At 58.8% G+C, this 57,519-nt stretch carries 52 protein-coding genes (1 of these 52 only partly in view); 23 read left to right on the top strand and 29 right to left on the bottom strand.

Translation table 11 applies throughout. The features are described 5' to 3' along the window. Positions 1-520, top strand: the 3' end of a protein-coding gene (gene nifJ, locus OKC28_RS16030) for a pyruvate:ferredoxin (flavodoxin) oxidoreductase (RefSeq protein ID WP_270690297.1). The gene continues 3,014 nt to the left of window position 1, outside the view; the window shows 520 of its 3,534 coding nt (coding positions 3,015-3,534); the start codon falls outside the window, past its left edge; its stop codon occupies positions 518-520. 81 nt (positions 521-601) lie between these two features. On the opposite strand, the gene OKC28_RS16025 is transcribed toward nifJ, so the two are convergent. Next, positions 602-1,966 (bottom strand): MDR family MFS transporter, encoded by a 1,365-nt coding sequence (locus OKC28_RS16025; RefSeq protein WP_021140393.1) that lies wholly within the window; start codon positions 1,964-1,966, stop codon positions 602-604. Positions 1,967-2,152: 186 nt separating this feature from the next. On the opposite strand from OKC28_RS16025, the gene OKC28_RS16020 reads away from it, so the two are divergent. Beyond that, positions 2,153-2,749 (top strand): HAD family hydrolase, encoded by a 597-nt coding sequence (locus OKC28_RS16020; protein WP_270690295.1) that lies wholly within the window; start codon positions 2,153-2,155, stop codon positions 2,747-2,749. 177 nt (positions 2,750-2,926) lie between these two features. On the opposite strand, the gene OKC28_RS16015 is transcribed toward OKC28_RS16020, so the two are convergent. From OKC28_RS16015 to tapM, 18 genes are all read right to left on the bottom strand, one after another. Beyond that, positions 2,927-3,724, bottom strand: coding sequence for a DUF1338 domain-containing protein (locus tag OKC28_RS16015; protein ID WP_005317093.1), 798 nt, complete (start codon positions 3,722-3,724; stop codon positions 2,927-2,929). A gap of 151 nt (positions 3,725-3,875) precedes the next feature. Next, positions 3,876-5,345, bottom strand: a complete 1,470-nt coding sequence (gene astD, locus OKC28_RS16010; protein ID WP_113719839.1) for a succinylglutamate-semialdehyde dehydrogenase — start codon at positions 5,343-5,345, stop codon at positions 3,876-3,878. Positions 5,346-5,429: 84 nt separating this feature from the next. After that, the gene (astA, locus tag OKC28_RS16005; protein ID WP_005317100.1) at positions 5,430-6,449 is read right to left on the bottom strand and encodes an arginine N-succinyltransferase; all 1,020 of its coding nucleotides are present in this window, start codon (positions 6,447-6,449) and stop codon (positions 5,430-5,432) included. Positions 6,450-6,524: 75 nt separating this feature from the next. After that, on the bottom strand, positions 6,525-7,742 hold the full coding sequence (locus tag OKC28_RS16000; protein ID WP_270690291.1) for an aspartate aminotransferase family protein: 1,218 nt from the start codon (positions 7,740-7,742) through the stop codon (positions 6,525-6,527). Between the two features lie 277 nt (positions 7,743-8,019). Continuing rightward, positions 8,020-8,601, bottom strand: a complete 582-nt coding sequence (locus OKC28_RS15995; protein ID WP_096118611.1) for an aminodeoxychorismate synthase component II — start codon at positions 8,599-8,601, stop codon at positions 8,020-8,022. Between the two features lie 21 nt (positions 8,602-8,622). Then, complete coding sequence (locus tag OKC28_RS15990; protein WP_005317103.1) at positions 8,623-8,838, bottom strand: hypothetical protein; 216 nt, start codon at positions 8,836-8,838, stop codon at positions 8,623-8,625. A gap of 123 nt (positions 8,839-8,961) precedes the next feature. Further along, a complete protein-coding gene (gene trpS, locus OKC28_RS15985; RefSeq protein WP_021140399.1) occupies positions 8,962-9,966 on the bottom strand; it encodes a tryptophan--tRNA ligase in 1,005 nt (334 codons plus the stop codon). Between the two features lie 38 nt (positions 9,967-10,004). Next, the gene (locus tag OKC28_RS15980; protein ID WP_270690287.1) at positions 10,005-10,673 is read right to left on the bottom strand and encodes a phosphoglycolate phosphatase; all 669 of its coding nucleotides are present in this window, start codon (positions 10,671-10,673) and stop codon (positions 10,005-10,007) included. Then, on the bottom strand, positions 10,660-11,334 hold the full coding sequence (gene rpe, locus OKC28_RS15975; RefSeq protein ID WP_270690284.1) for a ribulose-phosphate 3-epimerase: 675 nt from the start codon (positions 11,332-11,334) through the stop codon (positions 10,660-10,662). Before rpe ends, OKC28_RS15980 begins: the two co-directional genes overlap by 14 nt. 192 nt (positions 11,335-11,526) lie before the next feature. After that, on the bottom strand, positions 11,527-12,399 hold the full coding sequence (locus tag OKC28_RS15970) for a Dam family site-specific DNA-(adenine-N6)-methyltransferase (protein WP_017412038.1): 873 nt from the start codon (positions 12,397-12,399) through the stop codon (positions 11,527-11,529). 70 nt (positions 12,400-12,469) lie between these two features. Beyond that, positions 12,470-14,065, bottom strand: a complete 1,596-nt coding sequence (locus tag OKC28_RS15965) for an SPOR domain-containing protein (protein ID WP_270690281.1) — start codon at positions 14,063-14,065, stop codon at positions 12,470-12,472. Further along, positions 14,058-15,137, bottom strand: coding sequence for a 3-dehydroquinate synthase (aroB, locus tag OKC28_RS15960; RefSeq protein ID WP_270690279.1), 1,080 nt, complete (start codon positions 15,135-15,137; stop codon positions 14,058-14,060). The genes OKC28_RS15965 and aroB overlap by 8 nt, the downstream gene beginning before the upstream one ends. 14 nt (positions 15,138-15,151) lie before the next feature. Continuing rightward, complete coding sequence (gene aroK, locus OKC28_RS15955) at positions 15,152-15,670, bottom strand: shikimate kinase AroK (RefSeq protein ID WP_005317117.1); 519 nt, start codon at positions 15,668-15,670, stop codon at positions 15,152-15,154. Positions 15,671-15,861: 191 nt separating this feature from the next. Next, entirely contained in the window at positions 15,862-18,054 is a 2,193-nt protein-coding gene (locus tag OKC28_RS15950) for a type IV pilus secretin PilQ (RefSeq protein ID WP_111587368.1), read from the bottom strand. A gap of 16 nt (positions 18,055-18,070) precedes the next feature. Continuing rightward, on the bottom strand, positions 18,071-18,601 hold the full coding sequence (locus OKC28_RS15945) for a pilus assembly protein PilP (RefSeq protein ID WP_011898454.1): 531 nt from the start codon (positions 18,599-18,601) through the stop codon (positions 18,071-18,073). Then, entirely contained in the window at positions 18,598-19,197 is a 600-nt protein-coding gene (gene tapO, locus OKC28_RS15940; RefSeq protein WP_270690274.1) for a PilO family type IV pilus biogenesis protein TapO, read from the bottom strand. The genes OKC28_RS15945 and tapO overlap by 4 nt, the downstream gene beginning before the upstream one ends. Then, positions 19,194-19,772: a PilN family type IV pilus biogenesis protein TapN gene (gene tapN, locus OKC28_RS15935; RefSeq protein WP_005317129.1), complete on the bottom strand. Its 579-nt coding sequence runs from the start codon at positions 19,770-19,772 to the stop codon at positions 19,194-19,196. The genes tapO and tapN overlap by 4 nt, the downstream gene beginning before the upstream one ends. Then, entirely contained in the window at positions 19,760-20,833 is a 1,074-nt protein-coding gene (gene tapM, locus OKC28_RS15930; protein ID WP_270690271.1) for a PilM family type IVa pilus assembly protein TapM, read from the bottom strand. The genes tapN and tapM overlap by 13 nt, the downstream gene beginning before the upstream one ends. A gap of 285 nt (positions 20,834-21,118) precedes the next feature. Here tapM and OKC28_RS15925 point away from each other — a divergent pair, with 285 nt between their 5' ends. After that, positions 21,119-23,605 carry a penicillin-binding protein 1A gene (locus OKC28_RS15925; protein WP_270690269.1) on the top strand — a complete coding sequence of 829 codons (2,487 nt, stop codon included), beginning with the start codon at positions 21,119-21,121 and terminating at the stop codon, positions 23,603-23,605. 61 nt (positions 23,606-23,666) lie between these two features. Here OKC28_RS15925 and oxyR read toward each other — a convergent pair whose 3' ends face one another. The 4 genes from oxyR to OKC28_RS15905 all read right to left on the bottom strand — a co-directional run bounded on the left by oxyR (position 23,667) and on the right by OKC28_RS15905 (position 28,168). Continuing rightward, positions 23,667-24,563 carry a DNA-binding transcriptional regulator OxyR gene (gene oxyR / locus OKC28_RS15920; RefSeq protein ID WP_270690267.1) on the bottom strand — a complete coding sequence of 299 codons (897 nt, stop codon included), beginning with the start codon at positions 24,561-24,563 and terminating at the stop codon, positions 23,667-23,669. A 161-nt stretch (positions 24,564-24,724) separates the two neighbouring features. Beyond that, complete coding sequence (locus tag OKC28_RS15915) at positions 24,725-26,365, bottom strand: methyl-accepting chemotaxis protein (RefSeq protein WP_099994073.1); 1,641 nt, start codon at positions 26,363-26,365, stop codon at positions 24,725-24,727. A gap of 224 nt (positions 26,366-26,589) precedes the next feature. Then, positions 26,590-27,225 carry a DsbA family protein gene (locus OKC28_RS15910; RefSeq protein ID WP_270690265.1) on the bottom strand — a complete coding sequence of 212 codons (636 nt, stop codon included), beginning with the start codon at positions 27,223-27,225 and terminating at the stop codon, positions 26,590-26,592. 82 nt (positions 27,226-27,307) lie between these two features. Beyond that, positions 27,308-28,168 carry a Vmh family MBL fold metallo-hydrolase gene (locus tag OKC28_RS15905; protein ID WP_059111481.1) on the bottom strand — a complete coding sequence of 287 codons (861 nt, stop codon included), beginning with the start codon at positions 28,166-28,168 and terminating at the stop codon, positions 27,308-27,310. Between the two features lie 128 nt (positions 28,169-28,296). Between OKC28_RS15905 and OKC28_RS15900 the strand changes: the two genes are divergently transcribed. After that, complete coding sequence (locus tag OKC28_RS15900) at positions 28,297-29,196, top strand: LysR family transcriptional regulator (RefSeq protein WP_059111480.1); 900 nt, start codon at positions 28,297-28,299, stop codon at positions 29,194-29,196. A 67-nt stretch (positions 29,197-29,263) separates the two neighbouring features. On the opposite strand, the gene OKC28_RS15895 is transcribed toward OKC28_RS15900, so the two are convergent. Then, a complete protein-coding gene (locus tag OKC28_RS15895; RefSeq protein ID WP_059111479.1) occupies positions 29,264-30,040 on the bottom strand; it encodes a BPSS1780 family membrane protein in 777 nt (258 codons plus the stop codon). Between the two features lie 175 nt (positions 30,041-30,215). Between OKC28_RS15895 and OKC28_RS15890 the strand changes: the two genes are divergently transcribed. Together OKC28_RS15890 and OKC28_RS15885 are read left to right on the top strand one after the other, a co-directional pair. Further along, on the top strand, positions 30,216-31,070 hold the full coding sequence (locus tag OKC28_RS15890; protein ID WP_270690260.1) for a hypothetical protein: 855 nt from the start codon (positions 30,216-30,218) through the stop codon (positions 31,068-31,070). A gap of 47 nt (positions 31,071-31,117) precedes the next feature. Further along, a complete protein-coding gene (locus tag OKC28_RS15885; protein ID WP_219597645.1) occupies positions 31,118-31,942 on the top strand; it encodes a peptidoglycan DD-metalloendopeptidase family protein in 825 nt (274 codons plus the stop codon). Positions 31,943-32,038: 96 nt separating this feature from the next. On the opposite strand, the gene OKC28_RS15880 is transcribed toward OKC28_RS15885, so the two are convergent. Continuing rightward, positions 32,039-33,376, bottom strand: a complete 1,338-nt coding sequence (locus OKC28_RS15880; protein ID WP_021138214.1) for an MATE family efflux transporter — start codon at positions 33,374-33,376, stop codon at positions 32,039-32,041. A 155-nt stretch (positions 33,377-33,531) separates the two neighbouring features. On the opposite strand from OKC28_RS15880, the gene mscM reads away from it, so the two are divergent. The 7 genes from mscM (at position 33,532) to frdD (ending at position 43,369) form a co-directional block, all read left to right on the top strand. After that, complete coding sequence (mscM, locus tag OKC28_RS15875; RefSeq protein ID WP_270690256.1) at positions 33,532-36,813, top strand: miniconductance mechanosensitive channel MscM; 3,282 nt, start codon at positions 33,532-33,534, stop codon at positions 36,811-36,813. A gap of 24 nt (positions 36,814-36,837) precedes the next feature. Beyond that, positions 36,838-37,563, top strand: a complete 726-nt coding sequence (locus tag OKC28_RS15870; protein WP_270690300.1) for a glycerophosphodiester phosphodiesterase — start codon at positions 36,838-36,840, stop codon at positions 37,561-37,563. Between the two features lie 117 nt (positions 37,564-37,680). Beyond that, the gene (locus OKC28_RS15865) at positions 37,681-39,558 is read left to right on the top strand and encodes a methyl-accepting chemotaxis protein (protein WP_256684961.1); all 1,878 of its coding nucleotides are present in this window, start codon (positions 37,681-37,683) and stop codon (positions 39,556-39,558) included. Between the two features lie 516 nt (positions 39,559-40,074). Next, a complete protein-coding gene (frdA, locus tag OKC28_RS15860; protein WP_059111472.1) occupies positions 40,075-41,859 on the top strand; it encodes a fumarate reductase (quinol) flavoprotein subunit in 1,785 nt (594 codons plus the stop codon). Then, positions 41,852-42,586: a succinate dehydrogenase/fumarate reductase iron-sulfur subunit gene (locus OKC28_RS15855; RefSeq protein ID WP_270690253.1), complete on the top strand. Its 735-nt coding sequence runs from the start codon at positions 41,852-41,854 to the stop codon at positions 42,584-42,586. The genes frdA and OKC28_RS15855 overlap by 8 nt, the downstream gene beginning before the upstream one ends. A gap of 16 nt (positions 42,587-42,602) precedes the next feature. Continuing rightward, complete coding sequence (locus tag OKC28_RS15850; protein ID WP_021138209.1) at positions 42,603-43,001, top strand: fumarate reductase subunit C; 399 nt, start codon at positions 42,603-42,605, stop codon at positions 42,999-43,001. Between the two features lie 11 nt (positions 43,002-43,012). Next, on the top strand, positions 43,013-43,369 hold the full coding sequence (frdD, locus tag OKC28_RS15845; RefSeq protein WP_021138208.1) for a fumarate reductase subunit FrdD: 357 nt from the start codon (positions 43,013-43,015) through the stop codon (positions 43,367-43,369). 72 nt (positions 43,370-43,441) lie between these two features. Here the strand turns inward: frdD and OKC28_RS15840 are convergent, their stop codons facing one another. From OKC28_RS15840 to OKC28_RS15830, 3 genes are all read right to left on the bottom strand, one after another. Continuing rightward, positions 43,442-44,404 (bottom strand): hypothetical protein, encoded by a 963-nt coding sequence (locus OKC28_RS15840; protein ID WP_256684964.1) that lies wholly within the window; start codon positions 44,402-44,404, stop codon positions 43,442-43,444. A gap of 85 nt (positions 44,405-44,489) precedes the next feature. Beyond that, the gene (locus OKC28_RS15835; protein WP_256684966.1) at positions 44,490-45,716 is read right to left on the bottom strand and encodes a winged helix-turn-helix domain-containing protein; all 1,227 of its coding nucleotides are present in this window, start codon (positions 45,714-45,716) and stop codon (positions 44,490-44,492) included. Between the two features lie 74 nt (positions 45,717-45,790). Continuing rightward, complete coding sequence (locus tag OKC28_RS15830; RefSeq protein ID WP_256684968.1) at positions 45,791-46,429, bottom strand: class I SAM-dependent methyltransferase; 639 nt, start codon at positions 46,427-46,429, stop codon at positions 45,791-45,793. A gap of 238 nt (positions 46,430-46,667) precedes the next feature. Between OKC28_RS15830 and OKC28_RS15825 the strand changes: the two genes are divergently transcribed. The 7 genes from OKC28_RS15825 to OKC28_RS15795 all read left to right on the top strand — a co-directional run bounded on the left by OKC28_RS15825 (position 46,668) and on the right by OKC28_RS15795 (position 53,356). After that, positions 46,668-47,312: a thermostable hemolysin gene (locus OKC28_RS15825; RefSeq protein ID WP_005317227.1), complete on the top strand. Its 645-nt coding sequence runs from the start codon at positions 46,668-46,670 to the stop codon at positions 47,310-47,312. Continuing rightward, entirely contained in the window at positions 47,309-48,805 is a 1,497-nt protein-coding gene (locus OKC28_RS15820) for an AMP-dependent synthetase/ligase (RefSeq protein ID WP_256684972.1), read from the top strand. The genes OKC28_RS15825 and OKC28_RS15820 overlap by 4 nt, the downstream gene beginning before the upstream one ends. Next, a complete protein-coding gene (locus OKC28_RS15815; protein WP_058393809.1) occupies positions 48,802-49,458 on the top strand; it encodes a TenA family transcriptional regulator in 657 nt (218 codons plus the stop codon). The genes OKC28_RS15820 and OKC28_RS15815 overlap by 4 nt, the downstream gene beginning before the upstream one ends. A gap of 70 nt (positions 49,459-49,528) precedes the next feature. Continuing rightward, entirely contained in the window at positions 49,529-50,398 is an 870-nt protein-coding gene (locus OKC28_RS15810) for an SDR family oxidoreductase (RefSeq protein ID WP_270690245.1), read from the top strand. A 1-nt stretch (position 50,399) separates the two neighbouring features. Next, positions 50,400-51,032 carry a tetratricopeptide repeat protein gene (locus OKC28_RS15805; protein ID WP_270690243.1) on the top strand — a complete coding sequence of 211 codons (633 nt, stop codon included), beginning with the start codon at positions 50,400-50,402 and terminating at the stop codon, positions 51,030-51,032. A gap of 112 nt (positions 51,033-51,144) precedes the next feature. Further along, complete coding sequence (locus tag OKC28_RS15800) at positions 51,145-51,834, top strand: response regulator (protein WP_005317257.1); 690 nt, start codon at positions 51,145-51,147, stop codon at positions 51,832-51,834. 76 nt (positions 51,835-51,910) lie between these two features. Then, complete coding sequence (locus OKC28_RS15795) at positions 51,911-53,356, top strand: ATP-binding protein (RefSeq protein ID WP_270690240.1); 1,446 nt, start codon at positions 51,911-51,913, stop codon at positions 53,354-53,356. Between the two features lie 74 nt (positions 53,357-53,430). Here OKC28_RS15795 and rloA3 read toward each other — a convergent pair whose 3' ends face one another. Beyond that, positions 53,431-53,934: a retropepsin-like aspartic peptidase RloA3 gene (gene rloA3 / locus OKC28_RS15790; protein WP_087755086.1), complete on the bottom strand. Its 504-nt coding sequence runs from the start codon at positions 53,932-53,934 to the stop codon at positions 53,431-53,433. A gap of 403 nt (positions 53,935-54,337) precedes the next feature. Between rloA3 and OKC28_RS15785 the strand changes: the two genes are divergently transcribed. From OKC28_RS15785 to efp, 3 genes are all read left to right on the top strand, one after another. Continuing rightward, on the top strand, positions 54,338-55,381 hold the full coding sequence (locus OKC28_RS15785; protein ID WP_125599516.1) for a GMP reductase: 1,044 nt from the start codon (positions 54,338-54,340) through the stop codon (positions 55,379-55,381). 220 nt (positions 55,382-55,601) lie between these two features. Further along, positions 55,602-56,789, top strand: a complete 1,188-nt coding sequence (gene earP / locus OKC28_RS15780) for an elongation factor P maturation arginine rhamnosyltransferase EarP (protein WP_270690235.1) — start codon at positions 55,602-55,604, stop codon at positions 56,787-56,789. A 45-nt stretch (positions 56,790-56,834) separates the two neighbouring features. After that, on the top strand, positions 56,835-57,401 hold the full coding sequence (gene efp, locus OKC28_RS15775; protein WP_021138194.1) for an elongation factor P: 567 nt from the start codon (positions 56,835-56,837) through the stop codon (positions 57,399-57,401). Positions 57,402-57,519: the final 118 nt, after the last annotated feature.

The raw sequence follows: 57,519 nt of genomic DNA, 5'->3' as shown, positions 1-57,519 counted from the left end.
CGGCCAGCAGTCCAAGGCCACGCCACTCGGTGCCATCACCAAATTTGGCGAGCAGGGCAAGCGCAAGGATCTCGGGGCCAGCATCAAGATGTATGGCCACGTCTATGTGGCGCAGATCTCCCTCGGCGCCCAGATGAACCAGACGGTGAAGGCCATTCAGGAGGCGGAAGCCTACCCGGGACCGTCGCTCATCATCGCCTACAGTCCCTGCGAGGAGCACGGCTACGATCTGGCCCAGAGCCACGAGCAGATGAAGCAGCTGACCGCCACCGGCTTCTGGCCGCTCTACCGCTTCGATCCGCGCCGCAGCGACGAGGGCAAGCTGCCGCTGGCGCTCGACTCCCGGGCACCGAACGCCTCGCTGGCCGAGACCCTGAGCCAGGAGCCCCGCTTCCAGCGCCTCGAACGACAGCTGCCGGAGGTCGCCACCCTGCTCTATCGCGAAGCGGAACTGGACGCCAACCGCCGCTTCGCCTGGCTCAGCCAGCTGGCCGGCAAGGAGGCTCCCCCACAGGAGTGATCGGCCTGCCGGCGACCAGTGAAACCGGATAACAAAGAGGGCTCCCGTTGGGAGCCCTCTTCACATCCAGTCTGATCGGCATCAGGCAGGCATGGTAGCCAGCTCGTGCCGCTTCAATGCCAATAGTGTGATGAGCAAGGCGGCACTGGCGATCAGCGCCATGCCGATATAGGTAGCGCTGAACCCCGGAGCCAGCTCGACCGGACTCAAGCTGGCCAGGTTGTGGCTGGTGCCCGCTGGCAGGGCGGCATGAAACAGCACGGAGCAGATGGCGACCCCGACCGCGCCCCCCAGCTCACGGCCGAAGTTGAACAGGGACATGCCGATGCCGCGATCCGCTGCCGGCAATGCATTTTGCACCACAACCGCGAGGGCCGGCAGCACCAACCCCAGACCCAGACCGGCAAAGCCCAGCCCCAGACTGGCCCAGACATCGAAATGAATTTGCCACAAAGCCAGCGCCGACAGGGCGAAGCCCACCACCACGAACCGTTTGTAGTAACCGGTGCGACCGATCAGCTTGCCGCCGACGAAAGCACCCGCCGTGATGCAGACCATGAAGATCACCATGTAGAGGCCGCTCTCACTGGCCCCCATTCCCTTCTGCCACTGCATCTGCAACGGCAGATAGACCAGCACGGCAAACATCAGCAGTTGCGAAACCAGTGCCAGCAGCACGCTCACCAGATAACCGGGCAACCGCACCAGATGGACAGGCAGGATAGGATCATGGGCACGTCGCTCCACCAGGATCAGCAGCAGCAAGGCAACCGCCAAACCCGCCGCCAGCCAGATGGGGGGCAACGCAGTCTCGGGTGATAACAGCAGCAAGGTCAGCGTGGTCACTGTGATGAGCAGTGCCGCCCCCTTCCAGTCGAAACGGCTGTGACGACGCACATTGAGGTGCTTGAGGTTGCGGTTCACCAGCCAGATGGCGAGCGCCCCGAGAGGCAGGTTGATCCAGAAGATCCAGCGCCAGCTCAACTGCTCGGTAAAGTAGCCGCCGAGCAGAGGCCCGGCGATGCTGGAGACCGCATATACGGCCGAGATGTAACCCTGATACTTGCCCACCTCCCTTGGTGGTATGCAGTCGGCAATCACGGTAAAGGCAAGTGCAATGAGGCCGCCGCCCCCCAGCCCTTGCAGCACGCGAGCCGCCAGCAGGGTCGGCAGATCCTGCGCCAGAGCGCAGGCCACGGATCCCGCCAGAAAAAGACCAATACCGATATTGAGCATGCGTACCCGACCGAACAGATCGCTCAACTTGCCATACACAGGCAGGGCGGCGGTGGCTGCCAACAGATAGGCGGTCACCACCCAGGTGAGGGCTGCGCCTGCGTTCAGCTCGGCGCCAATGATGGGCAAGGGGGTGGTGACTATGCTCTTTTCCAGTGAACCCAGGGCGATCACCAGGGCCACGCTTGAGAAGATGGTTTTTGGGGACATATAACCGGCTCGCTAATGTGAAATGCCAAAATCTGCGGCAAAGAACTTATTATTGTCTCATAAATCATTATCCGATGGCTAAAACCACTGCCATCCAGCGGCCAGCCCCTTGACCATGACGGCCGTCGCGGCATCCGAACGCCGGATCTGGTAGTGTGGTCTTTTGGCCCAAGAGGAAGCAGACCCATGTCCGAGCAGTTCCGGTTTGATCAATACGACGCCCTGATTTTCGATATGGATGGCACCCTGGTGAACTCCATGCCCCTGCATCTGGATGCCTGGGAGGCAACCAGCGCAGAGTTCGGTCTGCCGTTCAATCGCGAGCAACTCAATGAATATGGCGGCATTCCCACCCGCAAGATAGTGAGCATGCTGGCCGAGCAGCACGGACTGGATATCGATGTGGATGCCTTCACTCGCCGCAAGGTGGCCCTCTATCTGGCGCATATCGACAAGGTCAGCGTCTTCCCCTCCATGTGGGATCTGGTCAGGCGCTGCCACGGCAAGGTGCCGATGGGCATAGGCACTGGGTCATCGCGGGATCATGCCGAGCGCATTTTGAAGAACACCGGCCTGGATGCCTATATCTCTGTGCTGGTCAGTGCCGACGACATCCACAACCACAAACCCCATCCGGATACCTTCCTGAAGGTAGCCGAGCTGCTCGGTGCCAATCCCGCCAACTGCCTGGTGTTTGAAGATACCCAGATCGGCATTCAGGCAGGCAAGGCCGGCGGCATGACCACCTTGCTGGCCACCGAAGGCGCGCTGCAGAAGGTGTGACAGACGAGTATCCTGGCCCACCCTCGCGGGTGGGCTCGGTCGTTCAACCCCGACTCGGCTGAGATATCGCGCAGCGGCCTGGATGAGACCATATCAGCGACAAATGGGGGTCTACGGGCCCGGCACAAAACGCCATAAAAAACGCCCCTTTCGGGGCGTTCTTGCCAACCATCGCCGTTACATGGCGTTGGTGGATTCGAAGATCTTGTCGGCCGAGGCTTCGACGAAGCCCGGGTAGAGCACGCCGTCGGCCTGCGGGTAGCGCAGGGCAAACTCGTAGAAGCAGCTCGGAATGGTGCGCACGCCGTCGCTGAAGGGTACATCCGCCTTGTCGGCCATGGTGGAGGATTGCTCCAGCATCACCTGCGGGTCCCCTTTCACCTCGCCACCCACGCCGTTGAGCACGAAGCCGGCCGCCTTGAGGGCTGCGTTGACCTGCTGGATGGTATCGAACTGCTTGAGGCGATTGATGTTGACGGTGAAGTGGTTGGCGCGGTAGCCCCAGGCCGCCATCCAGGCTGCGTACTCGCTCTCTGCCAGCAGGGTCTGGTAATCGGCCCAGGATACCTGCCAGGGCGCCCCCGTGTAGAGGAAGGCCTGGGTGTCGGTCAGGTGATCAGGCACCTGCTCAGCCAGCTTGTGGATGATGGCCTGGGCCGCCTCGGAGAGCTCCTCCACTTTCAGCTCGCTGATAAACACCTTGGGGGCATCCGGATCCTGATGCTCGAAGTGCTTGGCATAGAGCTTCTTGGCCTTGAACACATATTCACCCTTCTGCTCGTACCCGAGCGCCAGGAAGTGGGCGGCCAGCTTCTCCAGCCCCAGCTTGGGCAGATTGTAGGTGCGAAACGCCACATGATCATTGACGATGGGCTCACCGCCACCCAGCAGGGTGTGGACCTTGAGGGCACTCGGGGTGACTTGAATGTAGTTATCCCACAAGTGACCGAACAGGGTGTCGATATCCTTTTGCATCTCTCTTTCCTTTGATTGCGGGTACAGACAAGGGCACCTGTTCAGTGCCCCTTTTATTTTTTGTTATCAGCGCTCAGCTTTTTGTTATCAGCGCTCAGCGCAGAGGAGGACAGTGTCAGCCGTGGCGGCCTTGCTGTCGGCCTCTTCCTCGTTAAAAGGTCAAACCCGGCGACAGCTGATCCGGCATGGCAGCCTTGCTGTCCTCGACGGAGGCAACGGGATAAGCACAGTAGTCGGCGGCGTAGTAGGCGCTCGCCCTGTGGTTGCCGGAGGCACCTATGCCGCCGAACGGCGCGGCGCTGGAGGCGCCCGTGATGGGCTTGTTCCAGTTGACGATACCGGCGCGGATCCGTTTGAAGAAATGCTGCCAGTCCGCCTCGTTGTCACCGAGCAGGCCCGCCGAGAGGCCGAAGCTGGTGGCATTGCCCTGGTCGATGGCGGCATCGAAGTCGTCGTAGCGAATGAGCTGCAGCAGCGGGCCGAAATACTCTTCGTCCGGCAGAGCACCGATTGCGGTCACGTCTATGATGCCGGGCGAAACGAAGCCGGTGCCCGCTTCCAGGTGTTTGAGGGTGAGCAGACTCTCGCCACCCAGTTGTTGCAGGTTGGCTTGCGCCGCTACCATGCCGAGAGCCGCTTTCTCGCTGATCATGGCCCCCATGAAAGGCTGATCGGCGGCATCATAGAGACCGACCTTGATCTGGCCGACCACCTCCACCAATCGCTTGACCAGGGCATCGCCCCGGGCACCGCGCTCGACAAACAGACGGCGTGAGCAGGTACAGCGCTGGCCGGAAGTGATGAAGGCTGACTGGACTATGGCATGGACGGCGCCATCCACATCGCTCACGTCTTTGACGATCAGCGGGTTGTTACCGCCCATCTCCAGCGCCAGGATCTTGCCAGGCTGACCGGCAAACTGCTGATGGAGGAAATGGCCGGTACGGGACGAGCCGGTAAAGAAGAGGCCGTCGATATCCGGATTGCCCGCCAGCGCCTTGCCGGTCTCTACCTCACCCTGTACCAGGTTGAGGACACCCTTGGGCAGACCCGCCTCCTGCCAGATCTTCAGCATGGCTTCAGCCACCATGGGGGTCAGCTCGGAGGGCTTGAACACCACTGTATTGCCCGCGATCAGCGCCGGTACTATATGACCGTTGGGCAGATGACCTGGGAAATTGTAGGGGCCGAACACGGCGACCACGCCGTGGGGCTTGTGGCGCACGAATGCCTTGGCACCCGGCATGGGGTTCTCCACCGTGCCGGTGCGCTCGTCATGAGCGCGAATGGAGATGGCAATTTTGCCCTGCATGGCGGCCACTTCGGTGCGGGTTTCCCACAGGGGCTTGCCGGTTTCCCGGGCAATGGTGAGCGCCAGCGCCTCCTTGTGCTCACCGAGCAGATCGGCGTAACGGCGCACTATGGCAAGACGCGCTTCCAGGCTCATGTCAGACCAATGGTAGAAGGCAGCGCGGGCTGCCTTGACAGCAGCATCCACCTGATTGGCACTGGCGGCGCCCCCTTGCCAGATGACTTCATTCTTGGCCGGATCCATTGACTCGAACGGCTTGCCTTCACCCGCCAGCCACTGGCCGTCGATAAGTTGTACTAAATGGCTCATCAATTCACTCCCTGTGTTTCACAAGCAGCCTTGGCTGCCTGTTTCATATGCGGTTCTGCTGCCTTCAACACCAGACAAGGCGGCTCAGTCGAGATCGACGACACGCACCATGTCGCCATCCTGCACCTTGAGTGCCGCCGCCATCTTGGGCGGAATGATGGCTTCGTGCTTGTCCAGATCGACCCGGATATTGCCGTGGCAGGCGCGATACTGTTCGTAGCGGGTGTTGCAGATCAGATGGGTCTTGCCACCTATGGGCTCACCAATCAGCACCCGCAGCTTCTGGCTGCGGCGCACGCTGCGAATGTTCTTTACGTCGCACTCGACGGTGGGGCCGGCATCGAAGATGTCAACGTAGCCACGGTTCACGAACCCCTCATCCTGCAGCATCTTGATGGCCGGGCGGGTCTTCTCGTGGGTCTGGCCGATGACGGCGCGCGCCTCGTTGCTCAGCAGGTTGACGTAGATGGGGTACTTGGGCATCAACTCGGCGATGAAGCGCTTCTTGCCGATGCCGGTGAGATAGTCGACGGTAGGAAAATCCATCGAGAAGAAATGCTTTTGCAGCCACTCATAGAAGGGGCTGTGACCTTTTTCATCGGAGACGCCACGCATCTCGGCAAAGACGGTCTTGTCAAACAGCTCGGGGTGCTCGGCCATGAACAGGAAACGGTGCTTGGAGAGCAGGCGGCCATTGAGCCCCTCGCGGGCGCATTCGCGCAAAAACAGGGTGCACAGCTCGGAATTGCCGGTGTAGTCATTCGACAGAGTGAGCGTCTCGACCACGTTGTAGATGCCGAGCTTGGGGGAAGAGTGCACCACCTTGCCGATGTGATAGTTGTAGAACGGCTGGGACAGGCCCACGGCCGCATCGATGGCGCAGGTACCGACCATTTCGCCGGTCTCCAGATCCTCAGCCACGAAGAAGTAGAGGCAATCACCCTTACCTGCCGGTTTGTCCGAGAAGGTCTGGGTCGAGGCATCTATCTTGCGCTGCAGCAGTTCATCGTTGACAGGCAATGATGTCATGCCGGTGCCGGATTCAATGGCACAGGTCTTGAGACCGGCAAAATCTTTTTGCTCGATAGGACGGATAACCAACATAAATGACAACTCCCTTTCATTGACGACAGGTGGGGTCCCGGCTCCTGCCGGGAGGGCTCCCCACCTCAATTAGGATCAGGCGTTAACCACCTGGGCAACCGCTTTCTCGAACCGTGCCAACCCTTCCTTGATATCCGCTTCCGGAATAACCAGTGACGGTGCGAAGCGCACCACGTTAGTGCCTGCTACCAGTGCCATCAGCCCCTGGTCGATGGAGGCCAGCAAGAAATCACGGGAGCGGCCCTTGTAGTCATCGTTCAGCACGGCGCCGAGCAACAGGCCCTTGCCACGCACTTCACTGAAGCAGTGGTACTTGGCATTGATGGCGTCGAGACCGGCGCGGAACAGCTGTTCACGCTGCTTGATGCCGCTCAGCACTGCCGGGGTGTTGACCACGTCGATCACCGCCTCGGCCACCGCGCACGCCAGCGGGTTGCCGCCGTAGGTGGAGCCGTGAGTGCCCACTTTCAGGTGAGCCGCGATTTCATTGGTGGTCAGCATGGCGCCGATGGGGAAGCCGCCGCCGAGCGCCTTGGCGCTGGTGAGGATGTCAGGCGTGACGCCAAGACCCATGTAGGCAAACAGCTCGCCGGTACGGCCAACCCCGGATTGCACTTCGTCATAGACCAGCAGGGCATTGTGCTTGGTACAGAGTTCACGCACCCCTTTGGCAAACTCGTCGGTCGGACGAATGATGCCACCCTCCCCTTGCAGCGGCTCCATCACCACGGCGCAGGTATTGTCGGAGATGACGGCAGCCAGCTCTGCCAGATTGTTGTAAGTCACATGGGTGATATCAGCAGGCTTGGGACCGAAACCATCCGAGTAGGCAGCCTGGCCACCCACACTGACGGTAAAGAAGGTACGACCGTGGAAACCCTGATGGAAAGCAATGATCTGGGTCTTGTGCTCACCGAATTTCTCGATGGCATAACGACGGGCCAGCTTGAGGGCCGCCTCGTTGGCTTCGGCGCCCGAGTTGCAGAAATAGACCTTGTCGGCGAAGGTGGCGGCAACCAGCTTCCTGGCCAGACGCAGAGCCGGCTCGTTGGTCATCACGTTGGAGAGGTGCCACAGCTTCTCGCCCTGGGTTTTCAGGGCTTCGACCAGCTTGGGATGGCAATGACCCAGGCCATTGACGGCGATCCCGCCGGCAAAGTCGACATACTCACGGCCTTCCTGATCCCAGACACGTGACCCTTCACCACGCACCGGGATGATCTTGGCGGGCGCATAGTTGGGAACCATCACTTCATCAAACACTTCACGTGTCACTGCCAACAACTCTGACATATTGCTCTCCTTCGATCTGGCGACAGAATAATCCACCGCCCAAAAGTTAAATCCATGTAAACACATCGGCATTGTCACAGAAAAAAAGCTAAAAGTCTGCAACAAAGCAAGTTACAGGGAACAATGTTCGATTGCCTGTGAGATTTTAGGCAACCGCATTGCATAACGGCTCAGGGGGTGTTGGCAAGAGATAATTTGGACAGGGAGGGGGGTGAATAAAGTGTCAGGGAAAATATTTTTGGCCTCATCTCGATTCTGTGAAGCCAATCACAACCATTCAGGAACTGGTTAGAAAATTGGCCAGCAATTGGTGGCCCTGCTCGCTCAGAATGCTCTCCGGATGGAACTGAACTCCCTCTATATTCAACTGCTTATGGCGCAGACCCATGATCTCGTCAAAAGAGCCATCGGCGTGTTCGCTCCAGGCGGTAACCTCGAAGCAGTCGGGCAGGGTTTCCCGTTCCACGATTAGCGAATGGTAGCGGGTGACCCGCAGCGGGTTGTTGAGCGCTTTGAATACTCCCTCGCCCTGATGGCGAATAAGGGAGGTTTTACCGTGCATCACCTGACGCGCGCGCACCACCCGGGCACCGAAAGCCTGAGCCAGGGATTGGTGACCGAGACAGACGCCAAGGATGGGGAGCTGACCCGCAAAACGGCTGATGGCCGACAGGGAGATACCCGCCTCATTGGGCGTGCAGGGGCCGGGAGAGATCACCAGATAACGGGGAGCTAGCTGCGCTATGGTATCCAGCGTCAGCTCGTCATTGCGCTTTACCACCACCTCTTGCCCCAGAGCGCCAAAATACTGCACCAGGTTCCAGGTAAAGGAGTCGTAGTTATCGATCAACAACAGCATGGGGCAACCAGAGGCAGAGAATCAACGATCCAGATAGCGGCCCTGCTCCATTTCGCGCTCGCGCTGGCATTCTGCCAGATAGATGGCGGCGGCAATGGCGGGGGTGTTGTGATATTTGTCGATGGCGTTGGAGACCATCAGTTGCAGGGTATTGAGGTTCTTGGCCTTGCGGAATTTACGCAGCCAGTGACCCTTGTCACCCAACTCTTCAATCGTGGTGTTTAATTCGACAGACATGCTCACTCTTGGGGCAGAAGCCCGCGTTTGAAATTGGAAGATGAATTAACGAATAGCAGGTCGGGTAAAACAAAGAAAGCCAGGCAAAGACCCAGCTCTCTTCTACTACACCTTCCCAGTATGTCAGGCTCGAGGAACGAAGCCGACTACATCATATACGCTGGTCAGTGTTTTTTCAGCCCTTTCACGCGCCTTTTGTGCGCCTGCCGCCAAAATTGTTTGCAGATGAGCCTCATCCTGACGCAACTCGCGGAAGCGCGCCTGAATGGGCTCCAGCAAGGCAACGACCGCCTCGGCAGTCTCGGTCTTGAGGTGACCATACATCTTGCCTTCGAAGTGCTGCTCCAATTCGGGGATGGAACGACCTGTCACCCCGGACATCAGGGTCAGCAGGTTGGAGACACCCGGCTTGTTCTCGGGATCAAAACGCACCACTGCCGGCTCGTCGGAGTCGGTCACGGCACGCTTGATCTTCTTGACGATCTGCTTGGGATCTTCCAGCAGGCCGATGAAGTTGGCCTCGTTGTCATCAGACTTGGACATCTTCTTGGTCGGATCCTGCAGGCTCATCACCCGGGCACCTTCGGTCGGAATGAAGGGTTCCGGCAGGGTGAACACTTCGCCGTACAGGTTGTTGAAACGGGTGCAGATGTCGCGGGTCAGCTCCAGATGCTGTTTCTGATCGTTGCCGACTGGCACCTGGTTGGCCTGATAGAGCAGGATATCTGCCGCCATCAGCACCGGATAACCGAACAGGCCGACGTTGACGTTGTTCTCGAAACGGGCGGACTTGTCCTTGAACTGGGTCATGCGCGACAGCTCGCCCATCTGGGTGTAGCAGTTCAGGATCCAGCCCAGCTCGGCGTGCTGCGGCACGTGGGACTGGATGAAGACAGTGCTCTTGGCCGGATCGATCCCCACCGCCAGATAGAGGGCGGCAGCATCGAGACACGCCTTGCGCAGGGCGGCTGGCTCCTGACGGGTGGTGATGGCATGCAGATCGACGATGCAGTAGAGGCAGTCGAAGTCATCCTGCATGTTGACCCACTGACGCAGGGCGCCCATATAGTTGCCTATGGTCAGCTGACCCGACGGCTGGGCCCCGCTCAGTACGATTGGTTTAGTCATGAGAGTGTTAATCCTTGTTATTCGGCCAACCCGACACCTTACTCGGCTAACAGGGCATCGAGCTGGGCAAACTGCTCATATACCCAGTCCGGGCGGGAATCTACAATGGGACGACCATAGTTGTAGCCATAGGTGAGCCCCACTACTTTCATGCCGGCGGCCTGGGCGGCCAGCACGTCATTTTCAGAGTCGCCCACCATCAGGGTGCGGGACGGACTGACGCCCAGCTCATGGCAGGCATGCAGCAGGGGCTCGGGGCTCGGCTTCTTGACCGGCACACAGTTGCCACCCAGCCAGAGCGCGAAACAGTCGCTGATGCCAAGGGCATCCAGGATTGGCTGCACGAAGTGACTCGGCTTGTTGGTCACCACGGCCTGTTTATAACCCAGCTTTTGTAGGCGGCGCAGGCTCTGTTCCACACCGTCATACATTTCAAGCCCTTCCAGCAAACAGGCCTGATAGTGCTGATCGAACAGGGGGCGGGCCTTGGCAAACAGTTCAGGAGCCTCACGATAATCCAGCGCGCGCTGGATCAGCTTGTCGGCGCCATTGCCGACCCAGGTACGCACCACGGCTTCATCAGCCTCGGCCAGACCCAGTTCAGTGAGGGTACGGTTGACCGCCAGCGCCAGCTGGGGGGCACTGTCGATCAGGGTGCCATCCAGATCGAACAGCACCAGATCAAAATCACGCTCAGCGCTGGACATGGCTCAGCTCCGCACGCATCTGGTCGATCACCACCTTGTAGTCAGGCTGGCTGAAGATGGCAGAGCCCGCCACGAACATGTCGGCACCTGCTTCGGCGATGGCGCGGATATTGTCTACCTTGACGCCGCCGTCGATCTCGAGGCGAATGTCACGGCCACTCTCGTCAATCAGGCGACGCACCTGACGCAGCTTGTCGAGTGTACCGGGGATGAAGCTCTGGCCACCGAAGCCAGGGTTGACCGACATCAGCAGGATCACATCCAGCTTGTCCATCACGTACTCCATACAGGAGAGCGAGGTCGCCGGATTCAGCACCAGACCGGCCTGACAGCCCTGCTCCTTGATGAGACCCAGGGTACGATCCACGTGATCGGACGCTTCCGGGTGGAAGGTGATCAGGTTGGCCCCCGCCTTGGCGAAGTCCGGAACGATGCGATCCACCGGCTTGACCATCAGGTGCACATCGATGAGCGCCTTGATGCCATAGTCGCGCAGGGCCTGACAGACCATGGGGCCTATGGTCAGGTTGGGAACATAGTGGTTGTCCATCACATCGAAATGCACCACGTCGGCACCGGCGGTCAGCACCCTGGCAACATCGTCACCCAGACGAGCGAAATCGGCGGAGAGGATTGAGGGGGCAATCAGAAAGTCTTTCATCAGCGTCATCCATTGGCAGCGTGGCAGAAAAAGCGGCGCAATTTTACCGCAAATATCAGATGAAAACGACCCGAACACAGGCAGGAAAAAGCGGGCCACCCGATTTATCGCCCATATCCAGCAAATACGAGGCAAACACCAGGATGGCGACAGGCAGAAACAGCAGCGGCACCCGAAAGTGCCGCCAGAGGATCAGCCGAGTGAAACAAGTTCGGCGTCGCTTGGGTAGTAGCCCTGTTCCGGCTCTATACCGGGCGGATAAAGCGCCAGCAGCTCGGCTACCTTGTTGCGACTGCCACCGTTGCGACTGATGGTGCGCTTGACCAGGATCTCGTCCAGTCGGGCGCCACGATAGAGCTCACGGGTCAGCGCTATGTCGTGGTTGCTGATTAGCACCGGCACCCCCTTGCGGGCAGCGGTATGACGTGCCAGCCGCGCCAGTATGGCCTGATCGTCCAGGGTGAAGCCGCCGGCTGAATAAGTGGTGAAGCTCGCCGTGTTGGAGAGTGGCGCATAGGGGGGATCACAGTAGATCACCCAGTCTTCCTCGGCACGCTTGATGGCATCGGCGTAGCTTTCACAGATGAAGGTCGCCTTCTGCGCCTTCTCGGCAAAGGCCCACAGCTCTTTTTCAGGGAAGTAGGGCTTCTTGTAGGAACCAAACGGCACGTTGAAGCCGCCCTTTTTGTTGTAACGGCACAAGCCATTGAAACCGTGGCGGTTGAGAAACAGGAACAGCATCGCCCGCTCGAAGGTGGTTTCAGTCTGGTTGAACTGGGTGCGCAGCCGGTAGTAGGCCGCCTTGTGATTGTGCTCCGCTACGAACAGCTTGCGTGCTTCGGTGATGAAATTATCCGGCATCACCTTGAGATGGTTGTACAGGCAGATCAGATCCGGATTGATATCGTTGAGCACATAGGCATCGTAGTCGGTGTTGAGAAAAACAGACCCGGCCCCGACGAAGGGCTCCAACAACACACGCCCGGCAGGCAAACGCTCGGCAATCTCTTCAACCAGGGAGTATTTTCCCCCGGCCCATTTTAAAAAAGCGCGTGTTTTTTTCATGGAAATCCGGTGTTAAGAAGGCATAGACCCAAAAAGGGGGACGATTCTACCCCCTTCTCAGGCCGAATGGCTATTGCTTCAACTCTTTTTGTACCTGAGCAAACGACTTGGGCCAGGGCTGCCCCTTGAGCAGGGCGGGCGAGAGCTTGCGAATGGCGGCCTTGGCCTGAGTGGTGTTGGCGTAATCCCCTTGCAGCACCACATACCAGGGGCTGCCACGGAACTGGGTTTTGTAGACCCAGACATTGCCCGTCAGACCATGTTCGGCCACAAACTTGTCAACCGCTGCTGTGTTGCTCGCCCCCATCAGCTGGACGCTGTAGTGATTTCTGGGCTTCTTGTTCAGGGTCGCCGTCGGCGTCAGGGCGACCTTGGGCGCAGGTGCAGCCGCCGGTTCGACAACGGCTGGCTTGGCGACCGGTTTGGTAACGGGGGCCGTGTTCCGGGCCTTGGGCTCAGTGGCCGATTGGGGAGCTTGCGCTGTCAGTCCCTGGGTCGATGGGTTCTCGGTCGAAGCAGCCCGGGAACTGACACCGGTCAGCTCATCCACCACACCAGTGGGCAAGGCACCGCTGACATTGGGTTGTTTCATCAACTTCTGGACCACCTCGTCGGAGATCACCACACGGCGCCCCTCATAGTTGGTCGATTCAGTAGTCAGCGTTTCGCTCTCGACGGCTTTGGGCAATACCTTGGCATCAGGCTGCCAATCACGCACCACACCGCCCGGGTTATCACCGCTGGCATTCGGGCTGCTTTGACCGCCACTCTGACCGTCATTGCTGCTACCGCCTGCGGTCAGTGGATCTCCGCCTGAGACGGGAATGGGCAAGGCAGTGGTTTGTGAGGGGGCGAGCCCGGTGCTCTTGCTTTCGTCGCTGAACAGGGCTGGCAGCAGATAGCTCAGGGCCAGCAGACCGCCGGCAACCAGCGCCAGCACTATGGCAATCTTTTTAACGGGCAACTCGGCCTGACGTTTCTTGGGCCTTCTGTCGGTCATGATATCCTCCAGTAACTGCATGATGGTGGACGGATGTCCATTCGCCACGTTCAGGATCTCTTCCACTTTCAGCTTGGGCAAGAGGGCTGTCGGGATCTTGAGCTCTTTGGCTTTCTCATACAAGAAGATACGTTGCTCCGGTGCGCTCAGTGGCGCTACCTCCAGCTCCAGAGCCGGCATGGCCCGCCCTTTTAGCAGGCTTTTCTGAGTGCGACACCAGACGTCACTCCCGGAGAGCACGATCGCCAGCTGGTGTGGCATGGGCAGGCTATCGTTGTGACGACAGAGACTCCACAGCTCGCCGACCAGCTCGGCAGGCAGCTCGTCAGCACGCTCGATCAGCAGCAACAGGGTGGAGGGCTTGCCCTCCAGCATGCGAAAGAAACTCTCTGCCAGCGCATCCTGCGGATTGAACAGCGGCCTTGCCACCACCTGGGGCAGCAGCAGCTGGCGCACGTCCGCCATCTTCATGGCTGTACTGCCAATCAGGCTCACTACCCGCACTTTTTCGGGCAAGTTGCCGAGCAGGGATTCACACAGGGTGCCGCGGCCACTGCCGGGTTTACCGGAGAGAAAAATAAAAGGGTGATTGAATTCAATCAGATGCAGCAGCCGATCAACCAGCTGCCGCTGGGAAGGAAATTTAAGCAGTTTATTGTTACTCACGACCAGACTCAATCACCGCCAGCAATTCATCATCGGAGACATCGGCTACGACCTGAGCGTGACCGATACCGACCGGCAGCACCAGTCGCAACTTGCCTTCCAATACCTTCTTGTCTCGGCGCATATGGCGAATGAAGGCAGAGAAATCCATATCGGCAGGTGCCTGAATGGGCAGATTGGCCGCCAGCAGCAGATCGCGAATGCGAGCAAGCTGCCTTGCATCCAGATCGCCCCGAGCCTCGGCCGTGGAGGCAGCCATCATCATGCCTGCGGCAACCGCTTCACCGTGCAGCCAGTTGCCATACCCTTTTTCAGCCTCGATGGCATGACCAAAGGTGTGACCGAGATTGAGCAGAGCGCGAACCCCGTGCTCCGTCTCATCCTGCGTCACCACATCGGCCTTGATTTCGCAGCAACGGCGGATGGCATACGCCAGGGCAGCCGGTTCCAGCGCCTGCAGACGGGACATGTTGGTTTCGAGCCAGGTGAAAAATTCGGCGTCCCAGATGATGCCGTACTTGATGACCTCGGCCATGCCGGCAGCAAATTCTCGGGCTGGCAGGGTCTTGAGGCACTCGGTATCAATGACCACATGCTTGGGCTGATAGAAGGCTCCAATCATGTTCTTGCCAAGGGGATGGTTGACGGCGGTCTTGCCGCCGACGGAGGAATCAACCTGGGAGAGCAGTGTGGTAGGCACTTGAATAAAAGGAATGCCACGTTGATAGCTTGCCGCAGCAAAGCCGACAACATCTCCTATCACACCGCCCCCCAGGGCGATCAGTGTCGTGTCCCGACCATGATTGGTTTCCAGCAGAGCAGACATGATCCGCTCGAAGGTTGCCAGGGTCTTGTAAGCCTCACCGTCCGGCAGTATCAGGTGTTCAACCTGAAAACCGGACAGCAACTGGATAATCCGCTCAAGATACAAGGGAGCGACAACGGTATTGGTCACTATCATGACCCGTTTTCCCTTGATGGTTTGTGTCAGCACTTCTGCATGCTGCAACAGACCCGCCGCTATCTCGATGGGATAACTGCGTTCACCCAGTTCGACCTTCAACCTTTCCATGGACGTCCTCTAGATTACATGCCGATCAACTTAACAATTTGATTGGCAACGATTTTAGCGCTCTGATCATCAGTCTGGATGACAAAGTCAGCCACTTCTTCATACAGCGCATTGCGCTCTTGTGCCAGACGCTCGAGCACTTCGCGCGGCGGCTCTTCGGTTTGCAGCAGTGGGCGACGCTTGTCTCTTTGTGTGCGCGCCAGCTGCTTCTCAATCGTTGTTTCGAGGTATACCACGATACCGCGAGCAGAGAGCTTGTTCCGTGTTTCTCGGCTCTTGATGGCACCGCCACCCGTCGCCAGCACGATACCCTGCTGTTCTGAAAGGTCGCCTATGACCTTCTCTTCGCGGATCCGGAAACCCTCTTCGCCTTCAACATCGAACACCCAGCCGATATCGGCACCACTGCGGCGCTCAATCTCATGATCTGAGTCGAAAAACTCCATATGCAGTTGTTCTGCCAGATGTCTACCTATGGTGCTCTTGCCCGCACCCATGGGACCTATCAGGAAAATATTGCGTTTCTCAGCCATGTCTTTTCGTTAGTAATTACAAACTGTACGACCCCGACAAACACTCGATCGGGGTACCTATGAACCTTATCTTGCGATGGATCAGGAGGGGGATTATCTCAATAGAAATCAGGACTGGCAACCGCAGCCCTTACGCCCCAGCATCATTGGGGCGTAAGGTTATATGTGTTTTACCCTCACATGTAAAGCATTCAGAAGGCGTCGGTAACTATCTTGGGTGTCACGAAAATCAGCAATTCCCGCTTTTTATTCTCGCTGGTTGTCTTGCGAAACAACACGCCAAGGCCCGGGATATCACCAAGCAGAGGCACCTTGCTGACGTCGCTCTTGATGGTCTGCTGATAGATGCCGCCGAGCACCAGGGTCTCGCCATTGTTGACCAGCACCTGGGTCGTGATGGACTGGGCGTTGATGGAAACCGCATCACCGGTACCGGTCGGTACCGTTTCACCCTTGGTATCCTGGGTCACGGTCAAGTCCAGAATAACCCGGTTGTCCGGTGTGATCTGGGGGGTAACCTTGAGGCTGAGGACAGCCTTCTTGAAGGTAACCGAGGTAGCACCACTGGAGGAGGACTCCACATAGGGGATCTCGGTCCCCTGCTCGATCAATGCAGGTTTCTGGTTGGCCGTAGTGACTCTTGGACTCGCGATAATTTCGGCCTTGCTCTCCTTTTCCAGCGCCGACAGTTCAAGATCCAGCAGAGTGCCATCCGCCAGACGAGCAACCTGGAATGCCAGGGTGCCAGCGGCGTTGGTGACCGGCAGGTTGACGTTCATCCTGTCTTCTACCCCAGGTCGAGTGATGGCAGAACCACCGTTGTTGTTGCCTGATCCATCGTTGCCCTCGATGCTGCCTGAGGTACTGTTACCGTGCCCGTCGTTCTTGGTCACCCCCCAGCGCACCCCGAGTGCCTCGTCAAAACCATCATCTATGGTGACCATGCGCGCTTCGATCACCACCTGCTTGACCGGAATGTCGAGGATATCCAGCATCCGCTTGATGTTGCTGATCACATCAGCAGTGTCCTTGACCACCAGCACGTTGGTCCGCTCATCCACGCTCACCGCCCCTCTGGCAGAGAGCAGCTTGGTGTTCTCGGAGGAGAGCAGGGAGGCTACCTCGGTCGCCTTGGCATAGTTGATCTGCAGGTATTCGGTGTAGAGAGGGGCCAACTCGGCCACCTGGTTGCGACTCTCCAGTTGCTGCTTCTCACGCAGCGCAATCTCTTCGGCAGGCGCTACCAGCAAGATATTGTTATCCAGCCGTTTATCCAGCCCTCTCACCTTGAGGATGATGTCCAGCGCCTGCTCCCAGGGCACGCCATCGAGTCGCAAGGTAATGTTGCCCGCCACTGAGTCCGTGGTGACCAGATTGAGGTTGTTGAAATCAGCGATGAGCTGCAACACGGTTCGCACCGGGATATCCTGGAAGTTAAGCGAGATAGGCTTGCCCTGATACTGTTTTCCAGCCGTTGCCGCTATGCGTTTCTTCACCTCTACGATGAACATTTTGTCAGCCTGATCGTAACGATAATCAAACTGGCCGTTGACGGAGAGCTCGAACAGGGTGTCATTGCCCTGACGGAACACCTCCACCTGGGAGACGGGGGTGGCGAAGTCCTGCACATTGATCAGGTTGAGCAGCTCATCCGGTATCCGGGTGCCATGAAATTTGGCCAACACTGTCTGCCCTCGGCTGCTGACATCCACCGCTGCAGAGCTGTTGTCCAGCATCACCAGAAACTCCCCCTGCCCATCCTTGCCCCGTCTGAAGTCCACACCCTTGACGGAATTGAAATAGGCACCGCTCGCCTCGGTGCGGGATACGGGCAAAACCGGTTTGCTGGCAACAGGGGCTGCAGCCTGGGCTGACTGGGCAACTATCTGGGTATTAATCAAGGCTGACTGGGTGACGGCTTGTGTATTGACAGGCGCAGACTGTGCTGACGATACCATGCCGGATGACTGGGACGAGGCAGGAGGCGGCATGCTTGCCTTGTCTCCCAGCGCCACCAGCAGCTTGTTGCCCTGCTGATGCACCTGATAAGGGGTCAATTGGTCAAGGGCAATCTTGATGTCGAGACCTGTCCCTTTACCCTCTACCTTGAGGTTGTCGACCCCCTGTTGCTTGATCGGCAGCGGATTGACATTGAGCGCCCCCACTGCCCCAGGCACATGCAACAGCAGCTGGTTAGGCTGATAGGAGAGGCGGTCGGTAAATCCGCTGACGGGTTCACTGAAGCTCAGCTCCAGCAACAGCTGATCGGCCATCAGCGGATTGACCCTGACCTCTTGCAATGTGGCCACGGCCCAGGCCTGGCCACATACTCCGGCGCAAAACAGCAGAACTACTCTGGTGACACTACCTATTGTTGCTCTCATCGCAGTTCATCCCTGATTATCGTTTTGCTTCAAGATTGGCCATGCTCAACTGGGTTTCTCTGGTGACCCAACATCCTTTGCCATCCGGTACAGTCTCAATCAAATCCACGCTAGTGTCAGTGATCCTGATCACCCGCCCCTGATCCAATCCCATGTGCTGATTGAGACCAACCCGTATGGATTGACCATCCGGCGTCCTGACCAGAGCCCACAGCTGCCCTTGCTGGCCAAGGGAGCCCTGCATGATGAGGTTGGCCAGAGAGTACCTCTCCAGTACCTCCTTCTCCCGGTTGGCCACTATCTGGGCACAATCAGGCTTTACCTTGGCATCGACCTTGGCACTGCTGGTCTCCGGCTGGGGAGTAATAAAGGGGCTACGCTGCTCACTGAGCCGATAAGCCATGGGAGAAAAGGGTTTGATTTCAGGCAATGGTTCAATGGGGACCGGCTTCCTGGCCTTGGTCTGAGCCACATAGTTATCCATGTCATCCTGGCCACTGCAGGCGGTCAGCAAACACACCGGCAATAGCACGCAGATCATTCTCATTTTTGCTGCCCCACTGACTTGCCGTTGTACTTGTAGGTCTTGGCCAGCATCGACATGGCGATCAGCTCATCTTCTCCCTTGCTCTGGCCAAGGTTGAACGACTCAAGGATGACAATGCGCGGCAAAGCCGCCATGTCCGCCGTGAACTTGCCAATCTGATTGTAGGTGCCCACCACTTCGATACGCATGGGCAGTTCGGTGGAAAACTCGTGCTTGATCTCTGACTCCCAATTGATGCGATTCAATTTGAGGCCATTGTCGGTCGCGATGAAACTGATATCGTCCAGCAAACCCGCCACCTCATGAGTGTTGGGTAACTGCTTGAGCTGGGCATCCACCAGTTGTTCAAGCTGCACCATTTGCGCCTTGTATGCGCCCAGATTGGCCGCAAGCATCGCCTTGCTCTCAAACTGCCCCTTCAGCTCCGCCTCTTTATTTGTCTCCTGTGTCAGCAAGGTCAACGAATTTGCTATCACGTAGTAATAGATGGCCCCCCCCAGCAACGTACAGAAAAACAGGATGAAAATTCCTTTGGCCAGCTTGGGCCAGCTGGCAATGCTGTTGAGATCCAGTTCATTGAGTTGTTGCAGGTTCATTGTTGCCCCTTAGTCACATCGACGGTGACGCCGGCTGTCGTCGCGACCAGAAACATCATGGAGAACTGACTCAGCGACACAGGTGCGACATCTGCCGCAAAAATCGTGCTGATCTGTGACTGGCTCAGCCAGCCGGAACCATCGATGCGCCGCATCATGCTGGCGACCCTGCCATAGGCTTCAGTCTTGCCGTTGACGTCGATCCGGTTGCTTTGCAAAGCAAGCGTATTCAGATAAACCCCATTGGGCACCAGCGAAGGCAGCTGATTGAACAGGCGAACCGGCAGATTGCGACGCATCTGCAGCTGTTCAATCAACTGCATGCGATCGATCAGCTCCTTGCGTCGCTCCTTGAGCAAGCGGATCTCGCCAAGTTGCGCATCGAGTATGGTCATCTCTTGCAACAAACGCTGATTGCGTTGCTGCTGATGGCTGATCTGCTGCTTCACCAGCCAGTCGGCGGCAAAGCCGAGAGAGGCGGTGATCGCCAGGAAAATCCCGAGCATGACCCCGAACTGTTTCTTCTGGCGCAGGGCGCGGGCTTCACGCCAGGGAAGGAGGTTTATATTTGACATGGTGTGAAGCTCCTCAATGCCAGTCCCAGCGCCGTCATGTACTTGGCACCATGGACCACACCGCCCTCCCCTTTAGGCTTGCCAAACAAGCTGAAAGGATCCGGATGCAATACCTCACAATTGAGTTCATCTTGCAGTTGGCTGACAAGCCCGGGCAGCAGGCTCCCGCCTCCGGTCAGGACAAGCTTTGACAACTCCCGATAGCCAGAGGAGCTGCAAAACAGCTGAACGTTGCGCCTGACTTGCTGCAACAGGGCATTGATATGGGGTAACAGCACATCCAGCTCATGGTCAGCGGGCAGAGTGCCTTTGATCTTGCCCTGCTCGGCTTCCTCCAGGCTCATGCTGTAAAAAGAGGAGAGTGCCTGACTGTATTGATCCCCGCCAAAATTCTGCAGTCTGGAATAAATCGTCTGGCCTTTGACCAAGGCCGCAAACGTCATGGCACTGGCCCCGATATCGATCACTCCAACCGGTTTTTCCCAGGCAAGCAGCTCGGGCTGGCAGGCGAGGACGGCGCGCCCAAGGGCATGAGCTCCCACATCCACCACCTTGGTGGTCATGCCCGCCTCTGCCAGGGCGCTGACCCGCCCGTTCACGCTTTCGGTACGGGCCGCACTCAACAACACTTCCTGCCGGTCCTGATCACTGGCCAGGCTCAGGATCTCAAAATCCAGGCTCACTTCATCGAGGGGGAAAGGGATGATCTGCTCGGCTTCCAGCTGTACCTGATTTTCCAGTTCATTTTCGCTGAGGCGAGCATCGACCTGGATCACCTTGGTAATGACATTGGAGCCAGTAACGGCAGTGGCCGCATACTGGCTGTTGCCATTGATAAGGCGCTTGAGAGTCTTGAGAGACTGGCTGACCCGTTCGATATCCTGCAACTGGTAATCGACCAGGGTGCCCTTGGGGGTAACGACTTCCGCCACCGATTCGAGATGCAACTTGCCGGGGCGACCAGTGATGGTCACGGCCTTGATGGTCTGGCTCCCAAAATCAATACCTGCCAAGGGAAGCAAGGAACCTTTATTGAATAGCCCAAACATATACACATCCATGCGTTATTGGGTTTTAGGATTGATTGTAGGACAGCTCACAGCAAGGTGATGGCTTAACTCATCCTAAATGCTCTATCTATCAATGTCATAAAGTTTGTACCGAAAAGTGATGCATCTCGCTTTCTGGCTGCCCCCACCTCCCCTTGGTTATTGAGCCACAGAATGCTAACCTCCCGCCTCTTGTCGAGGACCCTGACTACGAACAGGAAAACCTCGAATTTACGGAGGCAAAAGGGCTATACTCTGCGCCCGTTGGCTAATTTTAAGACGATTGGTAGTTCTTCCATGCTGAAATGGCTCGTACGCCTGTTTATTGTCATGATACTGGGTGCAGTGCTGGGTGTTGCCAGCCTCATCGGTATCTACTTCTACATCAAGCCCCAATTGCCGGATGTGACCGCCCTGCGCGACGTCAAGCTGGCCACCCCGATGAAGGTGTACAGCCGGGATGGGGAATTGATCTCCCAATTTGGCGAAATTCGTCGCATCCCTCTGCATCTGAACGAAATTCCCCAACCCATGATCGATGCCGTGCTCGCGACCGAGGATGCCCGCTTCTATGAGCACCCAGGTATCGACCCGATCGGTATCGTTCGGGCTGCCACTGTCTGGGCTGTTTCCGGCCAGGCTCGCCAGGGTGCTAGTACTATCACCCAGCAGGTCGCCCGCAACTTCTTCCTGAGCAACGAAAAAACCATAGTGCGCAAGGTCAAGGAGGTGTTTCTGGCCTGGCGCATCGAGCAGAATCTCTCCAAAGACGAAATTCTGCAGCTCTATCTGAACAAGATCCCCCTCGGTTACCGTGCCTTCGGGGTCGGCGCAGCCGCTCAGGTCTACTTCGGCAAAGAGGTCAAGGATTTGACCCTGGACGAGATCGCCATCATAGCCGGCTTGCCCAAGGCACCGTCCATGCTGAACCCGATCCGTTCACCGGAACGTGCCTTTGCCCGCCGCAACGTGGTGCTGGGTCGTATGCTGGAAACCGGCAAGATCACCCAGGCCCAGTATGACGAGGCGTCCAAGATGCCCATCAAGGCCCGTTATCACGGTGCCGAGATCACCCTCAATGCTCCCTATCTCGGGGAGATGGTGCGCCAGAAGATGGTGCAGCAATTCGGTGAAGATGCCTACACCATGGGCCTGCACGTCTATACCACTGTCAGTGCCAAGCGCCAGCGCGCCGCCCGTCAGGCCTTGCTGGATGGGGTGTTCGACTATGACACTCGTCACGGCTACCGTGGCGTGACAGCCCAGCTGTGGAAATCAGGCGAAGTCGATTGGGATTACGAGCAGATAATGGCCCATCTGGCCAAGCAACCCACTTATGAACCCCTGATGGCGGCCGTGGTCACCAAGCTGGATGACAAGGGGGCGACCCTGGTGCTGAAAAATGGCAAGCAGGCTGAGCTTGGCTGGAACGGCATCAAGTGGGCTCGCGCCTTCATCACAGACGATCGCCAGGGCTACGCCCCCCGTTCCGCCCGTGATGTGCTGAAAGTTGGCGCCCAGATCTGGGTCCGAGAGAAGGGCGAAGCCTTGCTGCTCTCCCAGATCCCCGAGGTCAACGCTGCTCTGGTGGCCATGAATCCGCAGGATGGTGCCATCGAGGGACTGGTCGGCGGTTTCAGCTTCGAGCTGTCCAAATTCAACCGGGTCGATCAGGCACGCCGCCAGATAGGTTCCAACATCAAGCCTTTCCTCTATGCCACAGCGCTTGAGCAGGGTTATACCCTGGCCTCCCTCATCAACGATGCCCCCATCAACCAGTGGGATCCCTCCAAGGGCCCCATGTGGCAGCCCAAGAACTCCCCGGCCATCTACGAAGGCCCCACCTCACTGCGTCTCGGCCTTGCCAAGTCCAAGAACGTGATGTCGGTGCGGCTGATGCGCGCCATCGGTCTGGACACCTATATCGACGGTCTGACCCGCTTCGGCTTCGCGCGCGATACCATCTCTGCCAACGAATCGCTGGCTCTGGGCGCCGCCGAATTCACCCCTCTGGAAGTGGTGCGCGGCTATTCAGTCCTTGCCAATGGCGGCTTCCAGGTGACCCCCTACTTCATCACGGAAGTAGTCGACAGCTTTGGCGTTCCCGTTTATCAGGCCAATCCGGCTGCAGCCTGCCGTGATTGCGGCGTACTGGCGGCGGCAGGCCTCGACAGTGCCGATGCCTATGCCAATACAGCTCCTGACTGGAAGGCCCAGTGCCCGATCGATCCTGTCGTGCCCAACAACATGGCGCCGCAGACCATCAGTGCCCAGAGCGCCTTCCTGGTCACAGATACCCTGACCACCGCCATCTGGGGTGGCAATGGCTGGCGCGGTACCGGCTGGCGCGCGGCGCGGGATCTCAAGCGTCACGATATCTCCGGCAAGACGGGTACCACCAACGAATCCCGTGATGCCTGGTTCTCCGGCTATACCCCGAATCTGGTCGCCACCTCCTGGATCGGTTTTGACAACCACCAGCGTGGTTTGGGCCGGGCAGAGTTTGGTGGTGGTGCTGCACAGCCCATCTGGATCGACTTCATGAAGACGGCACTTAAGCAGGTGCCCGAGCGCAAGATGCCGGTACCGGAGGGGATCATCACGGTGCGGATCGACCGTGAAACCGGTCTGCTGACCAACCGCGCAGACGGCAGCACCGAGGAGTTCTTCAAGGAAGGCACTGAACCGACCCGCTTTGCGACCCAGAGCTCGGACGGCAATCAGGTATATGGCGGCGATGGCTCGCCCACTGACGGACCCGTCTCCACCGACGATATCTTCTAAGCAACACCAGATGACAAAACCGGCGCCAAGGCGCCGGTTTTCTTTTTCTACGCCTGCAATGTCAGCCGAGCAGGCTCTTCATCAGGCTGGAAATGCGGGAGGCCAGCTCGTTGAAGCAGGGCCTGCGTACCGAGTAGTGACGATAGAGCAGTGAGATGGTACGTCCCGGCACTGGGTCGACCACAGGCCGATAGCTGACGCCACCTTCCTCGGCATTGGCAGGCACGGCAAGCCTGGGCACCAGGGTCATGCCACTGCCGGCAGCGACCATGTTGCGCAGCGTCTCCAGACTGGTGCCCTTGAAGCGGTGATCCTCACCAATGCCGGCGGCAAAACAGAATCCCATCGCCTGATCCCGCAAGCAGTGACCATCGGCCAGCATCAGCAGTTTCTTGCCCTTGAGATTGCTGAGCGGCACAGCCCTGGCCTTGGCTTCCGGGTGGTGCTGCGGCACCGCCAGCCACATGGGCTCCTGATAGAGGGGGATGGAGCCAAACCCTTCCATGCCGTCCAGCTCGGCGAGGATGAGGCAATCCAGCTCTCCCTCCTCCAGCCGTTTGAGCAGCACCTGGGTCTGCTCCTCATAGAGGTAGAACTCCAGCTTGGGAAAATGCTCGCGCAGGTCCTGAATGATGTGGGGCAACAGATAGGGACCGACGGTGGGAATGAAACCGATATGGATCTCGCCAGACATGGGCTCGGCAAAATGCTGGCCTATGTTCTTGAGTTCACGCACTTCTTTTAGCACCTTGCGCGCCTGATGGGCCATGGCATCACCGGCCGGGGTAAACAGCACCTTGCGGGAGGTGCGCTCAATCAGGATCACCCCCAGCTCATCCTCCAGCTTGCGCAGCTGACCGCTCAGGGTAGGCTGGCTGACAAAGCAGCGCTCCGCCGCCTTGCGAAAGTGCTTCTCCTCTTCCAGTGCCACCAAATACTCGAGATCGCGAAGGTTCATACATCCAGAATCCTGCCAACCAAATGGGCCATTAGCATGCCCAAGAAAGACAGGAGGGACAAGGGATGGTGACTGAATGGAAAAAGAGGAGTGGATGGAAAAACAAAACGGGCCTGGATCCAGGATCCGGGCCCGCTCAAGCGGCGAGTGTCAAACCGTCATTACACCCGGAAGCGGCGCACCATCTCCTGCAGCTGGTTCGCCAAGTGATTGAGGTCGTTGCAGGCTTGCGCCATCTGGGTCGCACCGGCCGCCACCTCTTCCGAGGCGTGGCTGATGTTGACCACGTTGCGGTTGAGCTCTTCGCTCACCGCCCCCTGCTCTTCGGTTGCGGTGGCAATCTGGATGTTCATGTGGGAGATGCTCTCTACCGAATTGCTGATCTCCGAAATGGACAGTCCCGCCTCCCGGGCTGTGCTCACGGTGGAGTTCATCATCTCCTGGCTCTGCTGCATGGTAGTGCCAGCCTGCTCGGCCCGCTGCTGCAGCTCGGCGATGATGGTGTTGATCTGGGAAGTGGAGTCCTGAGTGCGTTTGGCCAGAGTGCGCACCTCATCGGCCACCACGGCAAACCCACGGCCCTGCTCACCGGCTCTAGCTGCTTCGATGGCGGCGTTCAACGCCAGCAAGTTGGTCTGCTCGGCTATGCCACGAATGACCTCCAGCACCATGCCGATATTGCGGCTGTCATCGCCGAGCTGGCGGATCACCACTGCCGTGCTCTCGATGGCACCGGCCACCTGCTCAATGCGTTTGATGGAGTCGTTGACGGTATTGGCTCCCAGCTCGGCGGAGCTGCTTACCTGAGTCGCGGCACTGGCGGCGTCACTGGTATTGCGGGAGACCTCCTGCACTGTGGCCTGCATCTCGTTCATGGCGGTGGCCAGCTGGTTCAGCTCATGCTGCTGATTGTTCATGTTGCTGGCGGATTGGCGGGCGACGGCGCTTATCTCTTCCGCCGCTGAGCTGAGTTGCACCACAGAGCCAGACACCTCGCTGACCAGATTGCGCAAATTGCCCTGCATCTCGCCAAACCCCTTGGCCAGCTTGCCCAACTCGTCGTTATTGAACCACTTCAAGTCGAGGTTAGCCGCCAGGTCCCCCGCTGCGACCTTGCCCACCAGCTCCAGCAATTTGTTGACCGGTTGCTTGATCTGCTGGGTCAGATACCAGGCCACCAGCACCACAAAGATCAGCGTCACCAGCCCGATGGCCACACTGAGCTGCTTGGCGGACTCGTATGCTTGATCGCTGTTTTTCTCCATCGCCAGCCCAATCCTGTCGTTGATCTCACGCAAGGTCATGGTGAGCTTGGTCGCCTGTTCCAGGGTTGTGCGCGTCAAGCCGTCCCGATAATCCCCTATGCGGGCACTGTCGTTCTGCATCACAGCCTGATAGAGCTGATCATGGGCACTGAAATAAGCCTCCCCTGCTGATTGCAAGGCGCGATATGCCTGCTCTTCATCGGTTGCATTGAATTCCAGGCGCCCATAGTCAGCTACTGCCTTGGCAAAACGCCCTTTTGCTTCAGTGACGCTATCGTTGCGTCTTGTGATGTCGGCGCTGTCATTGTTGGTCCGGGCAATCACCATGGCCAACTGGGCTCTGCGTGCATCCAGCAAGGCTACGTGCATCTGACTGGCATACCGAATGGAAGGTACCAGGTTATCAGCAATGAGCTGGGTATTGTTGTTCAGGTAGGAGAGCCGGGAAATCCCGAAACCTGCCAGCACAAACACAAGCAGCGCCAGCACCGCAAACCCACTACTCAACTTCTGACCGATAGACATATTTCTGAACATGATTGATATCCTTGGCAGCTGGACGCAAACCCGTGGAGCCACACTCCCGAGCAACTTCCCATAAAGCATAGCGTGATGAGTGCAAGCGGATGATTTTCAAACTATCCGTCAATCGATATATCGTCATATCAGCCAAGGGCTCGGCGCAGGGCGGTTAGATGAAAAGCGGCATCTCGCCACCAAGCCCCCTGCTCATCCTGCGCCTCAACAGCAGGGGAAGGAATTCAACGCCCCATCAGCTCCCGGATCTTGCGAGCAAATGCCTCCGGTTCCCCCAGGAAGGACGAAGCCGACACAGGCGTCACTTTGACACCCTGCACCAGACCCAGAGTGGGATAGCCCTGACCGCCGAGGCGGCGCATCCAGCCCTGGCTGTCCGCCAGATGAGTGGTCAGATCCACGTTCTGATAGGCATCAGCAAATGCAGCTGAGTCAATGCCCTGCTCTGCCGCCAGGCTGCTCAGGTGCGCGAGGGAACCGACCCAGATGCCATCGCGATAATGGGACTGCTGGATGCGATGAAGCAGGGCCAGGCCATTGCCACCCAGTGCAGTGATCGCCAGGATGGCACGGATGGGCTGCTCCGAATCGAGCAAGAGGCCATCACTGAGCAGCAAGTCGTTGAAGTAGCGCTCGCCAAAGGGTTGGCCGGTCAGGGCCTGGATCCGCTCGTCATGAGGGCGAACGTAATCGCGCAGGGCCAGGCCCATGGGCTGGCGACGCTCGCCAAGCCAGAGGCCGCCGGCATGGAGTTCAATGCGAAGGCCCGCTATCCCGGCAGCCGCTTGCAACAAGGGGGCTGCGCCATAGCACCAGCCGCAGAGGGGGTCATATACGTAATGCAGGCTTGTCTCTTTCATGTGATTCACTCTCGATTGTCTGGCTAAAAAAAACCGGGCCCCAGGGCCCGGCAAAAAACACAGGGAAAGCAGGCTCAGTGGCTTACCACTTCATTTCGCCGGTGTTGACCTTGGCACCGATGGCCAGGCCGTCATCGACCGGCAGGGACGGGAAGGCTTTCTTCATGCTTTCAATCAACTCGCCAGAATTCTTGGATGTGGCCAGCTCCTGCTCGAAACGCTGTACGTAGTCACGGGTAAAGGTCACGGCTTCGGTTCCCTTGGGCTCAGTGCCCAAGAAGTGGCCCGGTACGACGCGCTCGGGCTTCATCGCCTGCAATTCGTTGAGGGTCTTCACCCAGTGAGCTCGGGCTTCCTTGGTCTGGCTGTCCGCCATCCACACGTGAACACCGTGATAAACCGGTACACCACCGAATGCGGTCTTGATGGACGGCGCCCAGAGGTAAGCGGTCGGGGTGTTCATCTCTTTAATTTCAATCTTTTCCCCTTCCAGGGTCAGGTGGTTGGCCGTCAGTACCTGAGGTACTGTCAGGCTCTTGGGTGCACCTTCGCCCAGTATGGGTCCCCAATAGGTCAGCTTGTCATCTTTGGTCTTGTTGATGTGGTCGATCACATGCTGGTCTGCCAGCACTTTGACACCAGGGAAAGCAGCCATGATGGGCTCCAGACCGAAGTAGAAATCGGGGTCGCCCGCACTGATATAAACGGTGGTCAACTGCTTGCCGCTTTTCTTGATCATGTCGACCAGGGCCTGACCGTTTTTCACATCAAACTGGGCGTCGATCAGAATGGCCTCTTTGTCGCCAGCCACCAGGGAGGAAGAGACCGGGAAGATCGCTTTCTCGCCCGGGTTGTAGACAGTCACGGTCAGGGGGCCTGCCAGGGCAGCGCCACTCAACAGGGTGGTAGCCAGGGTCAGATTGCGGATCAGGGTATTGTTCATCGGGTATTCCTTATCAAGTCATCGGGTGGTTCATCTGATGGACACAGTTTATTGGATCATTAACGGTACAAATACAGCATAATAAGCGCATCACTGTTGCATTAATCGAACATATAGAGGACCTGCACATGGATCGACTGACCGCATTACGGGTCTTTGTCAGCGTAGTCGAACAGGGCAGCCTGAGTGGCGCCGGGGAGAAGCTGGAGATGTCGCGCGCCATGGTGACGCGCTATCTGGCGGAACTGGAACAGTGGATGGGGGCTCGTCTGCTGCATCGCACCACACGCAGACTGAGCCTGACCGGCCCGGGGGAAGAGGCACTGAACCGGGCCAGAGCCATGCTGGCGCTGGGGGAAGAGATGGAGCAGATCGCCATCCGGGGCGATGAGGCTCCCAAGGGACAATTGCGTATCACCAGCAGCTACTCCCTATCGGAAGCCCTGCTGGTGGGCGCTGCCAATGACTACCTGGCCCAGTATGCGGGTACCGCCATCGATATACTGCTGCTGGACCGCACCGTCAATCTGGTGGAGGAGCGGATCGACTTGGCCATTCGCATCACCAATGATCTGGATCCCAACCTGGTGGCCCGCCGGCTCGGCACCTGCCACTCAGTGGTCTGTGCCAGCCCGGCTTATCTGGCAAGACACCCGACTCCACAGAAAGTGCAGGATCTCGCCCTGCACAACTGCCTCACCTACACCTATTTTGGCAAGAGCCTGTGGGAGTTTCAGGGGCCGGCCGGACCGGAATCCGTGCCAGTCAGCGGCAATCTCAGCGCCAACATCTCCAACCTGCTGCTGGAGGCCACCCTGGGCGGGGCAGGCATCAGCATGCAGCCCCGTTACTCGGCGCAACCTTATCTGGAAAGCGGTGCTCTGGTGCCCCTGCTGAGCCAGTGGCAACCCAAGCGGCTCGGCGTCTACGGTGTGTATGGTACCCGCAAACAGATGTCTCCCCTGTTGCGCAGCTTCCTCGATTTTCTGGTGGTCAGAATGGGGGCCGACCCCATGTGGCAGGAGTAACGCGACGCCATGCAAAAGGGGCCCGCAGGCCCCTTGTCAGGGTATATCCCGGTCAGTTGTAGCCGGATCAGGCTTCAAAACCGGTCAATGGTGCCTCGGACTGAGCCTCCTGAGCCACATCCAGATAGATCTCCCGATACGCCACATAGATGGAGTAGTTGAGGGCCGGTATCACCACCAGCAGGCCAATCAACATCAGGGCGGCACCAAACAGCATCAGACCAGCCGTGATCAGGCCCCACCAGAGGAAAGGCCACATGTTGGTGAGACAGCCCCTGAAACTCAGCCTGGCTGCCTGCAATATGCCCATATCGTGGAAATAGATGAGGGCGGGAGCGAAGGTGATGGCCATCAGCACCGGGATCAGCAGTGCCAGCCCCAGCAACAGACAGAGCAAGAGCCCTTGCGCCTGCGCCACGCTCACCACCATGGATTCGGGATCCTGGGTCAGCAGGGAGGTCAGCCCCCACATGGAGAGCAGTCCCAGACAGATGAGACCGATCAGGGTGAACAGGGCCAGCACCAGCAGGCCCCCCAGTATCAGCGGGGTCAGCTTGTTGCGAAACCCGGCGAAGAAGTCGGCAAACTTGAGCTGATTACCCTCGTAACCTCGCTGGGCCACTACCACCCAGCCAGCACCCCACACCATATAAAGCAACTGGGAGATGAGGCCGCCAGCAGGCAGGCGATCCAGCAGCAGACCGACCGCGAACCAGATCAGGACCATGGCGACACTGACGCCCATGCCCTTGTTGAAAATATCGAAGCCGGATCGTACCCAGACCCAGCCACGCCCGATGGGGTGACGGGCGGGTTCGGCTCGCAGGGGGGACAATCCATTCATAACGTTTCCTCAGATGATAACGGGCTGGCTGCCGATTCTAGAGCCATGGGCCGGCTGACTCAATGGCGGTGACCATAGGCGAGCACTTCGCATGTCATGGCTGCTTGTATCAGGCGTTACAGTTATCATGAGAGACCCCGCACCAGGGGCATTCACTTATTCAAGAGAATCCAAGATGCGTAAACTTCATCTGGCACTGATCCTGCTGGCCTCACTGCTGCTCAATCTCTGGCAATGGCAGGCCCAGCCTGCCACCGCAGGCCATTCCCAACCCGAGCCCGATACAGCCCCCAGGACGGCGCAGTGCGACGGGGCTGCAAACCCGAACGCCAGCCAGAGCACCAGCCAGAACCTGATGGCCAAGCTGCCGGGCAAAAGTGCTCAGGGGGAGCCAGCCACCGCTCAGGAAGCCATTCCCCCCAATCCGGAGCTGGAGGCCGCCATCAGCCAGTGGAGTCAATCCAGCGACGGCTCTGTGCTGATCGAGCGCCTCTACGATGCAGAGCAGGGCCGCCATCTCACCACGGTATTCGACCGGCTGGACGTAGTGGAAGATGTGCGCGGTCAGGTGCAGGAGCTGTTGCGCGAACTCTACCGCCTCGGCTTCGATCACCCCGATGCCTATGAGCAGGAGAGCCAGCGGCTCTGGAGCAATATCAGCAACCTGCTGGGTGAGGATACCCGCATCCGGCTGGAGCAGGATCTCTACTCGGGTGACATCAATCGGCTGCTGGAGATCCAGGGCCGGCTGGCGGAACGCGGCGAGCTGCTTGCCCCGACCCAGCACCAATCCCTGACGCGTCTGCTCAGTGATGCCAACCAGCAACTGTCCCAGCAGGAGAGTGGCGATGCCAGTACCTATCTGGAAAACCAGAAGGCCTATACCCAACGCGTGCTGGAGAGCAGTCGTGCCTTCCTGAACCCGAGCCAGCTGAAAGTGCTGCAAGAGATGTTGGAGCTGGATCTGGTGCGCCAGGAGGTCTCGGTCCAGATGGAAGCCATCTACCAGCACTTCCAGCCAGCCTCCTGATGCCCTTAACCTTGTTCGTTTGACCCAACCCATAGCGTGGATCTGTCATGAGAGTCGTTTGTTGTCTGTTGTTGCTATTGGCCAGCCAGTCCGCCCTCGCCGAGGGATTTATCAGCCGTCTGCTCAATCACCCTGTCCCCGGCGGTGTGGCCGTGGTACCGCTCGGGAATGAGCTGCAGGCCCCCACAGTCCGCTATCAGGACAAGCCTGTGCTGGTTGTGCGAGAGGATGGCCAACGCTGGATTGCCATCGTCGGCATTCCCCTCAAAACCCCGCAGGGAACCCAGCAGCTGACGGTCAATGATGGCCGCACCCTCAGCTTCACAGTCACGCCCAAGCACTATCGCGAGCAGCACATCAAGCTCAAGAACAGCCGCCAGGTCAATCCGCTGGCCGAAGACATGGTGCGCATCAACCGCGAACTGGCCGAGCAGACCCTGGCCTATCAGACCTTCAGTCCCACCCAGCCCAGCAATTTGCTGTTCGACAAACCGGTCAAGGGGCCCCTCTCCAGCCCGTTTGGTCTGCGCCGCTTCTTCAATGGCGAGGAGCGAAACCCCCACTCAGGACTCGACTTCGCGGTCGGTGCCGGCACCCCCATCAAGGCACCGGCTGCTGGCAAGGTGATCCTGATTGGCAATTACTTCTTCAACGGCAACACAGTGTTTGTCGACCATGGTCAGGGGCTCATCAGCATGTTCTGCCACATGTCGAAGATCGATGTGAAGCTCGGCCAGAGCCTGCCCCGCGGCGGCATAGTCGGTCGAGTCGGCGCAACCGGCCGTGCCACCGGCCCCCATATGCACTGGAACGTCAGCCTCAACGATGCCAGGGTCGATCCCGCCATCTTTATCGGGGCCTTCAAGCCCTGACTCGAGACAGCCAATCCAGCCCATCAGCCGTGATGAGCAGACCGGATAAAACAGAAAAGGCAGCCAGGGCTGCCTTTTCTGTTTTGGGGACACCACTCAATGGGCGGGAACGTGCAATCCCGCTTCTTTGCGCATGGCGCGCCACATCACCAGCACCAGCACAGTGCTGCAAGTCGGCAACGCCAGCCAGACACCTGATACCCCCCACAGGGAGGAGAAGCCCCACAGGAAGCCGCCGATCAGCACCAGCTTGCCGCCGGTGAGCAGGGAGGCGATGCGCGCCCGGTTGATGGCCTGGAAGTAGGTTGCCCCCACCAGCAGCAAGCCCTCCATCGGCAGGCCCCAGAAGTAGAGCCAGATGCCGAGACTCGCCACCGGCAGGAGGGCCGCATTGTCGCCGGCAAACAGGTAGACGACCCCCTCAGGCCACAGATAGAGCGGGATCATGCCACACAGTGCCACCAACAGGGTGACCCCCAGCGCCAGGTTGCGCACACGCAACACCCGTTGCCAGTTGCCCGCCCCCGCGTTGAAGCTGGCGATGGGCTGTATGCCCATGGCGATCCCCTCGAAGATGAGATAGAAGAAGGCTTCGCTATAGCTGATGACGCCATAGGCTGCCACGTGCAGCGAGGTGCCCACCGCCAGCAGCGCCTTGTTGTGCATCGCCAGCACCACCGACAGGTAGAGGTACATCAGAAAGCTCGATATCCCGAGGCGCAGTGTCTCCCCCATCAGCCGCCAGTTCGGCGTCAGGGTATCCCAGCGAATACGCAACTGGCTGCGGGGGGTGAAAAAGTGCCACAGACAGAGTCCGCCGGTCACGGCTTGAGATAGCATGGTCGCAATGGCCGCCCCCGCCAGTCCCCAGGGAATGACTGCCATCAGCAAATAGTCGAGCAGCACGTTGAGCACACCACCGCCGACCAGGATCCAGGTGGTGAGACCCGGTCGCCCGTCGTTGCGCAGCAAGGCGGTAAATGCCATGGAGAGCACGGCAAATACCCCGAGCAAGGCATACCAGCGCAGATAGGCCATGCCGGCGTTGAAGATCTCCCCCTCGGCTCCCATCCAGGAGAGCATGGCCTCACCATAGCGAATGCCGATAAAGGTGAGCACGGCCGAGGCCATCAGCACCATCACCAGCGCATTGCCGACGATGTGACGTGCGGTTGCCTGCTCCCCCTTGCCGAGGTAGAAGGAGGCGAGCGACGAGGAGCCCATGCCGATCAGCGCCCCCACCGCATAGAGCACGGCGCAGATGGGATACGCCAGCATCATGCCCGCCAGTCCGTCCTGACCCAGGATATGGCCGACGAAGATGCCGTCTATGGTGACATAGATGCCGGTGACCAGCATGGCGGCCACGGTCGGCGTGACGTAGCGCAAAAACAGGCGAGAGAGTGGGGCCGTGCCCAGATCGACTGCAGACATAAGATGCTCAAAGGAGGGAGAAACGGCCAGAATCATAGCCAAACAAGGCCAGGATCGCCCGTTATTTATGTTACAAATCATTAATATGGAAAACTTTACCCGCTCCGGCCCCTGCTTTAGGCTAGGGCGACCTCTCATGAACGGAAACGTGCGCCATGTTGCAACGCCTGCTCTCTCTGCTGCTGCTCTCCCTCTCTCTCTTTCCCCTGCTCGTCCAGGCCGATGACGCCATCACCCAGGTAGAGGAGTTGCTGCAGAGCGTCCCCAAGATGGACACGCCGGAAAACCAGAAATTGCGGGAGAGTTATCAACAGGCGCTGCAGTTTGCCCGGGAAGCCCAGCGCTATCGTGAGCAGGCCAAGGCCTATCAGCAGATCCTGATTGATTACCCCAAGGAGTCGGCCCGCCTCAAGGAGAGCCTGCACAACTACCAGCCCCAGTCCCGCCCGTCCCTCTCCTCCCTGAAAGAAGAAGCCCTGCGCCAGGCCATCGGCCTGAGCAGCAACCGTCAACTCAACCTGCGCAAGGAGCGTCAGGCGGTGATGGACAGCCTCAACCAGTTGGAGAGCACGGGCCAGGAGTACCACCTAAGGGTCGACGAGCTGCGCAAACAGTTGCAGCAAACCCGTACCCTGCTCGACCGGCTCAGCTTCAGCAGCGAGTCGGATCGCCAGCAGGAAGCCCAGCGGCTAGCCACCCGCCTCAAGGAGCAGAGCCTCTCCGACCGGATCCAGATGCTGGAGCTGGAGCAGCTCTCCGCCCAGCAGCGCAACGATCTCGGCAAGCTGAAGTTGCAGGAGCTCAATCTGGCCATCACGGATGAAGACGAGTGGCAGGCCAGCCTGCTCAACCAGCAGAACCAGTTGCGCCGCGACAAGACGGAGCTGGCGCTGGCCGAAAGCGAGCGGCTGCGCAAGCAGCTCACCTCCGACATGCCGCTGCTGCTGGAGCAGCAACAGCAGAACCAGGCCCTCTCCATCCAGCTGGGAGCGCTGGAAGATCAGATAGAGCGGGTGCAGGACGATCAAAGGGCCGTCGACCAGAACCTGTCGGCCCTGAACGATCTGGTCAATTCGGTGCGGGAGCAATTGGAGTGGCTGCAGATCAGCAACGCCTACGGCGAGAACCTGCGCAGCAAGCTCTCCGACCTGCCCGCCTACTTCCCGCTCGACAAGCTGGAGTCCGCCATCGTCAACGCCCGCATGGCCAAATACCAGTACGAAACCGAGCAGGATGCCCTCAAGGATCCGCGCCAGATGCGCGAGCGGCTGATGGCCACCGACGAGGTGGCGCTCGATCGCTCCCAGCAGGCGGTGCTCGACAATCTGCTTAAAGCCAGACGGCAACTGCTGACCCGTCTCAACGACGCGTCCGACAGCCTGATCCAGGAGCAGACCCGTCTCAAGCTGCTCTACAGCCGCCAGAACAGCAAGATCGACGAGATCCGCGACCTCAGCGCCAGCCACCTGTTCTGGATGCCGGACGTACGCCCGCTCACCCCGACCGTGCTGCTCGGCATTCCGGCGGCCCTCGGCCTTGCCTTCAACCCGACCAACTGGCTGCAACTGCCGCAGGCCATCGCCGAGAACAATCCCATCACCCTCACCCTGGCCGGTATCGGCATACTGGTGCTGGCTTGGTGCTGGTTCAAGCTCGCCCGCCACCTGACGCATTACAGTCAGCACATAGCACCGCGCATCGGCAAGGTGACCCAGGACAAGTTCAGCCTCACCAGCCGCCTGCTGGTGCGCTCTTTGCTCGCCTCCCTGCCCCTGCCCGCCATGGTGCTGATGGTGCATGGTCTGCTCGACGGCGCCTGGCAATACCCGTTCGCGGTGGCGGTCGCCCGGGGCCTGAGTGAAATCTGGTTCCTGCTGCTGGCACTCTTGATGGCGCGCCACCTGACGCTGGAAAAAGGGATACTGATCCTGCATTTTCGCTGGCAGAAAGAGTGGGTGCAGAAGGTGTGGAGCCAGTTTCGCACCCTGCTGCTGGTGATCATCCCCAGCTTTTTCGTGCAGGGCATGGCCAACAGCTATCAGGAACACGCTTTCTATGACTCCCTCGGCCGGATGGCGTTCATCGTCGGCGCCCTCTGGTTGCTGCTGTTCTTTGCCCGCCTCAACCGGGAGCGACTGCCGCTGACCTGGGGTCAGGCCGACATGAGCAAGCCCCATCTGCTGCACCACTTCATCTGGAACAGCCTGATGCTGGCACCCCTGCTGGCGGTGATCGGCTCCCTGCTCGGCTACTTCTACACCTCCCGCATCCTGCTGCGTCAGCTGGAGCTCAGCCTGCTGATGGGGCTCGGCTGCCTGCTCATCTACTATCTGGCCCACCGCTGGATGCTGATCCAGCGCCGCCGTCTCGCCTTCGATCGGGCCAAAAGCAAACGGGCCGAGATACTGGCCCAACGCGGCCGGGAAGAGGGGAACGACGAGCTCAGCTCCGAGATACCGGACGTGGTGGAAGATACCGAGCTGGATCTGGACACCATCAGTGCCCAGTCGTTGGGGCTGGTGCGCACCCTGCTGATGCTGGGATTCACCATGCTGTTGGTGGTGCAGTGGTCCGAGCTCAACTCGGCGTTCAGTTTCCTGCGCAGCATCGAAGTGTGGCACGTCACCAGCAAGATTGGCGGCATAGAGCAGCTCTCACCCATCACACTGCAGGATCTGATGCTGACGGCATTCACTTTCATACTGACGGTGGTCACTGCCCGCAACCTGCCGGGCCTGATGGAGCTGACCCTGCTCCAGCACCTGAGCCTGTCCCCGGGCACAGGGTTTGCCATCACCACTGTCACCAAGTACATAGTGCTGGTTGTGGGGGCGCTGAGCGGCTTCTCCATTCTTGGTATCGACTGGTCCAAGGCGCAGTGGATGGTGGCAGCCCTCTCGGTCGGCCTGGGTTTCGGCCTGCAGGAGATCTTCGCCAACTTCGTCTCCGGCCTCATCATACTGTTCGAGAAGCCGATCCGGCTCGGCGACACTGTCACCATCCGCGAGCTGACCGGCACAGTGACCAAGATCAAGACCCGCGCCACCACCATAGTGGACTGGGATCGCAAGGAGATCATCGTTCCCAACAAGGCCTTCATCACGGAGCAGTTCATCAACTGGTCGCTCTCTGATTCCATCACCCGGGTCAAACTGCGCATCCGCATCGGCCTGACTCAGGATCCCAAACGGATACAGACCATTCTGGAAGATTCGATCAAGGCCTCCACTCTGGTGCTGGAGACCCCCACCCCCGAAGTATTCCTGATCGAGTTCACCGATTCGGCGCTGATCTACGAGATGCGGCTCTATGTAAACAGCATGGATCACCGCATGCCCATCACCCACGAGGTGCACTCGCTGGTGCTGGAGAAACTGCAGCAGCAGGGTATGGGACTGCCGCACCAGCAGATAGATATTCGACTGAGCCGCGCCTGATCGGGACATAAAAGGAGTTATATGATGCAGATCATCGCCCATCGGGGGGCCAGTGGCCTGGCGCCGGAAAATACCCTCAAGGCCATCAGGCTGGCGCTGGAACTGGGGGCCCAAGCCATCGAGATAGACGTGCAGCAGGCCGATGGCGAGCTGTGGGTATTCCACGACCGGCGGCTCGAGCGCTGTACTGACGGAAGTGGCGTGCTGACAGCCCAATCTTGCGCCTATCTGGCCAGTCTGGATGCCGGACAAGGGGAGTCGATCCCTACCTTGTGGCAAGTGATGACGACCATCGCCGGTCGTGCCGAGCTGCACATAGAGCTGAAAGGGGCGCACACTGCCAGCGAGGTGGCCTTGCTGACCCGGCGCGCCGAAGCCGAGCTGGGTTTCACACCGGCTCAGTGGGTCGTCTCCTCCTTCCACCACCCGGAACTGGCCCGTTTCGCCGCCTTGCGACCCGAGATCCGGCTTGGGGCGCTGACCGCTACCCTGCCACTCACCCTGGCGCGCTTTGCTGCCGAGCTCGGAGCCTGGTCACTCAACTGTGATGTGGACTTCGTCGATGAGGCACTGGTGCAGGATGCCCACAACCGCGGATTGAAAGTGCTGGTCTATACGGTCGATCATGGTGACGATCTGACCGCACTGGCGGCCATGGGGGTTAACGGCATATTTACCAACCGGCCGGATCGCTTCCTGCCCCCGAAGCAAGGGGACTCATTACTTCGGCAGGAGATCCCTAAGCGCTGATTTAGGCTATAAATTTAAGTGCGCACCGGGATACAAAAAGTTCAACTTTGGCCGATAAGAGTTGGCCCATAACAATAACACCTCACATCGCAGACTGGCGCTCACAAGGATGTACACATGAACTTATCCATCAAGAACAAACTTGTCCTCGCCATCGGGGTCATTATCCTGGTCATCACAGGCCTGCAAGTCTGGTACAACACCTCCCAACTGCGCAGCGAAACCCAACGGCTGGTATGGAATATCATTGACGAAAGCTCGGTGGCCAACGTCAAGGGGATCTCCCGCTGGCTCGATGCCAGGATCAACATAGTCACCTCCACCAAGGAGGCCTTCGCCAAAGAAGATGAGCCGATCAGCCACCTGGCTCAATCCATGAACGCGGGGGGCTTTGACCTGGTTTATGCCGGTACCACTGATGGGCGCATGATCCAGAGTAAACCGACCGATCTGCCGGCCGGTTACGATCCCCGCCAACGCCCCTGGTACAAGGATGCAATGGCTGCGGGCAAACTGGCCATCACCTCACCCTATGCAGACGTCACCACTGGCCAGTTGATCGTGACCATTGCCGAACCCTTCCAGCGTGGCAATACCCAGGGGGTCATCGCCGGAGACCTCTCCATCAGCTCGCTGGTTTCTGACATTCTGGCGGTCACCACAGAAGGCACCTACGCCATTCTGGTAGACAGCAATGGCACCATCATCGCCCATCCCGATGCCTCCTTGAGTCTGAAGCCCGCCACCAGTCTGGCACCTGAGTTGACAGCGGCTTACATCAACCAGGTGGCTCACGATGGCATGATCAATGAGCTGGTGATCAGCGGCAAGAAAGAGGTCTTTGACTTCAACGCGATCCCGAATACCAACTGGTATTACGGCATGATGGTGGACGAAGCCGTGGCCTATCAGTCCGTCTCCCGCATGGTCACCTCCGCCCTGCTGCAAGGTTTGCTGACCATTCTCATCGTGGCCGGTTTCTCCTATGTGGCCATCAACGGTTCACTGGCTCCGCTGAAAACCCTGGGGGAAGCCATTGCCGACCTCTCCCGTGGCAACGGTGACCTGACTCGCCGCATCAAGATTGAGCGCGAAGACGAGGTGGGCGTCGTGGCAAAACATGTGAACACCTTCATCGATCGCATCCACGTGATGGTGCAGGATATTTCCAACTCCTCCGGCCAGTTGAACCATCAGGCCAAGTCCTCCCACAACATGGCGGAGAAAGCCAACCAGGGTCTGGCACGTCAACAAAACGAGATCTCCCAGATCGCCACGGCTGTGCACGAAATGTCAGCTACTGCGGTGGAAGTGGCCAACAACGCCGAGCAGACCGCCGATGCGGCCCGCAGCTCCTCCAGCAGTTGTGAGCATGGCAAGCAAGTCATCGCCCGCAACCAGCGTTCCATCACGGATCTCGCCACTCAGGTCAAACAGGCCTCCGGCATCATTCAGGAACTGGAGAAGAACGCCCAGGAGATCAACACCATCCTCTCTACCATCCAGGGGATCGCCGAGCAGACCAACCTGCTGGCGCTCAACGCCGCCATCGAGGCTGCACGGGCGGGTGAGCAGGGTCGTGGCTTTGCCGTAGTCGCCGACGAGGTGCGGGTGCTGTCACAACGTACTCACAGCTCCACCGTCGAGATCCGCAGCATGATTGAGACGCTGCAACGCAATACCCAGGGCGCTGTCAGCACCATGCACGAAGGCCAGTTGCTGGCCCAGAACAGCGTGGAAGATGCGAACGATGCCACTCAGGCACTGGAGCAAATCACCACCTCCATCAACCAGATCTCCGACATGGCGACCCAGATATCCAGTGCCGCCGAGGAGCAGCGTGCCGTCACCGACGAGGTCAGTCGCAATATCCAGGCGGTCAAGGATGTCTCCGACGAGCTGGCAGTCGATGCCGACAGCTCACGCAACCTCTCTGAACAACTTAAAAATATTTCAGGTGAACTGAGCAATCAGGTCGGCATGTTCCGTATCTGATCAGCACAAACCAAAGGGGCCATGCAGGCCCCTTTTTTTATGAAAAAATGCTTTTGTTTCAATAGTTATTACCACATGAATCGTCTGGACTATGAGGAAATAAATGCTCATCCGGCACAGTTCCCTGTCATGAAACAACAAATCCCACTCCGAATTTGGATTAGTTTTTTTAACTCAAACAACCCAACACGAATCAGTGAATAATTCTTATTAAATATTTTTGATAAAAAACTTAAAAACTTTATGGGTAATACCTAAAAAGAGAGGTGTTTCTCATTTTTTTGAAAGAAAACTACGTATAATCCTAAGCTTAAAATAACCATAGCAATGACAGCGGCTGATACCGATAACTGAAGGATGGCGATAATTACGGCGTTTTCATCCAAGGAATGGGGTGATTTTAATAAAACTCACCATTGCCAAGCACTAAAACAAACCAGTTTGACTTGCATCAAGCCTGAATTTTTTTAATAGAGCAAAATCGTGCCCAGCAAATCTATCCCTAAGGAGGCAGATGTGGATATTATCAAGACCGATGTCGCCATCATCGGTGCCGGTGGTGGTGGCCTGCGTGCCGCAATCGCCATAGCAGAAGCCCACCCGGAGCTGGAGATCGCCCTGATCTCCAAGGTCTACCCGATGCGCAGCCACACAGTGGCCGCAGAGGGCGGTGCCGCCGGTGTTGTCCGTGATGATGACTCCCTCGAAAACCACTTCAACGACACCGTATCCGGTGGCGACTGGTTGTGTGAGCAAGACGTGGTCGACTACTTCGTCAACAATGCCACCAAAGAGATGGTTCAACTTGAGCACTGGGGTTGCCCCTGGAGCCGCAAGCCGGACGGCAAAGCCAACGTACGTCGCTTCGGCGGGATGAAGATCCCCCGCACCTGGTTCGCGGCTGACAAATCCGGTTTCCACATTCTGCACACCCTGTTCCAGACCTCCATCAAGTATCCAACCATCAAGCGCTTCGATGAGCACTTCTGCATGGACTTGATCGTGGAAGATGGCCGCGTGCAGGGCGTCCTGACCTTCGATATCCAGAACGGCATCTCCCGCTTCATCCAGGCCAAGTCTGTCATTCTGGCTACAGGTGGCGCCGGTCGTGTTTACCGCTACAACACCAACGGTGGCATAGTCACCGGTGACGGCATGGCCCTGGCCTACCGCCATGGTGTGCCATTGCGCGACATGGAGTTCGTTCAATATCACCCGACCGGCCTGCCTGGTACCGGCATACTGATGACCGAAGGTTGTCGCGGTGAAGGTGGCATTCTGGTCAACAAGGATGGCTACCGCTATCTGCAAGACTATGGTCTGGGCCCGGAAACCCCGGTCGGCCAGCCGAAGAACAAGCACATGGAGCTGGGTCCCCGTGACCGTCTCTCCCAAGCATTCTGGCAAGAGCAGCAGAAAGGCCGCGTGATCCAGGGCCCGATGGGCGACGTGGTTCACCTCGACCTGCGCCACCTCGGCGAGAAGTATCTGAAAGAGCGTCTGCCCTTCATCTGCGAGCTGGCCAAGGCCTACGTGGGTGTGGATCCGGTCAAGGAGCCGATCCCGGTACGTCCGACTGCCCACTACACCATGGGGGGTATCGAGACCAACGGTCAGTGTGCTACCCGCATGCCGGGTCTGTACGCCCTGGGCGAGTGTGCCTCCGTCGGCCTGCACGGCGCTAACCGCCTGGGCTCCAACTCCCTGTCCGAGATAGTGGTGTTCGGCAAGGTAGCGGGTGAGCACGCTGGCGAATTCGCCAAGACCCAAGCCCACGGCGACACGCAAGCGCTGGCCGCCAAGGCCGAGCAACTGATCAAGCAGCACCTCTCGCTGATGGACATAGACGGGACCGAAAACCCGGCCGATATCCGCAACGAATTGGGCATGTCCATGGAAGCCGGTGTCGGTATCTACCGTACCGAAGAGCTGATGCAAGGCACCATCGACAAGATCAACGAGCTGAAGGCACGCTACAAAAAGGTCAAGATCAACGACAAGTCCTCTGTCTTCAACACGGATCTGCTGTACGCCATCGAACTGGGCTACATGCTGGACGTGGCCGAAGCCATGGCGCACTCCGCTCTCAACCGGAAAGAGTCCCGCGGTTCCCACCAGCGTCTGGACGGTTACGAAGAGCGTGATGACGTGAACTTCCTCAAGCACACCCTCTCCTTCTACAACCAGGAAGGCGCCCCGACCATCGATTACTCCGATGTGAAGATCACTAAATCCCAACCGGCCAAGCGTGTGTACGGTTCCGAGGGTGAGAAACAAGACGAGGCTAAGAAGAATGGCTGAGATGATCGAAATTGAAATCCTGCGTTATCGCCCGGAGCAGGACAACGAGCCCTGGATGCAGACCTTTCAGGTGCCTTACCTGAAAGAGATGTCCCTGCTGGATGCCCTGCAATACATCAAGGATCAGCTCGACTCCACCCTGAGCTTCCGCTGGTCCTGCCGTATGGCGATCTGCGGCTCGTGTGGCATGATGGTCAACGGCATTCCCAAGCTGGGCTGCAAGACCTTCCTGCGCGATTATCTGCCAGGCAAGATGAAAATCGAGCCGCTCAACAACTTCCCGATCGAGCGTGATCTGGTGGTCGACATGTCCGATTTCATCGAGAAGCTGGAGAGCATCAAGCCCTACATCATCCCGAGCGAACCGCGCAGCCTGTGTGATGGCGAGTACACCCAGACCCCGGCTGACATGGCGAAATATCACCAGTTCTCCATGTGCATCAACTGTGGTCTGTGCTATGCGGCCTGCCCGCAGTATGGCATCAACAAGAAGTTCACCGGTCCGGCGACACTGGCACTGGCCTATCGCTACAACGCCGACAACCGTGACAGCGCGTCCAAGGAGCGGATGAAGATCATCAGCCAGGACGAAGGCGTCTGGGGTTGTACTTTCGTGGGTTATTGCTCCGATGTCTGCCCCAAGGGCGTGGATCCGGCTGCAGCCATTCAGCTTGGCAAGGTCGAGAGTGCCAAGGACTACATGATCGCCATGTTCAAGCCAGATTGAGATCAGGAATGAGACCATGAACAACACCAATAGCAAACGTAAGCCTTACGTCCGCGAAATGAAGAAAGACTGGTGGCTGAAGAATGCCTTCTACACCGGTTACATGATCCGTGAAGGCACCAGTATCTTCGTCTCCATCTATGCCGTCGTGCTGATGTGGGGTCTGCTGCGACTGGTTCAGGGTCAGGAAGCGTTCAACGGCTGGTTGGAATCCCTGCAAAGCCCGATCGCCATCCTGTTCCACGTCATTGCGCTGGCAGCCTGCCTGTTTCACGCCAAGACCTGGTTCGCCCTGGCGCCCAAGGCCATGCGCATCTTCCGTGGTGAAGACCTGGTGCCGGAGAAGCCGATCGTTATCGCCCAGTATGTGGCGCTGGCGGTGGTATCCCTGCTGATCCTGATCATCGTGGCTTGAGGAGATTAATAATGAGACGTTCTGACGAGCCCATCTACTGGGGATTGTTTGGTGCCGGTGGCATGGTGGTTGCCATGCTGCTGCCGGTGATTGTCCTCATCACAGGTCTGCTGGTGCCCATGGGTATCATGGACGTGGAGACCATGAGCTTTGATCGTGCCCACGCATTCGCCAGCTCCTGGTGGGGTGCCTGCATACTGCTGGTGATCATCGCCCTGCCGATCTGGCACGGCATGCACCGTATCTACCACGGTCTGCATGATCTGGGGATCCACACCACCAAGCTGCACCACTATGTGTTCTATGGCTTCGCCTTCCTGGTGTCTGCCATTACCGTCGGTCTGCTGATGGTGCTGGTATTCCAGTAAGCGCATATTGATTGACTGAATGACAAACCGGGCCCAGTGCCCGGTTTTTTATTTGCGGTTTAACTCAGGCCTTCATCCACACAGTTCAAGTGCATGAATTTCTCGAGAATTGACGGAAGTTTTAACATAACCGACGCTAGGTTTACCAAGGATAGCCACCAGCAAACGACAAACCAATGCTTCCATTTGCAGTAGGGTGTTTTCCTGTTCTGCTAAGCGCTGGTTACCACCATAACTCGCAAATCCCAACGGCCCATCAAAGAAGATGGCTTCGTGGAAGGTGTAATTACGAACGACTGATAGCGATGAGGGCTCAGTTTGGCTGTGCTTAGCCCAATCAGGCACGGGCATATCAAACTTTTCACACATCCATTGAACACGCCCAGCATGAGAAATGCGAGACGTCGTCGCCTCCTTGTCGACAACAAGCTTGAAACAGGCATCCAGTGCCATGTAGAGGTACTGAAACCGCTCAAAAGAGAGATTCTGTGGATACTGCGCCAGAAACAAGGCATGGATGACAGCTGTCACCCGCTTAGGTGCACGAGCATCACCACGCTCCGATTCCAGATAGTCCAGCGCCAACTCGATGACATCAGCGATAGTGCTGCGACTCAGGATAAAATCAACGAGCTTTCCCGGCTGGATGGGGGTTGCATCAAGAAAGCCCGCCTCTGTTGTGGTTAGCCGCATACCGATGAAAAAGGATAAGCACCACACAACGAAATCGAGTTCCTCTCTATTTCTACTCTCAGGAAGCGTCAGGACATGGGTCATGGGAAGACCGAAAACTCGAGCGTTGTACGGCATTGAACGAACATTTCCGTTCATAAATTCTCTATATTGCAGTGCCCCCGGATAGATCCAACCTTTGAGGACATTCGAGTCTCCTGATACGACCGCTACGATACTTTCATATTCGGGAAGTGTTCTGATAGAGAATCTATCGGTCTCAATATTGCAGAACACCGGGTAGTAACCGAACTCTGCTGAAACACCGCGAAGCAGTGCATTATCTTCTTTTCCTGTCACCATACTGATGCCTCCCATGGTGTGATCTGGTAGCTGCCCGCCAACCAACTAGCGTTAAAAAACTTAAAAATACTTACTAATCAATAAACTAAATAGTAAACAATGACTCCGACCACAGCGCCAGCAGGGGTGCGGGAATGACGCCGTATTGCAGGGCCGGCGTCTGATGCCAGTCGGCCAACTTTTGCAGCGCTCTGGCCAAATCCTGCGCCAGTGTACGGGTCACTCTCACCCCATCTTCCAGATAGAGGCTTTTGATCTCGAAGATCCCCTGCTGGCGATGGGCCTTGGCATCCATGCGCCCCACCAGCTTGCCACGGTGCAGCAGCGGCAACACGAAGTAGCCATACTGGCGCTTTGGCGCCGGGGTATAGCACTCGATGCGATAGTCAAAGTTGAACAGCTCGCTGACCCGCTTGCGATCCCAGACCAGGGGATCAAACGGCGACAGTACCGTGGTGTGGGTCGCCTTGAGGGTGCCGGCCCGGGCCATGGCCAACTCATCGGCGAGGGATGCATGAACAAAGGCGCCGTGCTGCCACCCTTCCACCCGTACCGGTAACAGCTCCCCCTCGTCCGCCAGCTGATGGAGCAGGACATCGTATTTACCGCGGCGCAGCCGATAGTAGTCGGCGACCCAGCCGGTCTTGACCAGCCCAAGGGCGCGGCAACTTGCCTGCACCATCTCCCGCCGGACCTGTTCCTGGCTCGGCAAATCCCGCTCGTCACACCAGTCGGGCATGACCCGCTCGGCGAGATCATAGACTCGCTGGAAATTGCGCCGCTCGCGCACCATCAGCTGGCCTGCGGTAAAGAGCACCTCAAGATGGCGTTTCTCCGGCTTCCAGTCCCACCAGCCGTTGCCCTTCTCCCCCTTGCGCTCAAAGTCGGCGGCCCGCACCGGGCCATGCTGGCGAATACGCTCGATAATCTGGCCTATCTCCTGCTGATGGGTGGCTAGCCAGTTGGCCGAAAACTTCCAGCCCATGGCGGCAGGATCCAGCATGCGATGACGCAGCAGGCGGTAATCCTCGCGGGGAATGAAACAGGCCTCATGGGCCCAATACTCGAAGATGTCCCCCTCGGCCAACAGTTGTTCGAGCCAGCGAGGATCGTACTGCCCCAGTCGGCTGAACAGCACCAGATAGGGGCTGCGCGCCACCACTGAAATGGTATCTATCTGCAGCAGCGCCATACGCCGAATGGTCGCCAGCAGATCCGCAGGCTTGGCCTTGGCACGACGCGGGGTCAGCAGCCCCTGGGCTGCGAGCTGCAGGTGGCGGGCATCTTGCAGTGACAAATGAGGGATCGACATGGAAATAGGGGCATCCGTTCCAGGGTTTAAGGCCACCAGCATGCCCAACTCATGACCAAATGAAAACGCCCTGCTCAGGGTTTGGTGAAGACGACCACATCCCCATGGGGAAACAGGACGTCGGCCTGCCAGCGAATGGCCACCGCGCGAAACGAGGCCTCGGCAAAAAAGACGATGTGGGTCGGGTCGTGCCGATAGCGCCAGGTTTTGAAACGGTCATCGTCCAGCACCCGCTGGGTCTGCAGCACCAGGATGCCGCCGGGCTTGAGGCAGCCCCAGAGCACGTCCAGTGCAGCGCGCGGGTCGGCGATATGCTCGATTACCTCAGTGCTGGTGATGAAGTCATACTGGCGGGTGAGCAAGTCGGGAAGATCGGCATAGAACTTGTCATAACCCGCCATCTGGTAGCCCGCCTCCCGCCCCATGGCGATGAGCGCAGGCCCGGGGCCACAGCCAAAATCGAGGCCGCTGGCCGGTGGCGGCACCCGGCTCAGCACCTCGCCGAAGGCACGCATCAGAAAATGGCGGTAGCGGGGATCGTCCACCTGATTGTCGTGTCCGTCATAGACTGCCTTCTCCGCTGACGGCCCCAGATGATCGGCGCCATCCAGCCAGACCAGCTCGCAGGACCGGCAACGATGGTAATGCTTGCCGGCCACCGGCAGCGCATAGGAATCGACTGCACCGCACAGCGGGCAAGGAGACGGGCACATGGGATTTCCTCACGAGAGTGACAGGCCCAATCCGGGATGGGCTCGAAATGGGCGCCAGCTTGCCTGCCCCGGCGGCCGCTGACAAGGGGTTTTGTCCCATGGAATAACCGCCTGCAGCCCCGCTAGTTGCGGCTGTTTTCTGTTCCTTTGGGTAAAAATGAGGCTGTTCTTCCCACTCTTAAGTGTTTCTTAAGTTTGCCCCTTTAGTCTGACCCTAACAGACAAGAAGGAGCCATCCATGACCACAGACATTCAAGCCCCCTACCGGCTGATCCTGGCCGACACACCGGAACAGGTCATGGCCTTGCAGGCTTATATTCAGGCCGCCTACAGCCACGAATTCGATGCCCGTATCCCCCACTTCCTGCCCTGCTTGCTGGGTCTCTACCGGGCCGATGGCTTGCTGGTCGGCGCCTGTGGCCTCAAGCAGGCCAGCGAGGAGCGCCTCTATCTGGAACAGTATCTGGATCAGCCCATAGAGGCAGCCATCGAGACCCGGCTGGGTGTGCGTGCCCGGCGGGATCGCATCGTCGAGGTCGGCAATCTGGCCTGCAGCGAACCGGGCAATGCCCGCCTGATGTTTGCGGCGCTGTGTCGTTTGCTGTGCGACAACGCCCTCGATCACGTTGTCTTCACCAGCACAGCCAAACTGCGCAACAGTTTTCATCGCCTCAGTCTCAGCCTGATCGAGCTGGCCCCCGCCAGGGCCGACCAGGTCGGAGAGGATGCCAATGCCTGGGGAGCCTACTACCACTGCCAGCCCAAGGTGATGGTGGGTGACCTCAATCAGGGGCGGCAAGCCCTGGCCCAGGGCAGCTTGCTGCTCTCCTTGCTCGCCCCCATGCCATCCCTGTTCAACTGCCCGCAGCGGAGCGCCTTATGATGCTGTTCGACCGGATAGCCCACTTCGCCCACAGTGATCCGCACAGCACGGCGCTGAGCGGCAGCAATCATAGGATCAGCTACGAACAGTTGTGGCTGCAGATCTCCGCCCTGGCCGAGCGCCTGCAACAGGCAGGCATTGCCCGGCTGGCACTGCAACTGGATAACGGCCTGCCCTGGGCGCTGATCGATCTCGCCTGTGCAAAGGCAGGCATAGTGGTCATTCCTGTGCCGCACTTTTTCAGCCCGGAGCAGCAGGAGTGGCTACTGGAGAGCAGCGGCGCAGATGCCCTGATCGGCCCTCATCATCAGGGCTGGCAGGCAAGCTCGCCACTGCTGCTCTCTGTGGGTGAATTGCCATTGTGGCGCATCCAGCCGGTACGGGTGCCCACCCTGCCTGCTGGTACCGCCAAGATAACCTACACCTCCGGCAGCACGGGGCAACCCAAGGGGGTCTGTCTCTCCCTTGAACATATGATGGCGGTCTGTGATTCACTGGCCCGGCGAGTCGCCCCGGCGCAGGTAGAGAAACACCTGACCCTGCTGCCGCTGACCACACTGCTGGAGAACCTGACCGGCCTCTACGTGCTGTTGCTCACCGGTGCCTGCAGCCGTATTCCCTCGCTGGGTGAACTGGGATTTTCCGGCTCCAGCAAGCTGGATCCGGCCACCCTGACCCAGGCCCTGCTGCGCTGGCCCACCCACAGCCTGGTGCTGGTGCCCGAGTTGCTGCGCCTGCTGCTCGCCCTGTGCAGTGCCGATGTGGCACTGGCCGAACGTCTCACCAGCCTGCGCTTAGTCGCCGTGGGCGGCGGCAAGGTCGCCCCCGAGCTTATCAGTCGCGCCCGCAAGCTGGGGCTGCCGGTGTTTGAAGGCTATGGCCTGTCGGAATGCGGCTCCGTCGTCGCACTCAATGGGCCTGATGGCCACAGCCTCGGCAGCGTGGGTCAGCCCCTGCCCCACTGCCGGATCAAGATCGCCGCTGATGGCGAGATCTTGGTGGAGGGCGCTGCCATGCTGGGTTATTTGGGCTCAGACGAACCACAACCCGCCCAGTTTGCCACCGATGACCCTTCTACCGTGCAGATCGCCACCGGCGATCTGGGTCATCTGGATGAGGCGGGTTACCTGCACATCACGGGGCGCAAGAAGAACGTGCAGATCACCGCCTTTGGCCGCAACTTCTCCCCCGAATGGGTCGAGGCAGAAGCCCAGCTCTGTCCGGCCATTGCCCGCATCGTGATCTTCGGCGATGGCCAGCCCGCCAACGTCGCCCTGATCCAGTCGCGACCCGGGGAAGACGCCCAGCTGGCGCAACAGGTTGAGCAGCTCAATCAGCGCCTGCCCGACTATGCCCGCATCCATCACTGGCTGCCGGTGACACTGGATCAGCATCCCGATCTGCTGACTGCCAACGGTCGCCCCCGCCGCGAGCGGATCTATCACCACTTTTCCCGTCAAATCAGCCAATGCCTTACCGGAGAGACCTCATGAGCTTCTATCACACGCTGCAACACGCTACCGCATCGGCACGGGAACATCTGTTCAATGCCCCCATCATAGAGGCGTGCCGCAAGGGAGATATCTCCCGCGGCACCTATGTTGATTTTCTGTCTCAAGCCTTCTACCACGTGCGCCATACGGTACCGCTGCTGATGGCCACAGGCGGCAAGCTGGGTCAGGAGTACGAATGGGTACGGGGCGCCATTGCCGAATATATCGAGGAGGAGTACGGCCATCAGGAGTGGATCCTGAACGATATCCGCGCCTGTGGCGGGGATGCCGAGGCAGTGCGCCATGGCCAGCCCGGTCTGCCTATCGAGCTGATGGTGGCTTTTCTCTATGACCAGATCCAGCGCGGCAACCCCATGGGGTTCTTCGGCATGGTGCAGGTGCTGGAAGGCACCAGTGTCGCCATCGCCCTGACCGTGGCCGATCAGTTGAAGGCGGGCCTCGGTCTGCCACCCCAGGCCATGAGCTACCTGAGTTCCCACGGCACTCTGGATCAGGAGCATCTCAAGTTCTTCGAGTCCCTGATGAACCGGGTTGAAGATCCCGCCGATCAGGCCGCCATCATCCACTCGGCCAAGGTGGTTTATCGCCTCTATGCCGACATGCTCTATCAGCTGACAGACAACCCGCAATGAGACGGCAAAGGGAGAAAGACATGTCGCTCACCCACGGCAGGCTCAATCAAGGAACAGGAACCCCAACCCTATGAAACTGCAAGGAAAGCGAGTGCTGCTCACGGGTGCAAGCGGCGGGATAGGCGAAGCGCTGGCCCAGGAGCTGGCGGCGCAGGGGGCACACCTGTTGCTGCACGGTCGCCGAGCCAGCGTGCTGGATCGCCTCTGCAAGGAGCTGCCCCATCCGGAACGCCACCAGACAGTGGTCGCCGATCTGGGATCCCACCAGGAACGGGCCCGTTCGCTGCAACACCCTGCATTGGAAGAGGGGTTGGATGTGCTGATCAACAACGCTGGCTGCAACCAGTTCGCCTGGCTGGAAGATCAAAGCGCCGAGCAGGTGGAGCGTCAGCTGCTGCTCAACATCGAGGCCCCTATTCAGCTTACCCGCACCCTGCTGCCCCATTTGCGTAAACCCGCCATCATCATGAATATCGGCTCCAGTTTTGGTGCCATAGGGTATCCGGGTTACAGCGTCTACTGTGCCAGCAAGTTCGCCCTGCGCGGCTTTAGCGAAGCGCTGGGACGGGAACTGGAAGGCTCCGGCATCAAAGTGCTGCACTTCTCTCCCCGTGCGACCCGTACCCGTCTCAACTCAGAGGCAGCATACGAGATGAATGCCGAGCTCGGAACCCAGACCGACAGCCCGCAGGAAGTCGCCGAAGCCGCCGTCATCGCTCTGTGCAACGAGACCCGCCGCAGTTGGCTCGGCTGGCCGGAAAAACTGTTCGTACGGCTCAATGCCTTGCTGCCCGGCATTGTCGATCGGGCGCTGGCCAAACAACTGCCCATCATTGAACGCTACGCCCGCCACCTTCCACCAAGGACGGCAGACACCAGCGCAAGAGCTGCGCCGCAACCGGCATTGTCCCGCCCGATCCCGACCAAAAAGGAACCTTGATATGAGCTTTTCCCTTAACTCTACCACCTCCTGTGCCATCGCCCTCCTGCTGGGTTCAAGCTGTGTCGCGGCTGCGGATGATGCGCTTATTCCGATCCAGCAACAGTGGGCCGTCTGCCAGTACCAGCAAACCGGCAAGGCCAAGGAGAGCTGCCTTGAAACCCTGAGCAGCCAGACCGATCAGGCCAGCGCCAAAGAGGCCTTTCGGACCGACCTGCTGATCTGGTCGGCCATCGTCAAGAGCACCTGGGCCGGCGCCAAGGGTGGGCTTGATGCCCTGGGTCTGGTGAAAGAGGCCAAGGCCAAACTGGAGATCGCCCTCAAGCAGGATCCCAAGGCGCTGGAAGGCTCTGCCTACACCAGTCTGGGCTCACTCTACTACCAGGTACCGGGCTGGCCGGTGGGATTTGGCGATGATGAAAAGGCAGAGGAGCTACTCAAGCAGGCGCTGGCACTCAACCCCGCCGGCATAGATCCCAACTTCTTCTATGGCGACTTCCTGCTGGATCAGGGTCGCAAAGCCGAAGCGAAAACCTATCTGGACAAGGCGCTGGCCGCACCGGACCGCCCCGGCCGCGAGCTGGCAGATCAGGGTCGTCGCCTCGAAATCCGCGACCGGCTCGCCAAGCTATAAATCACCCTGATAAATCAGTGATGTAAACTCTGCCCGCCCGCTTGCATACTGGTGGGCAGCGTCGTTTATGTCACTGGCGTAAACCATGAACCAGGTAGCAAGGGGGAACACAATGCGGATCCTGCTGGTAGAAGATGATGTGATGCTGGGCGATGGCATGGTGGATGCCCTGCGCAGCAGTGGCTACACAGTGGACTGGCTGCAGCAGGGGCTGCCCGCCCTGTCTGTGCTCAAGAGTGAGGAGTTCGCCGCCCTCATTCTGGATCTCAATCTGCCGGACATCGACGGCATCAGCTTGCTGCGCAAGTTGCGCCGGGAAGGCCAGGTGCTGCCGGTACTGATCCTCACGGCCCGCGATGCCCTGGACGACAGGGTACTGGGGCTGGATGCGGGATCCGACGATTACATGGTCAAGCCCTTCGCCCTGCAGGAGCTCAATGCCCGCCTGCGCGCCCTAGTGCGGCGCAGCAAGGGGCAAGCCCAGGCGGTGCTCGAATATGGCGACATCCTCATCCACCCTGAGTCACAACAGGTCACCTATAGGGGCGAACCGGTCAAGCTCACCCCCCACGAATACAAGCTGTTGCAGGAGCTCGTTACCCAGAGCGGCCGGGTACTGAGCAAGGATCAGTTGCAGCAGAGCCTGTATGGCTGGGATGAAGGCGCCGAGAGCAATGCGGTGGAGGTGCATATCCACCATCTGCGCAAAAAGTTCTACAGCGACCTCATCCGCAATATCCGTGGTGTAGGTTACATAGTCCCCCAGCTTGAACAGTCACAGCATAAAGGTCACCTTGCATGAGTCACCCTGGTTCAGCTCGCGGCAGCGGCAACATATCCCCCGACTCTGAGCAGCCACAGCACAGGGAGCCCTTTGCATGAATCACCCCCGCTCCATCCGCCGCTTTCTGCTCTCCGGCATATTGGCGCTGGTCAGTACCAGCCTGGCCATCAGCGCCCTTATCGGTTATCTGGAAGCGAGCCACGAGATGGAGGAGCTGTTCGATGCTCGTCTCGCTCAATCCTCCCGCATCACCAACCAACTGCTCAGCCGCTATCTGGATCAGCACAGCGCCCTGCCCGCCAACGGCACCGTCTATGAAGAGTGGGAACAGCACAACCCGGACCAGTGGCAAAAGGACACCAGCTTCAATCTGCGAGGAGAGGACAGGGAGCTGACCCCCCTTGGGCACGAGTTCGAGCGCAATCTCTACTTTCAGCTGCTCAATGAGCAAGGCGGCATACTGCTGCGCTCCCCGAGCGCCCCGAACCAGCCCTTGGTCGAGCTGGCCCCCGGCTTCAACACGGTAGAAAAAGACCGGCATCAATGGCGCACTTTCACTCTCTATAACCAGAACGAGCATACCTGGCTCGTTGTGGCGGAGCGGGATGACGAGCGCAGTGAACTGGCCAGCAAGATGGCTACCCTGGCCATGCTGCCGCTGCTCATCACGCTGCCCTTCCTGCTCGGTCTGCTATGGTGGCTCATCTCCCGTGGCCTGGCGCCGCTGCGACTGCTGGCACAGGCCATAGGCGAACGTCATCCTGCCAACTTGAGCCCGCTCAATCTGAAGATCCGCGCCCAGGAGCTGACTCCGCTCACCGACGAGATCAACCGCCTGATGCACGCTCTGGCCGACACCATAGAGCGGGAGAAGCAATTTACCAACGAGGCGGCCCACGAGCTGCGCACGCCGCTGGCGGTACTGCGCATCCACAGCGAGAATGCGCTGGCCGCCGAGGATGACGCCAGCCGCCAGCAGTCACTTCACAAGATGTTGCTGGCGCTCGATCGCAGCGATCGCTTGATCCGCCAGTTGCTGACCCAGGCGCGCATCGACAGCCAGCAAGGATTGGAGCTGACCGAACTTGACCTGGGGAATTTGCTGCAAGGCACACTGGCCACGCTGGCGCCCATCGCCCTTAAAAAGGGCCAGCAGCTGTCACTGGAAGGAGCCGAGCACTTGACTGTGATGGGTCAAAGCACACTGCTGGATCTGATGTTCAGCAACCTCATCGACAACGCGCTGCGTTACACCCCGGCCCAGGGCGAGATCGCGGTCGAGGTGCAGCAGGAGGGCAATCAGGTCAGGATCGATATCCGCGATACAGGCCCCGGCATTCCCACTGCGGCTCTGTCGCGCCTGTGTGAACGCTTCTTTCGGGTCAATCCACAGCAAGGTGACGGAGTCGGGCTCGGCATGGCCATCGTCTCGCGCATCGCCCAGTTGCACGGCGCAGATCTGGACATCCACAACCGGCCAGAGGGGGGACTGGAAGTCAGCGTGCGGCTGCCTGCGCCGCCCCTGCGCGCCTTGGCATAAAGCCGGCAAGGCGCATCAATAAAAAGTGGAGGCCGGGGCCTCCACTTCCTTGTTCGTGACATTCACACTGACCTTCAACGGCAAGCGGGCTTCACCGTAAAGGTTTGGCTCGAATCCACAGCCCCCAGCTCCGCCAGCAGACGACGGCCAATCAGCACCGGATAGATCATCTTGCTGCGATCCCGCAGGGTGAACCACTCCTTGTACACCTTGTCCCCCAGACAGATGGACATGGTCACCGTCGGCCGCTGCTCCATGCCACCGGCGCCTCGCACCTTGACCATGCGCTCCACCGGCCGCTCCAGCGTCTGGCTCACCGGCTTGTCGGTGTTGGCATCGGTCAGTTGCAGGGTAAAGCGCACCCAGGATTTGCCATCGCGCTTGAAGTGGTGCAGATCCCGCGCATCCATTGAAGAGGTCAGAGCGCCTGTATCGAGTTTCATCTTCACCGCCACACCGCCTGGCATGATCAGTCCCTTCTCAATCCAGCCATACACGGCAGGGGACGCTGCCGCCCATGCCATTCCCGGCAGGGAGAGGCAAGCCAACAGCAAGGTCATGGTTCGCAATACAAGCATCTTCATTCCTCGTCAGATCAGGGCCGACAAGGGCCCGAGAGGCCAAGAGTGGGGATGGAAACGCCTGCTGTCAACTGACGAAACGCGGCGTCAGGCCGATGAGCGCGGCGCTCGAGCTGCCCGCGTCAGGATCACGACCTCAAGCCATAAAGGGATTCTTTTGAAGCGTTAACTGGCGGAAGCGTTCGGAGAAAAAGTGGTGCTGGATGACACCTGAGGCTGCGCTCAGGTTGTGACGCCAAAGGCTACCACAATGATGTGTGAATTATCAGTCTTGTTCTGGCGGGATTTTTGCCTACACTGTTGTAAACCGGAGGCCCTGAAAACCGCCGGTTTTTTTGCGCCTGCCGAAAATTGACCACTGCAAAAGTGACTTTCAACAAGGCTCAATAAGGAATTCGTAATGCGTATCGAAGAAGACTTGAAGCTCGGTTTCAAGGATGTCCTGTTCCGCCCCAAGCGCTCTACCCTCAAGAGCCGTTCCCAAGTCAGCCTGACCCGTCAGTTCACCTTCAAGCACACCCAGACCCAATGGCAGGGCGTTCCCGTCATCGCAGCCAACATGGATACCGTCGGCAGCTTCGCCATGGCCAGGACACTGGCAGGCTTCGAGATGATGACAGCGGTACACAAGCACTACAGCCTTGAGCAGTGGCAAGCCTTCGTCAACAGCACGGATCCGACCCTGCTCGGCCATGTCATGGTATCGACCGGCACCTCCGAAGACGATTTCACCAAGACCCGCCAGATCCTGGCCATGTCGGCGGCCCTGCGTTTCATCTGCGTGGACGTGGCCAACGGCTACTCCCAGCACTTCGTCGAGTTCCTGCGCAAGATCCGTGAAGCCTGCCCGAACCACGTCATCCTGGCAGGCAACGTGGTAACCGGCGAGATGGTCGAGGAGCTGATCCTCTCCGGTGCCGACATCGTCAAGGTCGGCATAGGCCCGGGCTCGGTCTGTACCACCCGGGTCAAGACAGGGGTCGGCTATCCCCAGCTCTCCGCCATCATAGAGTGTGCCGATGCGGCCCACGGCCTCGGTGGCCAGATCGTCGGTGACGGCGGCTGTACCTGCCCGGGTGACGTAGCCAAAGCCTTCGGCGGCGGCGCCGACTTCGTGATGCTGGGCGGCATGCTGGCAGCCCACGAGGAGTGCGGCGGCGAAGTGGTGGACGTGGATGGCACCCCCTTCATGAAGTTCTACGGCATGAGCTCATCGAGTGCCATGGACAAGCACGCCGGCGGCGTCGCCGACTATCGTGCCTCCGAGGGCAAAACGGTACTGTTGCCCTATCGCGGCCCGGTCGAGAACACGGTGCGCGACATCCTGGGCGGTGTGCGCTCCACCTGCACCTACGTCGGCGCCAGCCAGCTCAAGGAGCTGACCAAACGGACCACCTTCATCCGGGTGCGCGAGCAAGAAAATAACGTCTACGGCAAGGAATGAGTTTGCCCCGAGAAAGGAGCTGAACTCAGCACACACCACCTTCATCCGGGTGCGCGAGCAAGAAAACAACGTCTACGGCAAGGAGTAAACCTGCCCCTGCTGTCTGCCAGCGCAACGCGATGAGCCAGGCAGGCTGACGGCAGTCCCTTAGAAGCCAGCCAACCGGTGTGCTACCCTGCACACCGGTTTTTTTGTATCTCTTTTCCATCGGTGCCCTCACATGACAACCTCTTCGCCACTCAAACTACCGCCATTCGACTGGGATATTTTCTGCTGCGTCGTGGACAACTTCGGCGACATAGGCGTCACCTGGCGGCTCGCTCGTCAGCTGAAACAGCAAGACCAGGGTAGCGTCAGGCTCTGGGTGGACGATCTGGCCAGCTTCGCCCGCATCTGCCCGGGGCTCGATCCCGCGCTGGACGGTCAGTGGCAACAGGGCATCTATATCCAGCACTGGCACGACGCGCTGCCGGCGGATGTGATCCCGGCAAAGGTAGTCATAGAGGCGTTTGCCTGCGAACTGCCCGCTGCCTTTACCCAACGTATGACGCAGCAGCAGCCAACCCCCTGCTGGATCAATCTGGAGTACCTCTCGGCCGAACCCTGGGTCGAGGATTGCCACGGCCTTGCGTCGCCCCAGCGGGTCGGCGACCTGAGCCTCAAAAAATACTTCTTCTTCCCGGGCTTCACCCCCAGAACCGGCGGCCTCTTGTGCGAGCAGGGGCTCATCGCCGCCTGCGAGCAGTGGCAACAGGATGAGATTGGCCTTGCCGCCTACTGGGCCAGCCTGGGATTGCCGCCCAAAGGGGACAATGAGCTGAGAGTCAGCCTCTTTACCTACGAGAGCGAAGCGCTTGTGAGCCTGATAGAGGGCTGGTGTCAGAGCCCAACCCCCGTTACTTTGCTATTACCGCTGGGGCGCTCGCTCAATGACGTGCTGCGCGGCGCCGGCCTTGCGAGCGCCATCGCCACTACCAAGGCGGGGGATTTGCTGCACGCGGGCAGCCTCACCATCAAGCTGCTGCCCATGACGGATCAGGCAGGCTACGACCGGCTGCTGTGGAGCTGCGATCTCAATCTGGTGCGCGGCGAGGACTCCTTCGTGCGGGCACAGTGGGCCGCCCGCCCCTTCCTGTGGCACATCTACCCGCAGGAAGAGCAGGCCCACATGGTCAAGCTGGACGGTTTTCTCGATCACTATCTGGCGGACTTTTCCCCGGAGGCAGCCCAATGGTTGCGGGCTTTCAACCACGCCCTCAACCTGGGGGAAGATACCAGCAAACTTTGGGCCCAATGGCCCCGATATAGCGCTATTTGGCAGCAAGATGCGCGAAGCTGGTCACAGAAGCTGCTCGAGGACGGGGATCTCGTCACGCGGTTGGTGAAATTTTTGGAAAGCCGTATATAATCTGGCAGTTTTTATCCGTCCGTTTCACGAACAGGAATTTTTTACATGAAAACCGCACAGGAAATCCGCGCTGGTAACGTAGTCATGATCGGCACCGAGCCGATGGTGGTCCAGAAGGCTGAGTTCAACAAATCCGGCCGTAACTCCGCCGTGGTCAAGATGAAACTGAAGGGTCTGCTCAACGGTAGCGCGACCGAGACCGTATTCAAGGCCGACGACAAGCTGGACGTGGTTCAGCTGGAGCGTAAAGAGTGCACCTACTCCTACTTCTCCGATCCCCTGTATGTCTTCATGGATACCGAGTACAACCAGTACGACGTCGAGAAAGACAACCTGGGTGACGTGCTGAACTACCTGGTAGACGGCATGGAAGACATCTGCGAAGTGACTTTCTACAACGAGAAAGCCATCTCCGTAGAACTGCCGACCACCATAGTTCGCGAAGTTGAGTACACTGAGCCGGCCGCCCGTGGCGACACCTCAGGTAAAGTGACCAAGCCTGCCCGCCTGAAGGGCACTGGCTACGAGCTGGCGGTTGCCGCCTTCGTAGAGATCGGCGACAAGATCGAAATCGACAGCCGCACCGGCGAGTTCAAGCGTCGTCTCTCCTGATCGACCCCTTGAATTGAATGCAAAAAAGCGAGCCATTGGCTTAATGCCGATCAGTTAAGGATCCATTGACCGATCCTGCTGATGTGTAAAAATCCGAAACCTGTTGATTTGGTTTCGG

The sequence above is a fragment of the Aeromonas sp. D3 genome, assembly GCF_027705025.1.
Taxonomy (GTDB): Bacteria; Pseudomonadota; Gammaproteobacteria; order Enterobacterales; family Aeromonadaceae; genus Aeromonas; species Aeromonas salmonicida.
This window is presented reverse-complemented; position numbering and strand designations above follow the sequence as displayed.

Excerpts from the sequence above, each read along its gene's own strand:
- mscM (WP_270690256.1), top strand. The coding sequence starts at position 33,532 with ATGTTGCAACGCCTGCTCTCTCTGCTGCTGCTCTCCCTCTCTCTCTTT.
- aroB (WP_270690279.1), bottom strand. The coding sequence starts at position 15,137 with ATGGAAAGGTTGAAGGTCGAACTGGGTGAACGCAGTTATCCCATCGAG.
- OKC28_RS15865 (WP_256684961.1), top strand. The coding sequence starts at position 37,681 with ATGAACTTATCCATCAAGAACAAACTTGTCCTCGCCATCGGGGTCATT.
- OKC28_RS15905 (WP_059111481.1), bottom strand. The coding sequence starts at position 28,168 with ATGAACAATACCCTGATCCGCAATCTGACCCTGGCTACCACCCTGTTG.
- OKC28_RS15785 (WP_125599516.1), top strand. The coding sequence starts at position 54,338 with ATGCGTATCGAAGAAGACTTGAAGCTCGGTTTCAAGGATGTCCTGTTC.
- OKC28_RS15925 (WP_270690269.1), top strand. The coding sequence starts at position 21,119 with ATGCTGAAATGGCTCGTACGCCTGTTTATTGTCATGATACTGGGTGCA.
- OKC28_RS15840 (WP_256684964.1), bottom strand. The coding sequence starts at position 44,404 with ATGGTGACAGGAAAAGAAGATAATGCACTGCTTCGCGGTGTTTCAGCA.
- OKC28_RS15870 (WP_270690300.1), top strand. The coding sequence starts at position 36,838 with ATGCAGATCATCGCCCATCGGGGGGCCAGTGGCCTGGCGCCGGAAAAT.
- OKC28_RS15850 (WP_021138209.1), top strand. The coding sequence starts at position 42,603 with ATGAACAACACCAATAGCAAACGTAAGCCTTACGTCCGCGAAATGAAG.
- OKC28_RS15915 (WP_099994073.1), bottom strand. The coding sequence starts at position 26,365 with ATGTTCAGAAATATGTCTATCGGTCAGAAGTTGAGTAGTGGGTTTGCG.
- OKC28_RS15910 (WP_270690265.1), bottom strand. The coding sequence starts at position 27,225 with ATGAAAGAGACAAGCCTGCATTACGTATATGACCCCCTCTGCGGCTGG.
- OKC28_RS15835 (WP_256684966.1), bottom strand. The coding sequence starts at position 45,716 with ATGTCGATCCCTCATTTGTCACTGCAAGATGCCCGCCACCTGCAGCTC.
- OKC28_RS16025 (WP_021140393.1), bottom strand. The coding sequence starts at position 1,966 with ATGTCCCCAAAAACCATCTTCTCAAGCGTGGCCCTGGTGATCGCCCTG.
- OKC28_RS15890 (WP_270690260.1), top strand. The coding sequence starts at position 30,216 with ATGCGTAAACTTCATCTGGCACTGATCCTGCTGGCCTCACTGCTGCTC.
- OKC28_RS16015 (WP_005317093.1), bottom strand. The coding sequence starts at position 3,724 with ATGCAAAAGGATATCGACACCCTGTTCGGTCACTTGTGGGATAACTAC.
- oxyR (WP_270690267.1), bottom strand. The coding sequence starts at position 24,563 with ATGAACCTTCGCGATCTCGAGTATTTGGTGGCACTGGAAGAGGAGAAG.
- OKC28_RS15945 (WP_011898454.1), bottom strand. The coding sequence starts at position 18,601 with ATGAGAATGATCTGCGTGCTATTGCCGGTGTGTTTGCTGACCGCCTGC.
- OKC28_RS15895 (WP_059111479.1), bottom strand. The coding sequence starts at position 30,040 with ATGAATGGATTGTCCCCCCTGCGAGCCGAACCCGCCCGTCACCCCATC.
- tapO (WP_270690274.1), bottom strand. The coding sequence starts at position 19,197 with ATGAACCTGCAACAACTCAATGAACTGGATCTCAACAGCATTGCCAGC.
- OKC28_RS16000 (WP_270690291.1), bottom strand. The coding sequence starts at position 7,742 with ATGTCAGAGTTGTTGGCAGTGACACGTGAAGTGTTTGATGAAGTGATG.
- trpS (WP_021140399.1), bottom strand. The coding sequence starts at position 9,966 with ATGACTAAACCAATCGTACTGAGCGGGGCCCAGCCGTCGGGTCAGCTG.
- tapM (WP_270690271.1), bottom strand. The coding sequence starts at position 20,833 with ATGGATGTGTATATGTTTGGGCTATTCAATAAAGGTTCCTTGCTTCCC.
- OKC28_RS15880 (WP_021138214.1), bottom strand. The coding sequence starts at position 33,376 with ATGTCTGCAGTCGATCTGGGCACGGCCCCACTCTCTCGCCTGTTTTTG.
- OKC28_RS15995 (WP_096118611.1), bottom strand. The coding sequence starts at position 8,601 with ATGCTGTTGTTGATCGATAACTACGACTCCTTTACCTGGAACCTGGTG.
- OKC28_RS15885 (WP_219597645.1), top strand. The coding sequence starts at position 31,118 with ATGAGAGTCGTTTGTTGTCTGTTGTTGCTATTGGCCAGCCAGTCCGCC.
- OKC28_RS15980 (WP_270690287.1), bottom strand. The coding sequence starts at position 10,673 with ATGTCCAGCGCTGAGCGTGATTTTGATCTGGTGCTGTTCGATCTGGAT.
- OKC28_RS15815 (WP_058393809.1), top strand. The coding sequence starts at position 48,802 with ATGAGCTTCTATCACACGCTGCAACACGCTACCGCATCGGCACGGGAA.
- OKC28_RS15820 (WP_256684972.1), top strand. The coding sequence starts at position 47,309 with ATGATGCTGTTCGACCGGATAGCCCACTTCGCCCACAGTGATCCGCAC.
- OKC28_RS15990 (WP_005317103.1), bottom strand. The coding sequence starts at position 8,838 with ATGTCTGTCGAATTAAACACCACGATTGAAGAGTTGGGTGACAAGGGT.
- OKC28_RS15855 (WP_270690253.1), top strand. The coding sequence starts at position 41,852 with ATGGCTGAGATGATCGAAATTGAAATCCTGCGTTATCGCCCGGAGCAG.
- OKC28_RS16020 (WP_270690295.1), top strand. The coding sequence starts at position 2,153 with ATGTCCGAGCAGTTCCGGTTTGATCAATACGACGCCCTGATTTTCGAT.
- earP (WP_270690235.1), top strand. The coding sequence starts at position 55,602 with ATGACAACCTCTTCGCCACTCAAACTACCGCCATTCGACTGGGATATT.
- rloA3 (WP_087755086.1), bottom strand. The coding sequence starts at position 53,934 with ATGCTTGTATTGCGAACCATGACCTTGCTGTTGGCTTGCCTCTCCCTG.
- aroK (WP_005317117.1), bottom strand. The coding sequence starts at position 15,670 with ATGGCTGAGAAACGCAATATTTTCCTGATAGGTCCCATGGGTGCGGGC.
- frdD (WP_021138208.1), top strand. The coding sequence starts at position 43,013 with ATGAGACGTTCTGACGAGCCCATCTACTGGGGATTGTTTGGTGCCGGT.
- OKC28_RS15795 (WP_270690240.1), top strand. The coding sequence starts at position 51,911 with ATGAATCACCCCCGCTCCATCCGCCGCTTTCTGCTCTCCGGCATATTG.
- efp (WP_021138194.1), top strand. The coding sequence starts at position 56,835 with ATGAAAACCGCACAGGAAATCCGCGCTGGTAACGTAGTCATGATCGGC.
- OKC28_RS15830 (WP_256684968.1), bottom strand. The coding sequence starts at position 46,429 with ATGTGCCCGTCTCCTTGCCCGCTGTGCGGTGCAGTCGATTCCTATGCG.
- tapN (WP_005317129.1), bottom strand. The coding sequence starts at position 19,772 with ATGTCAAATATAAACCTCCTTCCCTGGCGTGAAGCCCGCGCCCTGCGC.
- OKC28_RS15950 (WP_111587368.1), bottom strand. The coding sequence starts at position 18,054 with ATGAGAGCAACAATAGGTAGTGTCACCAGAGTAGTTCTGCTGTTTTGC.
- OKC28_RS15810 (WP_270690245.1), top strand. The coding sequence starts at position 49,529 with ATGAAACTGCAAGGAAAGCGAGTGCTGCTCACGGGTGCAAGCGGCGGG.
- OKC28_RS15970 (WP_017412038.1), bottom strand. The coding sequence starts at position 12,399 with ATGAAAAAAACACGCGCTTTTTTAAAATGGGCCGGGGGAAAATACTCC.
- OKC28_RS15900 (WP_059111480.1), top strand. The coding sequence starts at position 28,297 with ATGGATCGACTGACCGCATTACGGGTCTTTGTCAGCGTAGTCGAACAG.
- OKC28_RS15825 (WP_005317227.1), top strand. The coding sequence starts at position 46,668 with ATGACCACAGACATTCAAGCCCCCTACCGGCTGATCCTGGCCGACACA.
- rpe (WP_270690284.1), bottom strand. The coding sequence starts at position 11,334 with ATGAAAGACTTTCTGATTGCCCCCTCAATCCTCTCCGCCGATTTCGCT.
- astD (WP_113719839.1), bottom strand. The coding sequence starts at position 5,345 with ATGAGCCATTTAGTACAACTTATCGACGGCCAGTGGCTGGCGGGTGAA.
- OKC28_RS15800 (WP_005317257.1), top strand. The coding sequence starts at position 51,145 with ATGCGGATCCTGCTGGTAGAAGATGATGTGATGCTGGGCGATGGCATG.
- astA (WP_005317100.1), bottom strand. The coding sequence starts at position 6,449 with ATGTTGGTTATCCGTCCTATCGAGCAAAAAGATTTTGCCGGTCTCAAG.
- OKC28_RS15805 (WP_270690243.1), top strand. The coding sequence starts at position 50,400 with ATGAGCTTTTCCCTTAACTCTACCACCTCCTGTGCCATCGCCCTCCTG.